A 57,671-nucleotide genomic window follows, 5' to 3' on the forward strand; every position below is an offset into this window, starting at 1 on the left:
GTGCCCCGCGAGACCTTCGCCATGCGCGCCACGTCCTGCACACTGGTGCGCTGGATGCCCAGCTGGGCGAAGCATTCGTTTGCCGCGTCGAGAATCTGGTCACGGCGGTCGACGTCGGCGCGGGCCGCCGATTCGCTGGTGACCGGATCAGTCAACATCTCACTCCTACGAGGCCAAGGGCGGTGATCTCAGCTCTTCATGCTACGCGACGTGCGGCTTTGCGCCCGGGAGCCGCACCGGCCCTGCGAAGACGGCCGCACCCCCGGATCGTTCGCACGCGGGGGTCGAGGCGGGTGTACTAGGCACCGCCGCGGCGATCTGCAATCATTGGATAATTGAACGCTTAATGTTCCATTGTTACATCGCAGCAAGGAGTGGTCTTGTCTCGTCTCGAGGACAGATACGCGCTGGTTACCGGCGGGGCTCAGGGGTTGGGCGGGGCCATCGCCGAGGAGTTGGCCAGCCTGGGCGCTCACGTTTCGATCGTCGATCTCAACGGGGAGAAGGGCCTTGAGCGCGTCGAGCGAATTCGGGGCAATTCCGGGCGGGCCTCCTTCATCAGGGCCAACGTCGCCCACCGCGATGCGATTGAAGCCGCCGTTCAGGAGGCGGCGGAAACCGGGGGCGGCCGCATCGACGTCTTGGTCAACGCGGCGCAGTTCTTCGCGATGCCGAAGGCGCTGGAATTGGTCACCGATAAGGATTGGGAGCTTTCCGAGGCCACGGGGCCCAAGGCTACGTTCCGGTTCATGCAGCTCTGCTTTCCGTTCCTGCGCGAGTCGGGGCGGGCGTCGGTGATCAACTTCGTGTCGGGCTCCGCCCTCGCCGGCATCGCCTACACCGCTCCGTACTCGGCGGCCAAGGGCGCGGTGGCGGCGCTGACCAAAGTGGCCGCCAACGAGTGGGCTCGCCACCGCATCCGCGTCAACGCGGTGTGCCCGTTCGCCCTTACGGAGGCCCAGGAGAAACTGATCGGCACCGAATGGGACAACTACACGCGGACGGCCGCGGCTTCGCCGATGAAGCGCGGCGCCAGCCCCGTGGAGATCGCGCCCGCCGTGGCCTTCCTCGCCGGGGACGACGCGGCGTTCGTGACCGGCACGGTGCTCCACGTCGATGGGGGCATGACCGAACTGTCGACGGTGGACTACTCGCAATCGCCGGGAGTGTTTGGCTAGCAGTCGAATCGCCTATATACCCCATGACTCACCTACCAGACACTTCCCGGCCGGTTCCGGCGCTGACGGCTCTAAGTCGGCCCTTCTGGACCGCCGGCGCCGACGGAGTGCTGCGCATGCAACGCTGCACCGACTGCGGGCGGCTGTGTCACCCGCCCGCGCTGCTGTGCCCTGTCGACCACGCGGCGACCGAGTATGTCGACCTCAGCGGCCGCGGGTTCGTCGAGTCCTGGACGGTGAATCGCCATCAGTGGTTCCCGGGGTTCGCGCCGCCCTATCTGATCGCATTCGTCACTCCGGTCGAGGACAGGAGGGCACGCCTGCTGACCAACCTGGTGAACGTTCATCCCGCCGAGGTCACCGCGAACATGCCCGTTCGCGTCACGTTCGATCGATGCCTAGACGGTGAAGACGAGGTGTTCATTCCATTGTTCGAGCCGGAGCGCTGGTGAATAACGGGGTGACCGATCGGGCGGTCATCAGCGGTATCGGTCAGTCGGCAATCGGCCGCCGGCTGGGGCGGGATCCGCTGGAGCTGACCGCCGAAGCGTGTCTGGCCGCGGTTGCCGACGCGGGTCTGTCGTTGGCCGACATCGACGGGCTCACAACATATCCCGGGTCGTCGCAACCGGGCGTCGGGTTCTCGGGGGCGTCGTTGCGGGACATCCACGACGCGCTGGGAATCCAGCCGAACTGGGTCGCCGGGGGAGTGGAATCCCCCGGGCAGCTGGGCGCCGTGGTGGACGCAATGCTCGCTGTCGCGGGCGGGCTTGCCGACCACGTCCTGTGTTGGCGCAGCATCTGGGAGGGCACGGCTCAGGGCGCCGGCCGGCGCAAGGGGTACGGGTCTGGCGGCGGCCGCCCCGCCGGGATGCTGGGCTGGCAGATGCCATTTGGTGCGACGGCGGCCAACCTGGCGGCGCTGCAGGTTCGCGCGCGAATGCTGCGGTACGGCCTGACTCGGGAGCAACTCGCGTCGATAGCCATCGCGCAACGGGCCCACGCCGCCCGCAACCCCACGGCGATCTATCGCGACCCACTCGACCTGGACGCCTATCTGGGCGCGCGCATGGTTTCCGACCCGTTGTGCATGTTCGACTGTGACATCGCCTGCGACGGGGCGACCGCTTTCGTCGTTTCGCGTGCCGAGCACGTCGCGGGGCTGGACCACCCGGGGGTGGCGGTCGAGGCCCTCGACTGCGCCCACCACGACCGGTTCACCTGGGAGGGAGGTGAAGACATCACCCGCATCAGTTCGCGCTGGTCCACGATCTGGGATCGCACCGACTTCACCATCGCCGACGTCGACGTGGCCTCGTTGTATGACGGGTTCAGTGTCTTCGTGCTCTGCTGGCTGGAGGACTTCGGTTTCTGCCCGGTCGGCGAATCCGGCGCGTGGGTCGCCGATCCGGGGCGCATCTCGCTGGGCGGACAATTACCCATCAACACTGCCGGAGGGCAGCTATCCGGAGGACGTCTGCACGGCTTCGGGCATCTGCATGAAGCGTGCCTGCAGATCCGTGGCGAGGCGGCCGCGCGACAGGTCGACGGCGCGAAGCTGGCCGCGGTCGGTGTCGGGGCGGCCAACAGCGGCACCACCGCGATGCTGCTGCGGCGGGCCTGAGCATGCCGTCGTGCACAATGATCATGCGACTCCGAGGAGGCAGTTGATGGCCGAAGATCAGGCGCCGAAGTTGGGCTTCATCGGGCTGGGCAATCTTGGTGCGCCCATGGCCAAGCGGCTGGTCGGCTGGCCGGGCGGGTTGATCGTTTTCGACGTAAGGCCGGATGCGACAACGTCATTCGCCGACGCGGGAGTGCAGGTCGCCGGCACCGTGGATGATGTGGCGGCCGCAGACATCATCAGTGTCATGGTGCTGAACGACGAGCAAGTGCGCGACGTGGTGGCACGGCTCGCCCCGCGAGCCAAGCGCGGCACCGTCATCGCGATCCACTCGACGATAGACCACAGAACCGCAGTCGAACTCGCGGCCGAACTGGAGCCGACCGGCATTCACGTCATCGATGCACCGGTCAGCGGCGGCGTGGAAGCGGTGAAGACGGGTGACCTGGCTGTCATGGTGGGTGCCGAACGGGACGTCTACGAGCGCGTCAAGCCGGCCTTCAAGCAGTGGGCGTCGATGGTGGTTCACGCGGGGGCACCCGGCTCGGGGACCCGGATGAAGCTGGCGCGCAACATGCTGACTTTCACCTCTTTTGCGGCCGCCTGCGAAGCGATGAAGCTCGCTGAGTTGGCGGGTCTTGATGTGCAAGCGTTCAGCCGGGTCGTGCGCCACACTGACGCACACAGCGGCGGCACCGGAGCGATGATGTTCCGCGACGACATGAGCAGGCCGCTGGCCCCGGATCACTTCCTCTACCAGCCCTTCCTGCACACCCGGGAATTGGGAGAAAAGGATCTCAGCCTGGCGCTCGGCCTCGGCGGCGAGGTGGGCGTCGACCTGCCGCTGGCGCAGATCGCTCTGCGGGATCTCGCCGAAGGGCTCGGCGTGCCCCACGCCGCTGCGACCGAGTCTCAGTGATCAAGACTTGGCGAGGCTGGTCGACGCGACCTATCCACCGATCCATCACGGCCTGATACCTCTGCTCGGCCACGCTCAACTCCCTCATCCAGGGAGTGTCACGGATCAACCGAAGTAGGTGTCACGCATCAACCGAAACACTGTCACCCATCAGCCGAAGACGAAATGTCACACATCAGCCGAGGTCATAGCAGGCCTTGAGTGCCCCCGGCAGGATTCGAACCTGCGACACCGGCTTTAGGAGAGCCGTGCTCTATCCCCTGAGCTACGAGGGCGGACCGCCTGAGCTTACCGGCCGCTTGCGCACCGACGGGCTCAGCGCAGCTCCGCGATGACGTTCGCGAAGTTCTTGATGTGGTTGTCCTGCACTGTGACGGACGTGACCCCGTACTTCTCGCGGTAGAAGTTCAGCCGGTCGGCCATCTCGCGCGGCGTCCCACTCAGCACCGAGGTCTGCTCGAGCAGCTCCTCGTCGGACAGCTCCGGGGCATATTGCCGGGTCATCCTCAGGTCAGGCATGGTCTCACCTTCGGCCGGCAGAGCGGTGATCGCCAGGTTCAACTCCAGCGAGTCGAATCGGTCGCCGGCGGCGCTGCGGACGAACTCGATACGTTCGGTCAGCGGATCGTCGGCCTCCTTCACCCGCGAACCGGTCAGCCCGATGATGTGGGCGTGCTGGGCGGCGATGGTCAACACCCGGTCGCCATTGCCGGCGATGAGGATCGGCGTCTTCGGGTGATGCTCTTCGAGATAGTTCGTCATGTGTTTCAGGTAGTCGACCCGCGCGCCTGCGCTGGGATACGGCAGCTCGGCCGCCTCGAATTCCTCTCGCACGTAACCGGTTCCAAGCCCGATCTCGAGACGGCCGTCGCTCAGCTTGTCCACGTCGCCGAGGTCCCGGCTGAGCAGGGCCGGCTTGTAGAAGGCGGCGTTGAGCACATACATGCTGAGCTTGAGTCGCGTGGTGACCATGGCGGCCGCGGTAAGCGCGGCGATCGGGGAGGCCGCCCCCAAATGGTCCGGCACACAGAGAATGTCGAATCCGACGTCTTCGGCACGCTTCACCTTCTCGACGAATGCCTCGCGCGATTTGATGAAGCGCATGCTCATTCCGAAACGAAAATCCTTGGCCACCAACAACTCCATTCAACAGACGAGGACAATTACCAGCTACGAGCCGCTTCCGCCAGGCCGTGCACCAGGGCGCTGGTCACCGGTGACAGCCCGTCACCGCCGGGCAACGGGCTGCGCGGGCTGATGCCGCGCACGCGCGGGGACAGCTCCAGCTGGGTACCGCCGTCGCGCACCCGGTTCACCGGGTTGCCCGGATGCAGCCCGCGCAACTCCGGCGGGATGTCCTCGAGGTCGGTGATCACCTGATAGCCGGTCAACTGGATGTGCCGGGCCAGGTGGGCGGCCAACGCACGGTTGCGCCCGCCGGCCAGCAGCTGGGTGCTGCGCCCGATGCGGCCGTAGCCGTGCAGCGACACCGCAACGTCGACGTGGTCGAGGAATTCGGCGAGCCGTGGTGACTCGGCCGGGTCGAATCGCGCCGACGGCAGGTGGTGCGGGTAGCGGTCGGGGTGACGCAGCACGTACACCGACGCGTCGGCGGCGGCGGCCGCGCGTTCGGCGATCACGTCGGTCATCTCCTCCAGCCCGCCGCCGTGGATGGCGAGGAAGCCGAAGCGCGAACGCAATTGGCTGGCCTCGCTCACCCCGGGTTCACTCAGCAACGCTGAAAGGGATTGCGGCGCAGGCCCGGACGCCAACGCACGCCGCGGCCAGCGTGCGGGATCCCAGCGGCGCAAGAAGTCGATCCAGCGTGGCGGCAAACCGTGCTCGACGGCACCGTCGATGATCTTGGGCAGGTAGCCAGGCCGGGGCGGACCCGGTGTCACGCGATGGTCGATGTAGACCCACGCCGGCGACGGCCCGACGTCGCTGTGCACGGTCAGCCGGTCCCGCCGGTAGCGCACCGGCACGCCTTCGGCGCTGTCGAGGGTCGCCAGGTCACCGTCGGAGATCTGCCAGATCACGCCATGCACCTGATTGCCGGCGCACGGTTCGACCGTGGCCACACCGCGCTGGTTGATCAACCAGTCGTGATCGGACAGGACGGCCGGCCGCGGATCGGCGGCGTCGGGACACCGCAGCGCCATCTGCCTGACGCACAGGTTCGAGCCATATGCGAAGTAGGCATGCCGGCGGGCCGGCATTTAGCCGGTCACCGTCAGCCAGATGAGCACCACGTTAAGCAGACTAATCATTACGCCGACGGCCCAACCAATAATCGTCGTGACGCGATGATTGGTGTCGTCACCCATAAGCTCGCGGTCACTGGTCAGCTTCACCAGGGGAAGGACCGCGAACGGTATGCCGAACGACAGCACGACCTGAGAGAGCACCAGGGCGCGCGTGGGGTCGAAGCCGAACGCGAGGATCGCCAGGGCGGGGCACACGGTGATCAAGCGGCGCAGCAGCATCGGGATCCGGCGGTGCAGCAGGCCTTGCATGATCATGGCGCCGGCGTAGGCGCCCACCGACGACGAGGCCAGCCCGGACGCCAGCAACCCCACGGCGAACAGCACCGCGATGGTCGGGCCCAGCGTGTGGTGGATCGCGGAGTAGGCGCCCTCGATGGACGCGCTGATGTCGCGGTGCTGCAGGTTGATCGCGGCGACCAGCAGCATCGCGGCGTTCACGGTTCCCGCGACGGCCATCGCCAGCACGACGTCCAACCGGGTCACCCGCAGCAGCAGGCGTCGATGCGCGCCCTCGGCGGGATGCCCGTGCCGGTCAAGCACCAGGCCCGAATGCATGTACACCGCGTGCGGCATCACGGTGGCGCCCAGGATGGCGGCGGCAAGCAGGACGCTCTCGGTGCCCCGGAATCGCGGCACCAGCCCGCCGAGCACGGCGTCGGGCGGCGGGGTCTTCACGAAGAAGCTGGCCGCGAACCCGATGGCGATGACCAGCAGCAGTCCGGTGATGACACGCTCGAAGATGATCTGCCCGCGCCGGTCCTGGATGGCCAGCAGCAGCAGGGACACCACCCCGGTGATGACCCCGCCGAGCAGCAGCGGCAAGTCGAACAGGATCCGCAATGCTATTGCGCCGCCGACGATTTCGGCCATATCCGTCGCGATCGCCACCAGTTCGGCCTGAGCCCAGTAGACCAGCCGGACCGGGCGGCTCATCCGCTTGCCGATGGCCGCGGGCAGCGAGCGTCCGGTCACCAGGCCGAGCTTGGCCGACAGGTACTGCACCAGGCCGGCCAGCGCGTTGGCCACCACGATGACCCACAGCAGCAGGTACCCGAACTGGGCGCCGGAGCTGACGTTGGCGGCGACGTTGCCCGGATCGACGTAGGCGATCGCGGCGACGAAGGCAGGCCCGAGCAGATACCAGCTGCTCTTGAGCGTGGCCTGGCTGCTCTGCGTCAACGTGCACCCTCGATTCATACGGCCGAATAAGAAAGTGAGGTTAGCCGAACACTGTGGGCACGCCGAAGGACACCCACTGGTGGTCCACGTCTCGCCGGGCGCCGGTGACGCCCTCGTCCCACGTGCACCCTGCTATACCCGCGGGTGCGGCCGCCTACTCGGGCAGGTAGAGCCCCTTGCCGGTGATCAGCGGCAGGTCGAGCGTCGTCACGATTCCCGGCTCGGCGGCCACCACGGCCGGAATCGCGTTGACCACCCGCATCGCGGTGGCGACCAGCCCGGCGTGGTTGTGGTCGCCCTTGCGGCTGCTCAGGCAGATGTCCATGGCGTAGGACGGTTCGCCGGTGATCTCGATGCGGTAGGACCCGCCGTGCTGGGCGGGCTGTGGCCACTCGGGGCACAGGTCCTCGCGCAGCCGGGTGACGTGTTCCAGGACGACGACGGGGTCGCCGTTGACCATGCCGAACACCTCGAAGCGCAGCGCGGCGGCGCTGCCCTTCGGGATATGCCCCGACGCGATGTCGAAGTCCTCGGGCGCCGGCACTCGCACGTACTCCTGCGCGACCGAGTCGAGCGAGATGCCCAGGCCCGCCGCCAGCTGGCGCACCACCGAGCCCCACGCCAGGCTCAGCACGCCGGGCTGCAGCAGCATGGGGATCTCGTCGAGCGGCTTGCCGAAACCCATCACGTCGAACATGACGGCGGCGCTGTCATAGGTGGCGTAGTCGACGATCTCCATGCAGCGAATCTGCTGGATGTTCTGACAGGTGCCGGCCAGCGCCATCGGCAGCAGGTCGTTGGCGAAGCCGGGATCGATCCCGTTGACATAGACGCTCGAATTGCCTTCGCGCGCAGCGTCTTCGATGGGCTTGATGAGCTCCTCGGGGATGACCTCCCAGGGGTATTGCAAGAAGACCGGGCCGCTTCCGACGATGTTGATGCCGGCCGCCAGGACCCGCCGGTAGTCCTCCAGCGCCTCGGGCAACCGGTTGTCGGCGAGCGCGTTGTAGACGGCGCATTGCGGTCCGGTGGCAAGCACGGCGTCGAGGTCGGCGCTGGCCAGCACGCCGGTCGAATCGGAAAGTCCGGCAAGCTCCGCCGCGTCCTTTCCGGCCTTGGCGTCCGATGACACCCAGACGCCCTTGAGGTCGAACGCCGGGTTGGTGATGAGCGCTCGCAGCGCGTGGACGCCGACGTTGCCGGTGCCCAATTGGACGACGGGGATTCCCATGACGGGCTCCTTAGTGGGTGGTTGGTTCATGACCGCGAGCAGACGCAAAGTCGCATGAACTGCGGGGCGCGCATGCGACTTTGCGTCTGCTCGCGCGTCAAGCGGTCACAGATCCGGGACGGGGATGTCGAGGTTGGGATAGGTGAGGCCGCCGTCGACCTCCAGCGTCTTACCGGTCAGGAAGCTGCCGGCCGGGGACGCCAAATACACTGCGGCCGCCGCGATGTCGACGGGATCGCCGAGCCGGCGCATGGGGGTGGCCTTCTCCATCGGCGCGCGCAGCTCGTCGTTGGATGCGACCACGTCCAGCGCGGAGGTGAGGATCGATCCCGGCGCGATCGCGTTCACCCGGATGCGCGGGCACAGGTCCAGGGCGGTCAGCCGGGTGTAGTGGGACAGCGCGGCCTTGGCGGTGCCGTAGGCGGCGAAGCCGCGGCCGGCCAGCCGGCCCATGGTGGAGGTGATGTTGATGATGCTGCCCTCACCGGAGTGCTCGAGCATGAGGGGCACCGACGCGACGGTCAACGCGTGGGCGGTGGCGACGTTGAAGGTGAACGCGTCCTTGAGGTCCTTGGTCGAGGTGGTCAGCAGCGTGTTCGGCATGGTTCCGCCGACGTTGTTGACGACGATGTCTAGTCTCCCGAAGGCCTCCACCGCCTGGCCGGCCAGTTCCGCGGTGGCCTCCGGGTGGGCGAGATCGGCGGCGACGATGTGCGCCCGCCGGCCCGCGGCGCGAACCTGTTCGGCGACGCCTTCTAGTTGCGATTCCGTGCGCGAGGCGATGAGGACGTCGGCGCCCGCCTCGGCGAAAGCCAGCGCGATGGCCGCCCCGAGGCCGCGGCCGGCACCGGTGATGACGGCGACTTTGTCGTCGAGACGAAATCTGTCCAGGATCATTGCGGCCTCTCTTCGCCCAAGTTGTCAGCCGACACGGTAGCAAGCCGCGCCGTGTCGGATGCGGCATTTCTGGAACAGGTTCTACTTTTGCATATGGGCGAGGAGGCGCAATGCCCCACGCCCATTCCCGGCGGCCGGAACCGGCCGGTCGAAATTGTGTGTGAACACCGTGCCGGGACGGGCTCGGCGCATCTCGCGTCCACTGCGAGAACATTCACCCGGCGTTAGCCTCTTAGTGCCGACCGTTTGGCCGGCGCGCACGGCTATCGAATGGTGGCGATCATGTCCGAGTTTTTCCGTCGGGGAACATATTGGGGCTGAATCGATTTGGCGCCGCGCTGAGCGCCGCGACCGTCCTGGTGCTGTCCGGCTGTGGGAGTAACGACAACGCGGCGGGCGAACGTCCCGCGCCGGGCACGTCGGCCGCCAAGGTGACCTGTGGCGGGGCCAAGTCGCTGAAGGCGAGCGGGTCGACCGCCCAGGCCAACGCGATGACCCGCTTCGTCAAGGCGTTCGAGCAGGCCTGCCCGGGCCAGACGCTGAACTACACGCCCAACGGCTCGGGCGCGGGAATCGGTGAATTCACCGGTAACCAAACCGATTTCGCGGGGTCCGACTCGCCGCTGGCCCCCATCGAATACTTCGCGGCGCGCCAGCGCTGCGGTTCGCCGGCGTGGAATTTGCCGGTGGTGTTCGGTCCGATCGCGATCAGCTACCACGTCAACGGAGTGACGTCGCTGAATCTGGACGGTCCGACGGCCGCCAGGATATTCAAGGGGGACGTCACCGCCTGGAACGATCCGGCCATTGCGGCGCTGAACCCGGGCGTCGCTTTTCCCGCCGAGCCAATCCGGGTGATCTTCCGCAACGACCAGTCGGGCACCACGGACAATTTCCAGAAATACCTGGATTCCGCGGCCAACGGCGTCTGGGACAAGGGCGTCGGCAAGACGTTCAACGGCGGTGTCGGTGAGGGGGCCAAGGGCAACGACGGCACGTCGGCGGCGGTCAAGGCCACCGAGGGGTCGATCACCTACAACGAGTGGTCGTTCGCCCTGGCGCAAAAGCTCAACATGGCCAGGATCGTCACCTCGGCGGGCCCGGACGCGGTGGCGATCAGCGCCGATTCGGTGGGCAAGACGATCGCAGGCGCGGACTTCACCGAGGAGGGCAACGACCTGGTCGTCGACACCTTCTCCTTTTACCGGCCGACCCAGCCCGGTTCCTACCCGATCGTGCTCGCGACGTACGAGATCGTCTGTTCGAAGTACCCGGATCCCCAGGTCGCAGCGGCCGTGAAGGCGTTCCTGCAAAGCACCGTCGGCGCGGGGCAGAACGGCCTGGCGGACAACGGCTACATTCCCGTTCCCGAGTCGTTCAAGTCCAGGTTGTCGGCGGCAATCGACGCAATTTCGTGACCCCTCCCGCCCCGGCGTGCGGCTCGCCCGCAAGCCGCCTTGGCCAGCGACAATCGGCCGACGGCAATTTGCCCAACGTTAACCTTCTTGCTGTTAGCTTCCTTGCTGCGAGAGACGGCTCCTCGCCGGACAGCGGCTAAGAGAACGTCGCCAATCACGTTTCATCCCTACCGTTAGGAAGTGACTTGAAACTCAACCGATTCGGTGCCGGGCTGAGCGTCCTGACCGCTGCTGCGCTGGCGTTGTCGGGGTGCGGAAGCGACAACAATGCCAACGGCGGGAGCGGCGGGACGAGCGGCTCGCCGTCGGGCAAGGTCAGCTGCGGCGGAAAGAAGACCCTGAAGGCGAGCGGGTCGACCGCCCAGGCCAACGCGATGACCCGCTTCGTCAACGCCTTCGAACAGGCCTGCCCAGGCCAGACGCTGAACTACACCGCCAATGGGTCGGGTGCCGGAATCAGTGAATTCAACGGCAACCAAACGGATTTCGGTGGCTCGGACTCGCCGCTCGCGGCCAAGGAATACGCCGCGGCGCAGCAGCGGTGCGGCTCCCCGGCGTGGAACCTGCCGGTGGTGTTCGGCCCGATCGCCATCACCTACAACGTCAAGGGCCTGAGTTCGCTGAGCCTGGACGGTCCCACCGCGGCGAAGATCTTCAACGGCGCCATCACGACGTGGAACGACCCGGCGATCGCGGCGCTGAACTCCGGTGTCACGTTGCCCGCCGAGCCGATCCATGTGGTGTTCCGCAACGACGAATCCGGGACCACGGACAACTTCCAGAAGTACCTTGACGCCGCCTCGAACGGCGCGTGGGGCAAGGGCGCCGGCAAGACGTTCAAGGGCGGTGTCGGCGAGGGCGCCAAGGGCAACGACGGCACGTCGGCGGCCATCAAGGCCACCGAAGGGTCGATCACCTACAACGAGTGGTCGTTCGCCGAGGCGCAGAAACTGGACATGGCCAAGGTCGTCACGTCCGCCGGCCCGGACGCCGTGGCGATCAGCGCCGACTCGGTCGGCAAGACCATCTCCGGCGCCAAGATCAGCGGGCAGGGCAACGACCTGGTGCTGGACACGCTCTCCTTCTACAAGCCGACGCAGCCCGGGTCCTACCCGATCGTGCTGGCGACGTACGAGATCGTGTGCTCGAAGTATCCCGACTCCCAGGTCGGCACGGCGGTGAAGGCGTTCCTGCAAAGTACGATCGGTGCGGGGCAGAGTGGCCTGGCCGACAATGGGTACATTCCCATCCCGGATTCGTTCAAGTCGAGACTGTCGGCTTCGATCAACGCCATCACGTGATTTGAGGTGGTCGTGACCCGAGGAGCGGTAGCCAGCCCGTCGACCACGGAAAAGCCCGCGCTCAAGGCGCTGGGGACACCGTCAGGTCGGCGGGGTGACCGGCTGTTCAAGTCAGCGGCCGCCGCTGCCGGTTCGACGATCGTGGCCGCGATCGTGCTGATCGCGGTGTTCCTGCTGATTCGAGCCGTTCCGTCGTTGCGGGCCAACCACGCGAACTTCTTCACCAGTGCCCAATTCAGCACCACCGAGCCGGGCAAGCTCGCGTTCGGCATCCGCGACCTGTTGATGGTCACGGTGCTCAGCTCGCTCACCGCGCTGGTGCTGGCGGTGCCGATCGCGGTGGGAATCGCGGTGTTTCTCACCCAATACGCACCGAAGCGGCTGGCTCGCCCGTTCGGGGCGATCGTCGACCTGCTGGCCGCGGTGCCCTCGATCATCTTCGGGTTGTGGGGCATCTTCGTGCTGGCGCCCAAGATCGAGCCCGTCGCGGCGTTCCTCAATCGCCACCTGGGCTGGTTCTTCCTGTTCAAGCAGGGCAACGTGTCGCTGGCCGGTGGCGGCACCATCTTCACCGCGGGCATCGTGCTTTCGGCGATGATCCTGCCGATCATCACGTCGGTATCGCGTGAGGTGTTCCGGCAGACCCCGCCCATACAGATGGAAGCGGCGCAGGCGCTGGGGGCCACCAAGTGGGAGGTGGTGCGGATGACCGTGCTGCCGTTCGGCCGCAGCGGCGTGATCGCGGCGTCCATGTTGGGATTGGGCCGCGCGCTCGGCGAAACCGTGGCGGTGCTGATCATCTTGCGTTCCGCCGCCCGCCCCGGAAACTGGTCGCTGTTCGACGGCGGCTACACGTTCGCCTCGAAAATCGCCTCGGCGGCAGCCGAATTCAGCGAACCGCTGCCCACCGGCGCCTACATCGCCGCGGGATTCGCGCTGTTCGTCTTGACGTTCGTCGTCAACGCGCTGGCCCGCGCCGTCGCCGGCGGGAAGGTCAACGGATGACGGTCAACGTGTTCGACCGGCCGGTCAAAGCACAGGCGTTCCGGCCCGTCAGCGTCCGGCGGCGGCTCACGAATGACGCGGCGACGGTCTTCTTCGTCGCCTCCTTCCTCATCGCCCTGGTGCCGCTGGTCTGGGTGCTGTCGGTCGTGATAGCCCGGGGCTGGTACGCGGTCACCCGGACGGGTTGGTGGACTCACTCGCTGCACGGCATCCTGCCGGAGCAGTTCGCCGGCGGGATCTACCACGCGCTGTACGGGACCGTGGTGCAGGCCGGGGTGGCCGCGCTGCTGTCCGTGCCGCTGGGGCTGATGACCGCGGTCTTCCTGGTGGAATACGGGTCGGGCCGGCTGGTACGGCTGACGACGTTCATGGTCGACGTGCTCGCCGGGGTGCCCTCGATCGTCGCCGCGCTGTTCATCTTCAGCCTCTGGATCGCCACGCTGGGATTCCAGCAGAGCTCGTTCGCCGTCTCGCTGGCGCTGGTCTTGCTGATGCTGCCGGTGGTGGTGCGGTCCGCCGAGGAGATGCTCAGGTTGGTGCCCGACGACCTGCGGGAGGCCAGCTACGCGCTCGGCGTACCCAAGTGGAAGACCATCTTGCGGATCGTGTTCCCGATCGCCATGCCCGGCATCGTCTCCGGCGTCTTGTTGTCCGTCGCGCGGGTCATCGGCGAAACCGCTCCCGTGCTGGTGCTGGTGGGCTACAGCCGCTCGATCAACGTCGACATCTTCCACGGGAACATGGCCTCGCTGCCGCTGCTGATCTACACCGAACTCACCAATCCCGAGCACGCCGGCTTCCTGCGCATCTGGGGTGCGGCGCTGAGCCTGATCATCATGGTCGCCGTGATCAACCTGATCGCGGCGGCGACCCGGTTCCTGGCGGCCCGCAGGCGCTGAGCACGCGCCCGGTCGGGTTCAGGACTTCGCCGCGGCCTTCTTGGCGGTTGTCTTCTTCGCCGCCGTCTTCTTCGCGGTGGTCTTCTTGGCGGCCGTTTTCTTGGCCGGTGCCTTCTTGGCGGGAGCCTTGCCGTCACCCGAACGCGCCTTCACGCTGGCCTCCAGCTTGGCCAGTAGGTCGGACACGTCCTCGGTCTCGTCGAGTTCCTTCGGCTGTTCCTCGGTGGTAAAGGCCTCGCCGCCTTCGAGTTTCGCGTCGATCAGCTCCTGGAGCTGCTCCTGGTAGGTGTCGTGATAGCGGTCCGGGTTGAACTCTTCGGCCATCGACTCCACAACCTGACCGGCCATTTTCAGTTCCGCCGGCTTGATCTCGACCTCCTTGTCTAGCACCGGGAAGTCGGGGTCACGGATCTCGTCGGGCCACAGCAGGGTGTGCACCATCATCACGTCGCGTTTGCCGAAGTCCTTGACGCGCAACGCCGCCAGCCGCGTCTTGTTGCGCAGGGTGAAGTGGACGATCGCCATCCGATCGGTCTCGGCGAGCGTCTTCGCCAGCAGCACATACGATTTCGACGATTTTGAATCCGGCTCCAGGAAGTAGCTGCGGTCGAACAGCATCGGGTCGACCTCTTCGGCCGGAACGAATTCCAGCACCTCGATCTCCCGGCTGCGTTCTTCGGGCAAGGTGGCGATGTCGTCGTCGGTGATGATGACCATCTGGCCGTCGTCGGATTCGAAGGCCCGGGCGATGTCTCGGTATTCGACGACCTCCCCGTCCACCTCGCACACGCGTTGGTATCGGATGCGGCCGTTGTCCTTGGCGTGCACCTGATGGAACTTGATGTCGTGGTCCTGGGTGGCGCTGTATACCTTGACCGGGACGTTGACCAGCCCGAACGCGATCGAGCCCTTCCAGATGGAGCGCATGTAAGTCAGTATGCCCATACTGTTCGCCGGCTAACAGGACGCGGGGCCGTTGCGCCCAGCTCGTGACCGCATCGAAGCCGGCCGGGAAGCTAGCGCCGGTTTGCCTGCGCCCGCAGCTCGGCGCGGTCGGGCAGCTGCGCCCCGGCGCGGCCCACGGTCGCCGCAGACGACAGCGTGGCCGCCTCGAGCGCTCCGGTCAGGGCGTCGATCGAGATGCGGCGCAGGGCGGCGCGCCGGTCGGCGCCCAACAAGTCCATCCCCCAGAGCGCGTCCAGCAGGCCGACCGTGAAGGCGTCGCCGGCGCCCACGGTGTCCACCACCTGGACCGGCCTGGCGGCCACGCGCGCCTCGCCGGCCGAACACAGCGCAACCGCGCCGCGGGCCCCCATCGTCACCACGACGATCGCCGGCCCCGACGCCAGCCACGCCCGGGCCGTCTGCTCGGGCTCGTGCTGGGGATCGATCCAGCGCAGGTCCTCGTCGCTGACCTTCACGACGTCGCTGCGCTCGGCCAGGTGCTCGATGCGCGCGCGGGCCGAATCGCGGTCGGTGATCAGCGACGGACGCACGTTGGGATCGAAGGTGATCGTGGCCGACAGGCGGTAGGCGTCGACCAACGCCGCGACCGCCAGGCAGCCCGGCTCGCGTACGGCGGCGATGGACCCGGTGTGCACCAACACCGGCGGGGGGACCTCGGGCGTGCCGGAAAGTCGCCACTGTAGGTCAAACGTGTAGGTGGCCGAGCCATCAGCGGACAGAGTCGCTACCGCGGTCGGCGTCCGGGTGGCCGAAACGCTGCCCGGGACAAGCTGTGCGCCAGCAGTTTTCACGTAGTCGGCGATGCGCCGCCCCTGTCGGTCGTCGGCGATGTGGGTCAGGAAATCGATATCGCGGCCCAGCAGGCCGAGCCCGACGGCGACGTTGAGCGGACTGCCGCCGACATGCTCGTCGCCGTTGACGATGTCGATCAGCGATTCGCCGATCACCAGGCCGCGGGTCATCGCACCAGAGCCTCCAGCGTCGCCCGAGCTCCCTTGTGGTGCAACGAATCCAGGGCCCAGCAATACGCCTCGACAAAGCGTGGTTGGTGGGCCAGATCGCAGAACACGGCGGTCACTTCGATGAACGCGGTGGGGTTCCGGTTCTGCGATCGGGCGATCGGGATGAGCGAATCCGCGAGCTGGTCCACCACCTCATACGGCTTTCCCCATTCGTCGGTGCCCTCCGCGTAGCGCGCCCAACTCGCCACCGCCGCGGCCGCCAGTTGAACCGGACCGCCGTTGGCCAGGTTGTCGCAGATGACGGGGAACAGCCATTTCGGGATGCGGTCCGACGAGTAGGCGCAGATGCGCGCGACGGTGTCGCGCACGGCCGGGTTGGCGAACCGCTCGACCAGCGTGCGGCCGAATTCGTGCAGGTCGATTCCGGGCACCGGCGGCAGGGTGGGGATGGCCTCGGCGTCGAAGTAAGAGAGCAAGAATGTGGCGAAGAGTGGATCGCGCGCCGCCTCGTGGACGAACTGGAAGCCGCACAGATGGGCGAAGTAGGCCAGGCACTGATGCCCCGCGTTGAGTAGCCGCAGCTTCATCAGCTCGTATGGGCGCACGTCGTCGACCATCAGCACCCCGGCCCGCTCCAGTGGAGGCCTGCCGTCGGCGAAGTCGTCTTCGATCACCCACGCGGTGAACGGTTCGGCCACCACCGGCCACCGGTCGTCGACGCCGAAGTCGCGCCGCACCTCCGCGGCCATCTCCAAAGTCGTTGCCGGGGTTATGCGATCGACCATCGAACTGGGGAAGCGGGCGTTCTCCGCCACCCACTCGGCCAACGCGGGATCCCTGCGTTCGGCGCTGGCGAGCACGGTGCGCTTGGCGACCTCGCCGTTGTTCTCGATGTTGTCGCAGGAAACGACCGTCGGTGCGGGGACTCCGCGATCGCGCCGCCTGGCGAGCGCCTCGGTGATCAACGCGAACGCCGGCCCGTCGGGATCGCGGTACCCACCTTCGGTGATGGTCAGCGAAATGATCCGGGTGGAGGCCGCGGCGAGCACCTCCAACGCTGATTCGGGATCGTCCGGGGCGTAGCGGTAGTCGACGATCGACCCGATCACTTGCGCGTCCCGGCTGCCGTCGGGGTTCTCCAAAATCAGCGTGTACAGCCCGTCCTGACCGTTGAGGACGTCGCGCATCGTCCAGTCGGCGGGCATCACGCCCACGCCGCAGATACCCCATTCGCGTGCCAGCCCCTGCTGCAGCAGCAGGTTGATGTACGCAGCCTGATGCGCGCGGTGGAAATGACCGGCGCCGATATGCGCGATGCCGACGGTCACGTCCCCGCGGTCATAGTTCGGCGCCTCGATCGGCAGTTCGGACAGCGACGCATTGTTCAGGTTGATCGCGCCAGCCACCATTGGCCAACTCCTCACCGGGCCACGGCCCCGATCGTTACCGGGCTCGCGGCACCTCTCGACGGTATGACGGCCCCGGGCCGAAGCCCAGCGGCTTGGACCATCCGATGCCCCTAGGTGAGCGGGGGACCCCCCGCCGGCACGGCCGACGACAGCAGGACATCGGCGAGCGCACGCCACGAATCGGTTATCGCGACTGCCCCGGCATCGATCAAATCCTCTCGGCGGCAATCCCGTTCGTCAGGTGGCACAAACATCAGGTTGCCCACCGTGGCGTAGCCGGCCGCGACCGCGGAGCTCACGCCGGCGACGGAGTCTTCGATGGCGAGGCCTTGTTCTGCCGCGACGCCCATCACCTGACCGGAATGCAGATAGACCGCCGGGTCGGGTTTGCTTGTCGGTACCGGAAGCGAATCCTCCGCGCTGAAGGTCAGCGCCTCGGGTATCAGCGAGTCGATGCCGGTGGCGGCGAAGCAGGCGCGCAGGCGCTTGGTGGCGCTGGAGCTCACGGCCGCGAGCGCGTAGCGCGGCTCGAGGTCGCGCAGCGGTTCGAGCACCCGCGGGTCGGGGGTCAGCGTGACGGCGAGATGCGCGGTGACCCGTTCGCGCTCTTCGCGCACCCACTGCTCGAGTTCGTCGGCGGACAACGCGTTGCCCTTCGCCGCGTCCTGGGCTGAGGCAACCACCGCCGCGGGAAGGCCGTGCGCCAACGTCTGATCGAGCGGCAGCCGGCACTGGGTCGCCAGGTCGAGGGCCATCGCGCGGAAGTTCTTCCCAACGGCCCGCTTACGCAACTCCTCCGAGTCGAGCGGGGCGGTCACGCCGAACCTGGCCAGGAAACGATTCATCACATCGGTCGACGCTTCGAACGCCGGCCTTTCCGAAGCGAACAGGTTGTCGTCGGCGTCACACAGCAAGGTGGTGATCGGCGCCGGGTCGAACGCGCGCACAAAGGTCAGGTGAGCGTTCATCGTGACACCAACTCTCGCTCGTCGTTGCGCATCGCGTCACGCAACGTGGGCACCACGCCGCGCGTGTCGATATCGGCGATCATGTCGCCCAGGCGCCGCGCGAAACCGGGAACGGCGCGTAGCTCAGCGAACATCGCATGCCGCAGCAGGGGGTCAGGGTTGTTGCCGGCCATGTTCGCCAATTTAGCCACCGGTATCGCCTGCGAGTCCTCGAGGCGGAGCCGGCGGCCCTGCAGGTCGTGGCCCCGCATGTACCGGGCCCACCCGGCAACAGCCAACGTCAGCAGCGTGTGCGGTCTGCCCTGCGCGATCGCCTCCTGCAGGGACGGCAGCACGAAGGAAGTGATTTTGGTCGTCCCCCGCCGGGCCAGCCGCGACAATTGGTCGCTCATGCTGGGATTGCTGAGCCGATCGAGCAGGGTGGCGCGGTACTGCGGGGTGTTCATCCCCGGCACGGCCGGCAGCAACGGCTGAATCTCCTCGCGCAGCAGTGTCTCGACGTAGTCGCTTATGACACGGTTCCGCATCGCTTCGTCGGTGCGCTGGTAACCGGCCAGCGTCGCCAAACACGCTAGCGCGATATGGGTTCCGTTGAGCAGGCGCGTCTTGATCAGCTTGTGGTCGCTGACGTCGGCAACGAATTCGGCCCCGACCTCCTCGAGCGGCGGCCGACCGTTGCTGAACGAATCCTCGATCACCCATTGGCGATACGGTTCGGTCACGACCGGACACTTGTCGGCCACGCCGAACGTCTGCTCGACGAACTCGCGCTCCGAAGTCGACGTTTGCGGGGTGATGCGATCGACCATCGTCGACGGGAACGCGACGTGCCTTTCGATCCAGCGGGCAAGCCCCGGGTCCTTGCACGCCGCGAACGAGATCAACGCGGTTCTCGCCGGCCGGGTGTCGCCGGGAATGTTGTCGCAGCAGAGCACGGTGAACGGTGCGAACCCTGCGCGGCGGCGCCGGTCGAGAGCCTCGGCCAGGTACCCCCACGCGGTGGCGTAGCCACCGGACGCGACCAGGTCGGCGCGCACGTCGGGATGATCGGCGTCGAATTGGTCGGTGACCGGATCCAGGAAGTATCCGTTGTCGGTGATCGTCAGGCTGACTATTCGGGTTTGCGGATCTGCCAGCGCCGCGCGCACGGCCGCGCCGTCGTGCGGCGCGAAATGAACCGACCCGATCGAACCCACCACGCGGGCGGTCTGGCCGTCGTGGCCGCGCTGAACCACTGTGTAAAGCCCGTCCTGTGCCGACAGCAGGTCTTTGGCCCCCGGCGAGTGGAGGCTCACACCGGTAACGCCCCAACGGTGCGAAATCCCCGAGCGGGCAAGGTCGTCGAAGTACACGGCTTGATGGGCGCGATGAAAGTTGCCCGCGCCGATGTGAACGACACCGCGCTGCAGGGCCGACCTCTCGTATGTGGGTACCGCGATTCGCTGGGAGTGCAGTCGCAGGGTGGCATTGCTGAGGGGGACGCCGCTTGCTGGACGTCTGGACGTTGTGCGCATCGCTATCCCGTGCCCGTGGTGCCCGCGGGTCTAACGTCTTCGTAACCGATGTCACAGAAATTTACGTTTGAGACATAATCCGTGGTGGGTAACGATGATCACTGGTCAGACGCGTAAGTTGACAACATGGCACCGCGGGTGAAACTCACCAACGCCGACAAGGTGCTCTACCCCGCCACCGGGACGACCAAGCGGGACGTCTTCGACTATTACACCCGGATCGCCGAGGTGATGATCCCGCATATCGCGGGGCGCCCGGCCACCCGCAAGCGCTGGCCGAATGGCGTTGAGGAGTCATCGTTTTTCGAAAAGCAGCTGGCTTCCTCTGCGCCGGAATGGTTGCCCCGCGCCAGCGTCAAGCACCGTTCGGGAACTACGACGTACCCGATCATCGACAGCCCCGACGGGCTGGCCTGGATCGCGCAACAGGCCGCGCTGGAAGTGCACGTGCCGCAATGGCGGTTCGTCGCCGAGTGGACGCGAAGCAAGGCCGAAGAGCTCAAGCCCGGCCCGGCGACCCGACTGGTGTTCGATCTCGATCCCGGTGAAGGCGTGACCATGGCCCAGCTGGCCGACGTGGCCCACGCCGTTCGCGACCTCATCGACGGCATCGGGCTGACCCTGTTCCCGCTCACCAGCGGCAGCAAGGGCCTGCACCTCTACGCCCCGCTGGCGGAACCGGTGAGCAGCAAGGGCGCGACCGTGTTGGCGAAACGTGTTGCCCAGCAGTTGGAAAAGTCGATGCCCAAGCTGGTCACCTCGACCATGACGCGAAGCCTGCGCGCGGGCAAGGTGTTCCTCGACTGGAGCCAGAACAACGGCGCCAAAACCACGATCGCGCCGTATTCGCTGCGCGGCCGCGAACACCCGACGGTCGCGGCCCCGCGCACGTGGGAGGAGATCGACGACCCTGCGACGCTGCGGCAGTTGCGCTACGACGAGGTGCTGGACCGCGTCGCCCGCGAGGGCGATCTGCTGGCGGCGCTGGACAACGACGTCGCCGTCGCGGACCGGTTGACCAAGTACCGCAGCATGCGGGACGCGTCGAAGACCCCGGAGCCGGTTCCGCGGACGAAACCTCGTACCGGCCAAGGCAATTCATTCGTCATCCAGGAGCACCACGCCCGCCGGCTGCATTACGACTTCCGGCTGGAGAAAGACGGCGTGCTGGTGTCGTGGGCGGTGCCGAAGAACCTCCCCGAAACCACATCGGTGAACCATCTGGCGGTACACACCGAGGACCATCCGCTGGAATACGCCACGTTCGAGGGCAACATCCCCAGGGGGGAGTACGGCGCCGGGAAGGTGCTCATCTGGGACGCCGGAACGTATGAGGCGGAGAAATTTCACGACGACGAGGTGATCGTGAATCTGCACGGCAACAAGGTCACCGGGCGCTACGCGCTGATCCAAACCAACGGCGACCAGTGGCTGGCGCACCGCATGAAGGACCAGAAGACCTTCGACTTCGACGGGATCGCGCCGATGCTCGCCACCCACGGTTCGATCGCGGCGTGCAAGGCGAGCCAGTGGGCGTTCGAAGGCAAATGGGACGGCTACCGACTGCTCGTCGAAATCGACCACGGCGGCCTGCGGGTGCGGTCCCGCCGCGGTCGCGAGGTCACCAACGAATACCCCCAATTGCGTTCGTTGGCAACCGATCTGGCCGAGCATCACGTGGTGCTCGACGGGGAGGCCGTCGTCCTGGACGCCGCCGGAGTGCCCAGCTTCCACGCGATGCAGAACCGGGGGCGCGGCAGCCGCGTGCAATTCTGGGCGTTCGACCTGCTCTACCTCGACGGTCGCTCGCTGCTGCGGGCGCGCTACCAAGATCGTCGAAAGCTGTTGGAAACGCTCGCCGGCGGCAGCGAGCTCATCGTGCCCGAGTTGCTGCCCGGCGACGGGAAACAGGCGCTGGAGCACTCCGGCAAGCATGGTTGGGAGGGCGTGGTCGCCAAGAGGCGGGACTCCACCTACCAACCGGGCCGACGCTCGGCGTCCTGGATCAAGGACAAACATTGGAACACCCAGGAAGTGGTCATCGGCGGCTGGAAGGCCGGCGAGGGCGGCCGCAGCAGCGGCATCGGCTCCCTGTTGATGGGCATCCCCACCGACGGCGGCATGCACTTCGCCGGGCGGGTCGGTACCGGGTTCACCGAACGTGACCTGGCGAGCCTGAAGAAGACGCTGGCTCCCCTGCACACCGAGCAATCCCCGTTCAACCCACCGCTTCCCCGCAGCGAGTCCAGGGGTGTGACGTTCGTCGAGCCGGTGCTGGTGGGAGAAGTGCGCTACAGCGAGTGGACGCCGGATGACCGCCTACGCCAATCGAGTTGGCGAGGCCTACGGCCGGACAAGGAACCGAGTGAGGTGGTGCGGGAATGAAATGGGTGACCTACCTCGACGCCGGTGGCGAACGCACCGGGGTGCTCGCCGACGAAGATATCTACGCGATGCCCGCCGGCGTGACCCTTCTCGACCTGATCGGCGATGGCGCGGAAGGCTTGCGCGCCGCCGGCGAAGAGGCCTTGCGTGCCCCCGCGGCGACCGTGCGGCTGGACGCGGTGCGGCTCTTGGCGCCGATCCCGCGCCCGCCGTCCATCCGCGACTCGCTGTGCTTTCTGGATCACATGCGCAACTGCCAGGCCGCGCTCGGTGCCGGGCGCACCCTCGCCGACACCTGGTATCGCATACCCGCGTTCTACTTCGCCTGTCCGGCAACGGTCTTGGGTCCATACGACGACGCTTCCGCCGCCCCCGGAAGCGCTTGGCAGGACTTCGAATTGGAGATCGCCGCGATCATCGGAACCGGTGGACGCGACCTGACCGTCGACCAAGCCGAGCGGGCCATCATCGGCTACACCATCTTCAACGACTGGTCGGCACGCGACCTGCAACAGCTGGAAAGCCAACTCGGGATCGGGCAGGGCAAGGGCAAGGACAGCGGCGTCACGCTGGGCCCCTACCTGGTGACACCCGACGAGCTCGCGCCGTACCGTCGCGCCGGCCGACTGGACCTGCGGGTGACCGCCCTGGTCAACGACGCTGTGATCGGTTCGGGGTCGACCGCTCAAATGGATTGGAGCTTCGGCGAAGTCATCTCCTACGCCTCGCGCGGCGTGACCCTCGCCCCCGGCGATGTCATCGGCTCAGGCACGGTCCCGACGTGCACGCTCGTCGAGCACCTGAACCCGTCGGCGCCGGGCTCATTCCCCGGCTGGCTGCACGACGGCGACGTGGTCACGCTCCGGGTGCAGGGACTCGGGGAGACCCGGCAGACGGTGCGCGCCAGCGCCGCGCCCCACCCGTTGGCGGCCCGACCCAATCCGGACGCCGCGCCCGCGGCGCCGCGGGTGAACCGGGCACCCGCGAAGGTGCCCTATACCCGCGGCCTGCACCAGGTCGCCGATCGGGTATGGGCGTGGACGCTGCCCGACGGAGGCTACGGGTGGAGCAACGCCGGACTGGTCGCCGGCGACGGCGCGTCGCTGCTCGTGGACACGCTCTTCGATCTGGCGCTGACCCGGGAAATGCTTGCGGCGATGCGGGATATCACCTCGTCGGCGCCCATCACCGACGCGCTGATCACCCACTCCAACGGGGACCACACCCACGGCAACCAGCTGCTCGGCGCCTCGGTGCGGATCATCGCCGCGCGGGGGACCGCCGAGGAGATCGCGCACGGCATGGCGCCCGAGATGCTGGCGATGGCGCAGACCGCGAACCTCGGTCCCGTCGCGACCCCCTACACGCGAGACCGCTTCGGACACTTCGACTTCAGCGGCATCACTGTGCGCAACGCCGACCAGACGTTCGACCGCGAAATGACGATCGAGGTCGGTGGGCGGCGCATCGACCTGTTGAACCTCGGCCCCGCGCACACCGCCGCCGATTCGGTGGTGCACGTGCCCGACGCGGGCGTGCTCTTCGGCGGCGATCTGCTGTTCATCGGCTGCACCCCGATCGTGTGGGCCGGCCCGATCTCGAACTGGATCGCCGCGTGCGACACGATGATCGCGCTCGACGCGGCGACGGTCGTGCCCGGACACGGCCCCGTCAGCGATCCCGACGGAATCCGTGCGGTGCGTGGGTATCTCGCCCATGTCTCCGAACAAGCTGAGGCCGCATACCGCCGCGGGCAGTCGTGGTCCGAGGCCGCCGATACCATCGATCTCGGTGAGTACGCCTCCTGGCTGGATGCCGAGCGCGTCGTCGTCAACGTCTATCAGCGGTACCGCGAACTCGACCCGCAGACCCCGCAGCTGGAGATCATGGCCCTGCTGGTGATGCAGGCCGAATGGCTGGCCAAGCGGGGCTAAAGCCGCACGGCCCGCACGAATTTGATCGTGGTCGCCGGCACCTGGTCTGCGGCCTGCCCCAGGTCCGGCAGCCCGGCCGCGGAGAACAGATCGGTGAGCCGCGATTCGGTGGTCTCCCAACCGTTCTCATGCAGATGCGCGGCGACATCGGTGTGCTCGCCCGGATACGTCAAGGTGCTCAGGTCCATTTCGAGTCCGTGCCGTCGCCAGCCCTCGGTCATCCGCCGCGCTTGTTCCTCGGCCGCCGGGGACGTGCCGGTCACGGTGCCGTAATCCGCGGCGAACCGGCTGCCCTCGGCGGACAGCGGGATGATGGAGTCCAGCAGCCGGATCTCGGCGTCCGGCGGGAGCCATCCGATCAGCACGCCCTCGGCGAGCCATGCCGTGGGATGGGCCGGATCGAAGCCCTGCTCCTGCAGCGCGGCCGGCCAATCGTCGCGCAGGTCGATCCCGACGTCGCGAAGCTTGGCGGTCGGCGCCGCCCCGATCTCCGACATCGTCGCCGCCTTGAACGCGATCACCTCGGGCTGATCGATTTCGTACACGGTCGTCCCGATCGGCCAGCGCAGCCGGTAGGCGCGCGCGTCAAGCCCTGACGCCAGGATCACCACCTGGAGCAGCCCGGCCTGCCCCGCCGCGGCGAAATAGTCGTCGAAATACCGGGCGCGGGCGGCGAACGTGTCGACCATCCGGTGAAAGCCGACGCTCTGCTCGAGCTCATCGGGATCGAGCTCGCCGCTGGCGAGCCGGGTGAACACCTCCAATCCCACGGCACGCACCAGCGGCTCGGCGAAGTCGTCCGTGATGACCGGCTGCGGACGCTTGCTTGCGGCGGCCCGGGCGGCGGCGACCATGGTGGCCGTCGCTCCCACGCTGTTGGCCAGGTCCCAGCTGTCACCCTCGGTTCGTGCCATGGCTTCTCCTTCAGTTGTGGCGGCCAAACCACGGTATGCCCCGCCGGTGAACACTGGCGTCGCCTACGGTTCCCCCTATGCCCGCAGTGGAATTCGAAACCCTCGAAGACGACATCGCCCGTATCACGCTGAACCGCCCCGAGCGCCTCAACGCCATCGACGGATCGCTGATCGACGGCGTGCACCACGCCCTTGACCAACTCGGTGGCGGCGAGTTCAGGGCCGCGATCCTGACCGGCGCCGGACGCGGATTCTGCGCCGGGGCGGATCTGAGCGGCACCGGTGAACCGTGGACCAAGCCCAAACCGACGACCCCGCCCTTCAAGGTCAACTACGACTCCCAGGTTCGCCTGGCCGACCTGTTCACCCGGATCTACGAGCTGCCCATCCCGGTGATCGCCGCCGTCAACGGCGTGGCGGTCGGGGGAGGGTTGGCGTTCACGCTGGTGTCCGACGTCCGGGTCGCGTCCGAGCACGCCCGGTTCGGGTCCGCGTTCATCAAGGCGGGCTTCTCGTCGATGGACATGGGCACCAGTTACCTGCTGCCGAAAATCGTCGGCGCAGGCGTGGCGCGCGAACTGATGCTCTCCGGCCGCATCATCGACGCGGCCGAGGCCTACCGCATCCATCTGGTGCACGAGGTGGTGGCCCCCGACGACCTGATGCCGGCCGCGCTGCGGGTGGCCCGCTCGATCACCGAGAACAACGCCTACGGCGTGTGGCAAACCAAGATCGGCCTCAACGCGGCGCTGGACGCGCCCAGCCTGCGGCACGCCATCGAGATCGAGAACCGCACCCAGATCCTCAGCGGCTTCACCAACAACCCCGTCGAGGCGGCCACCGCCCACATGGAGAAGCGGGCGCCGAAGTGGGATCCGCTGTGAGGGCTAGACCTTCGCGATGACGTTTTCGGCGAACATCTCGAGGTTGCGGATCTTGTTCTCCAGCGGCTCGGTGTCCTTGCCCTTGATGTAGGGGATGCGAAAGCCGACGATGGCGTCGGTGACGCCTTTGTCCTCGAGGCGTTTGATCCCGTCGACGGTGTAGGCGTCGGCCGAGATGACGTGAATCTGGAACGGTCCCGTCTTACCCGCCTCTTCGCGATACTGCTTGAGCTTGGCGATGAGCCCGTCGAGTTCCTCCGGGTCACCGCCCCCGTGCATCCAGCCGTCCAGGCGGGCCGCGCGGCGCAGGGCCGCGTCGGCGTGCCCGCCGATCAGGATCGGAATCGGCTGGGTGGGAGCCGGCGTCATCTTCGTCTTCGGGATGTCATAGAACTCGCCGTGGAACTCGAAGTAGTCGCCGGTGGTCAGGCCCTGGATGATCTCGATGCATTCGTCCATGCGCTTGCCGCGTTTGGCGAATGGGACGCCCAGCAGTTCGTAGTCCTCCGGCCACGGGCTGGTGCCGACACCGAAGCCCACCCGGTTGTTGGTCAGCGCGGCCAGCGAACCGATCTGCTTGGCCACCAGCGCAGGCGGCCGGATGGGCAGCTTGAGCACGAAGAAGTTGAAGTGCAGCTTCGTCGTCACCGCACCCAACGCCGCTGTCAGCACGAAGGTTTCGATGAACTCCTTGCCGTCCAGGAACTCGCGATCGCCGTCGGGGGTGTACGGGTACTTCGAATCCGACTCGAAGGGGTAGGCAATGCTGTCAGCGATCGTCATCGCGTGGTACCCGGCCGCCTCGGCCGCCTGGGCCAGCGGGATGTAGTACCTGTGGTCGGTCATCGCCTCCGCGTAGGTGAACCGCACGTCATCTGCCTTCCTGGAAACCGGTCGTCACACGAGATTAGAACGTGTTCTAGTTCTACCCGCGGCCGGGTTCCCAGCACAATAAGGCGTCAGAGCTGGTTTTCGGGGCCGATGACCGCCCAGACCGTCTTGCCGCTTGCGGTGGGCGTGCTGCCCCACGCGCGTGACAGCGCTTCGACGATCGCCAGGCCGGAGACGTCGATCCCGGTCGTCGGCGACGGCAGCCGAACGGCCGGGGCATGGCTGCTGTCGGACACTGCGATGGTCGCCGTCGGCCCGTGGCTCTCGAGCCGCATCACGGGAACGCTAGGGGTGTGTTCGAGGACGTTCTCGACGAACACGTTGACCACCACCAGGGCGACCGGGATGAGCGTGGATTGGGACCAGGTGGTGAGCCATTCGCGGACCAGGCGGCGCGACTCGCGCAGGCTGGTCAGGTCGGCGGGCAGCTGAGCGTCGGCGCGACGCACGGCGCGCCGGCTCTGCTGGCCGAGCGCCTTCAGCGCCGCCTTTTCGGTCGAGTACACCGGCATGAAGTAGGCGACGCCGCTGCGGGAGATGGCCTCGCGCGTTCCGCGGTGCGCGCAGACCAACACGATCGGAACATCCGGATTGCTGCGGACCTGCCAGTGCGCGCCGATGAAGGTGGACCACGCCAATTCGGCGAGCACCTTGAGCGCGGAGATGTTGACGATGACGGCAGCCGGCTCATCCAGCGTGGCCTGCAGGATGTGTTCGCGGAGCGTCGCGGAGTTGGTGGCGTCGAGGACACCGTCCACGGTCAGGACGGTCGCCGACTGATCGGTCCGCGTCGCGACGGCCAGCGAGCTGGGGGACTCAGCTACCGAGCTCACCACAGCAACCCCTTTCCCTGCGGGGGCCTCTGGTGTCGAGGCGCCCGGACGCCCGGCTGCGTCGCGTCGTCCGGTTCCATCCCTGCTCCTCGAATCACACCCGGGCCAACTGCTTGAGTATCCGCCCTCAGCGGCAAAAGTCTAATTGGGGGCAAGCGCCCCGGACGCCACCGGAAAGCGCAGCCCACGGGCGTGACATTGAAAACGCGCGCGGCGGGGAGCGCGGTGTGAGTGAGGCGCGTGCCCGTCCCCACCCGTGCGAGGCCCCCGCCTCTACCGCGCCGAACACATTGTTCGTTTTCGCTGCGCAGCACGCGCATCCCCCGGGACTACCACCTTCTGCGTTCCGCCAAACGCAATGACGAGGCCGGAGAAACCGTGGGTCGGGCGGGAAAGGTGGGTGGGTCAGCGCGACGCGTACGGCGGGGCGCCAACCCCGGCGACCGAGTGCGTGCCCCACGGCGTCCGTTCCACGATGCGGGCGGCGGCGCTGCGCCGGCCCACGGTCAACGTCGCGGTCCGTGCTTGCCCGAGCGCCTCGTCGGGCAGCGGCTGCGACGGCGATGCGGACACCGTCCCCTGCCAGTGGTAGCGGCCGTCGATCGGGTCGAGGTGTCCGGTGAGCCGGACCCGGACCGGATGGCGGACGCCGGCGATCTCCAGCGTCGCGGCGCCGTCATAGGTGTCGTCGCGCTCCGGTGCGCCGGCCGACAGGTCGAAGGCGGAGGCGACCGGCGGGGCCTGGTCGGGCGACAGCTGTGCGCGCTCGTTGAACACCCGCAGGCTGCTGGCGCGCACTTCTATGCGGCTGCTGGACGTGCGCTCCATCAGGCGCAGGCACTCGGCGATGTAGCGCGCCTGCGCGCCGGTGTCGGGCCCGGTGATGAAGAAGTAGTTGGGAAAGCCGCGAACCGCCACACCGTAGAACGGCTCCATCCCGTCGTGCCAGGCCTGCCGGATGGTCAGACCGCCGGCGCCGACGAACGCTTGATCGGCCGACTCCTCGGGAATGGAGAATCCGGTGCCGTAGATGATGGCGTCGACGTGATGGTCGGCGCCGTCGCGGGTGCGGATGCCCGACTCGGTGACCGCCGCTATCGGCGACCTTGCGACCGAAGGGCGATGGGCGTCGGCCGGCCGGAGTGGGTGCCGCAGCCGGCGTTTGGCGCGGGTGGACCACAGCGGTACCTCGGTGACGACCCTGCGCGGCGAGTGGGCGAACACGGTGACCGACGCGGCCGCCCGGGTCAGCCGGCCGATTTGGTGGCCGGCGCTCGCGTCCGTGCCGACGATGGCGATGCGCTTGCCGTACGGATCGAACTCGGGTGCCCACGTCGCCGCGTGAAATGACTGTCCCGGGAAGGCGTCGCGGCCCGCGATGTCCGGCAGCCAGGGGACGAACGGCGGCTCGGCGGTGATGACGGCCCGCGCCCGCACGGCCTCGCCGTCGGCCGTCGTCAACAGCCAGGTGTCTGTCGCGTCGTCGAACACCGACTGGACCCGCGCGACGTGCTCGTCGAGGACGACGAAGTCTGTGACGCCCGCGGCCGCCAACGCAGTGGGAGCGTCGGCGCGCGGGCCGAGGACGGCTACGGGGTGGCGGGAGTCAGCGAGGCCGCCCGGCCGCGTCACAGAAACCTGCTGCGCTTCCAGCCGCGGCGCGCGATCGGGCCGAGCAGGCCCACCTCGCTCAGGAACCCCGCCAGCGGGGCGAATCCGGCCACCTGCATCTCGCGGCGGTGCGGGCTGGTGCGCGCGATGTGTCGCGCCCGCCTCGGGTCCAGACCCGTGCGCGCGTACGGGATCGGATTGCTGAACAGGTAGTTGAAGAAATAGCCGCCCAGCCCGTTGATGTTGGCCATGAACCAGCGGTTGATCCGGGGCATTTCGGCCACGCGTTTACGGGCGCCGTCGCGGGCGAACTGGATGTGGCGCGCCTCCTCGGTGACGTGAATCCGCATGAGGCGCTGGATGATTGGCTGCAGCTCCGGGTCGTCCATCATCTGCCGCTGCAGCGAATCGAAGATCTCTTCACCGATCAGCGCGGCCACCCACAGCATCGAGCCGCGCTGAAACGCCAGCGGAAGCGCGTTGATGATCATCCGGTGAAACAGCCGCGGCCGCACCGGCTTTGCGCCGATGCGCTCGATGGCCTTGCCGAACATGACCATGTGGCGGGTCTCGTCGCCCAACTCGGTCAGCTTGTAGTGGGTCGACTTGCTGGTGGGGTCCTCGTGCAGGATCGTTCGCAGCAACGATTGATTGAGCATGTTCTCGAACCAGATCCCGGCCGACAGCGTGTTGACCAGCTCCTGGCGCGAGAGCTCGATTTGTTGCTCGCGGGTCATCTCGTCCCACATCGGCGTGCCGTACAGCGACACCAGGCGCGGCGGCAGGTAGAACTTGTCCGGATCCAGCGGGGCGTCCCAGTCGATGTCAACGACCGGCTCGTAGGACTTTTTGACCGAGCCCCTCAGCAGGCGCTCCGAAAACTCTTCACGACTCGGCCCGCCTGGCTTCACCGCAGTTGTCATGCGCTGGCGTCCCTTCATTGGGTGCTTCAGACGGTACCCATGGTACTGGGTACTTTTGGCCCCGACTAGGCCCTTCAGGTTTCGATTCGGCAGTCTGATGCAAGAGACGAGGAGGGTTTCTTGGGCCGGCATATCCACGTCATCGGCATCGGCGCCGGCGACCCTGACTACGTGACCGTCCAGGCGATCGAGGCGCTCAACGACACCCAGGTGTTCTTCGCGATGGACAAGGGCGAGGCGAAAAGCGACCTGGTGGCGCTGCGACGGGAGATCTGCTCCCGGTTCATCCGCGGGCCCGGCTACCGCTTCGTCGAGCTGCCCGACCCCAAACGCGCGGCCGGCTCCGACTATCGCGAGGCCGTCTCGGACTGGCACGCCGCGCGGGCGCGGGTCTGGGCCGACGCGATCGCCGCCGAGCTGGGACCCGACGGTGTCGGCGCCTTCCTGGCCTGGGGGGACCCGTCGCTCTACGACAGCACCCTGCGCATCCTGGAGGGGGTGGCCACCGAGCTCGAGTTCACCTTCGATGTGATTCCGGGCATCACCGCGGTGCAGGCGCTGACCGCCCGGCACCGCATCCCGCTCAACGAGGTCGGGGAACCGGTGCTCATCACCACCGGTCGGCAGCTGCGCGCGCACGGGTTGACCGGATCGGCGGTCGTCATGCTCGACGCCGAATGCTCCTTCCAGGCGTGCCCGCCCGACACCCGCATCTGGTGGGGCGCCTATCTGGGCACCGCCGACGAGCTGCTGGAGGCCGGCACCGTCGGCGAGGTCGCGGCGCGGATCGTGTCGCTGCGCGCCGACGCCCGCGCGCGGCACGGCTGGATCATGGACACCTATTTACTCAGACCGGCAGACTGAAGGGCGTGCCGGAACTGCCCGAGGTCGAAGCCCTGGCCGACCATCTGCGCCGCCATGCCGTCGGCCTGACGATCGGCCGCGTCGATGTCGGCGCGCTCTCCGTGCTGAAAACGTTCGATCCGCCGCTGGGCGCGCTGCACGGCCAGGCCGTGACCGGGGCCCACCGCTGGGGCAAGTACCTGGGGCTGCAGGCGGGAGAGCTGTCCTTGATCACCCACCTGTCGCGGGCGGGGTGGTTGCGGTGGTCGGACAAGCTGGCCGCGGCGCCGCTGCGGCCGGGCAAGGGCCCGATCGCCTTGCGCGTGCACCTCGGCACGCCCGGCGATGCGCCCGGCTTCGACCTCACCGAGGCCGGCACCCAGAAGCGTCTGGCCGTGTGGCTCGTCGGTGATCCGCAGTCCGTCCCCGGCATCGCCGCCCTCGGACCCGACGCGCTGGAGCTGACCGTCGACGATCTCGCCGGCCTGTTGGCCGGCAACACCGGCCGGATCAAGACGGTCATCACCGACCAGAAGGTGATCGCCGGCATCGGCAACGCCTACAGCGACGAAATCCTGCACGTTGCCAAGATTTCCCCGTTCGCCACCGCCGGCAAGCTGACCGATGAGCAGCTCACCGCCCTGCACGACGCGATGGTGTCGGTCCTGCGCGATGCGGTGAGCCGCTCCGTAGGCCAGGGCGCGGCCACGCTCAAGGGGGAGAAGCGCTCCGGACTGCGGGTGCACGCCCGCACCGGCCTGCCCTGCCCGGTGTGCGGGGACACCGTGCGCGAAGTCTCCTTCGCGGACAAGTCTTTTCAATACTGTCCGACGTGCCAGACCGGCGGCAAGGTGCTGGCCGACCGGCGGATGTCGCGGCTGCTCAAGTAGGCGGCGACCCGCGACTTGACACCTGTCGATATGCTGCCCGGATGACTCGTCAGAAGATCCTCATCACGGGTGCCAGCTCCGGCCTGGGCGCCGGCATGGCGCGGGCGTTCGCCGCGAAGGGCCGCGACCTGGCGCTGTGCGCCCGGCGCACCGACCGGCTCGACGAGCTGAAAGCCGAACTTTCCCAACAGTATCCGGGCATCAAGATCGCCGTGGCGGCGCTGGACGTCAATGACCACGAGCAGGTGCCGAAGGTCTTCGGTGAACTCAGCGACGAGCTCGGCGGCGTCGATCGTGTCATCGTCAACGCGGGCATCGGCAAGGGCGCGAAACTCGGCTCGGGCAAGCTGTGGGCCAACAAGGCGACCCTCGAGACCAACCTGGTTGCCGCGCTGGTGCAGATCGAGACCGCGCTGGAGATGTTCAACAAGGCCGGTTCGGGACATCTGGTTCTCATCTCGTCGGTGCTCGGCAACAAGGGCGTGCCGGGCGTCAAGGCCGCCTACGCGGCGAGCAAGGCCGGCTTGAGCTCGCTGGGGGAATCCCTGCGCGCCGAATACGCCAAGGGCCCCATCAAGGTTTCGGTCATCGAGCCCGGCTACATCGAGTCGGAGATGACGGCCAAGTCGAACAGCACGATGTTGATGGTGGACAACGAGACTGGCGTGAACGCTCTCGTCACCGCCATGGAGCGCGAGCCCGGCCGGGCGGCGGTGCCGTGGTGGCCGTGGGCGCCGCTGGTGCAGGTGATGCGGGTGCTGCCGCCCCCGCTCACCAAGTGGTTCGCCTGAATCAGTGCGGCACCGGCGTGTAATGCTCTGCGTCGCTCGTGAATTCGGGCTTGCCGTAGGTTGCCAGCCGTAGCTTGAGGAGCCCGATCACGTACGCGTCGGTGATGTCCCTGAGCACGGGGACGCGGCTGGCGTGGCTCACTGCGGTAAAACGTCCGATGATGAAGGGCGCGGTGAGGGCGACGCGCACGAGGTCCGTCGGCCCCATCGAGACACCCATCGCCTCGGCGACCTCACGATTCCCGTTGCAGAAGGTGCGAACGAAAGTGAGCTTGCTGAAACTCTTTTCGACCGCCTCCGCGCAACGGTCGAACAGCGTGGTGTCGGGGCGCAAGTAGGCCGCCATCGTGCCGCGGACGAGTTCTTGGCAGATGCTGTCGAACCCGTCGCGCAGCAGTGCCGAGCGCGCGTGCATCACGTGGACGATGTCGGCCGGTTCAGAGGGCAGCAGTTCTTCCGGTAGGCCGAGCAAAAAGCAGCGGTACCTGGCGAATTCGACGACCGCGCGCTCCTCGGGGGTGAACTCCGTCCGGCCCTGTTGGCGCGCCTTACGGGCCAGCAGGTACTGGCCGATCATGCCGGCCGGCATCTGGTCGACCTGCGGCACGGGCATGCCGTATACGGCGGCATCCCACTTGTCGGATTTCTTCAGGGCGTTGTAGCGGACCATGGAGTGCATCAGCCGGACCATGGCGGCCGCCTCGAAACCGGGGCCGAATCGATCCAGCGCACCGGGGAGGGTGGTGACGGCGAAGAAACTGGCGGTCTCGTTCACCCGGCGCGCGGCCCGCTTACCCGAGAGTGCGCCGGTGAGGGCCATCGGCAGCGCGGCATAGGTGTTGGTGAAGGTCGCGATGAAGGCCCCGCGCGTGATGAAGGGTGCCAGCAGCGCTGCGGGAATCCGCTCTTGGCGGGCGCCCTCCCGGACCAGATCGAAGTCGATCCACTCCGGGGTCGCCTCCATGGCGGCGATGAACGAAACCAGTTCGGGGGGCGCGTCGGGCACCGACTCGATTCCCTCTCGGCAGGCCTTCTTGAGCATGTCGATCAGCTGGGCGACGCTGCGCGAAGTCATCAGTGCCGCATAGGGATCGGCGACGACGTCGCCGAGCAGGGTCGCCGTGCTCATCAACTCGACCACGCGGTCGTCTTGCAGAATCGGTGCGCGGTCGGCGATCCAGGCGGGCAGGGCCGAGTCGACGTTCGGTTCCGTGGCCAGACGGTCCGGCCGCCGGTCGAAGTCGAAGTCTCCATACAGGTCGGGCTGCAAATCGCGCTGGCTGCGCACTCGCGCGGCGAGCTCGGGGTAGTACGTGACCATCGCTGCCTCCGATTAACTAACAGTTCGTGAGCAATACTCACAAGTTGTTAGTTATGCTGTCAAGCATGAGTGCGGGCAGCCCGAAGCGGCGCATGACCGGCGAGGGCCGGCGCGAGCAGATCCTCGACGTCACTCACGCGATCGTCGACGCCGAGGGTTTCCACGCGGCCACGCCCAACCGCATCGCCGGGGCCGCCGGCATCAATCGGTCGTTGATCTATCAGCTGTTCGGCGACCCGGCGGGACTCTTCGTCGCACTGATCGACCGTGAGGCGGCGCGGGCCGGCGCCCAATTCGCCGAGGCGGTCTCGGGGTTGGATGCCGTCGCCGGGGACCAGTCGCTGGTCGTCGCGTTCGACGGGGTGCTGGCCGCGGTCGACGCCCATCCGGCGACGTGGCGGCTGTTCCTGTTTCCGCCGCAGGGCGCTCCGCCGGAGTTGTATACGCGGCTGGCGCAATCGCAGGCCGTCGTGCTGGAGTTCTTCGTCACCGAATTGCTGCGCATCAATCCTCACGTGCACGACCCGGAGTACACCGCGCGGATCCTGCACGCGGCCGGACGCGAACTGCTGCAGTTGCACCTGAGCGAGCCGCAGACCGCGACGGTGGAACGTTTGCGTACCTTTGTACGGCGATTGGGCTCCGACGTCATGAGCCGCACGGGCTGACTAGCTGGTGCGCCCGCGTTCGGTCCGGTAGCGGCGCACCAGCGCGTCGGTCGAGCTGTCGGACTGGGGCTCCGGCGAGCCGTCCGACGTGATCACCGGCAGCAGCGCCTTGGCCTGGGTCTTGCCCAGCTCCACCCCCCACTGGTCGAACGAGTCGATGCCCCAGACGACGCCCTCGGTGAAGACCTGATGCTCGTAGAGGGCGATCAGCTGGCCCAGCACCGACGGCGTGAGCCGGTCGGCCAGGATCGAGGTCGACGGCCGGTTGCCGGGCATCACCTTGTGCGGCACGATGTCGGCCGGCGTGCCTTCGGCGGCGATCTCCTCGGCCGTCTTTCCGAACGCGAGCACCTGGGTCTGGGCGAAGAAGTTGCTCATCAACAGGTCGTGCATGCTTCCGGTGCCCTCGACCGTGGGCAGGTCGTCGAGGGGCTGGCTGAAGCCGATGAAGTCGGCCGGCACCAGCCGGGTGCCCTGGTGCAGCAACTGGTAGAAGGCGTGCTGGCCGTTGGTTCCCGGTTCGCCCCAGAAGATTTCGCCGGTATCGGTGGTGACCGGGGTGCCGTCCGCGCGCGTCGACTTGCCGTTGGATTCCATGGTCAGCTGTTGCAGATAGGCGGCGAAGCGGGACAGATCGTTGGAATACGGCAGCACCGCGCGCGACTGAGCTCCCATGAAGTTGGAGTACCACAGCCCGATCAGTCCCAGCAGCGCCGGCGCGTTGGACTCCAGCGGGGCGGTCTTGAAATGCCGGTCCACGATGTGGAATCCGGACAGGAAATCGGCGAACGCCTCCTTGCCGATCGCCGCCATCACCGACAGGCCGATCGCCGAGTCGACCGAGTACCGTCCGCCGACCCAATCCCAGAAGCCGAACATGTTGTCGGTGTTGATGCCGAAGTCGTCGACCAGGCGTTTGTTGGTGGAGACCGCCACGAAATGCTTGGACACCGCGGCGTCGCCGAGCGCGTCGGTCAGCCAGCGGCGCGCGGCGGTCGCGTTGGTGAGGGTCTCCAGCGTCGAGAACGTTTTCGATGCGACGATGAAAAGCGTTGTGGCAGCGTCTAAGTCGGCCAGGGTAGCGATGAGGTCGGCGGGGTCGACGTTGGAGACGAAGCGGGCCGAAATCCCTGCGTCGGCGTAATGACGCAGCGCCTGATACACCATCACCGGGCCCAGGTCCGACCCACCGATGCCGATGTTGACCACGGTGCTGATTCTTTGTCCGGTGGCCCCGGTCCATTCACCGCTGCGTAACCGGTCGGTGAAGTCACCCATCCGGTCCAGCACGGCGTGCACGTCCTCGACGACGTTGTGGCCGTCGACGATCAGCTCGGCGTCGCGGGGCAGCCGCAGCGCGGTGTGCAAGACCGCTCGGTCCTCCGAGACGTTGATGTGCACGCCCGCGAACATCTGGTCACGACGCTCCTCGAGGTTAGCGGCGCGCGCCAAATCGATGAGCAGCCGCAGCGTTTCTCGGGTGATGCGGTGTTTGCTGTAGTCGATGTAGAGGTCACCGACCGAGACGGTGAGTTCGCGGCCTCGGTCGGGATCATCGTCGAAGAACTGGCGCAGATGCGTCGCGCCGATCTGTTCGTGATGCCTGCGCAGGGCGTCCCACGCTGGGGTGGCGGTGATGTCGGGGAGGCTTTGCGCGGAGGTCATACTCCGACCCTAGTGACGGTCGCAAGCGCGGTGTAGCCGGGCGCGGCGGGCCGTCACCGTGGGTTTGGTGACGGTCGCAAGCGCGGTGTAGCCGGGCGCGGCGGGCCGTCACCGTGGCGCAACGCGGATGCGCAGCGACTCAGCCAGGCGTGACTGGTGACCTCAGTGACCCAGCCGGCCCCTGCCCAACCGCAGCAGCAGGATCGCGAGGTCCTTGCCGTCGGGACCGAGCTCGCTGTAGCGCTCGATGACCTTCATCTCGCGGCTGTGCACCAGCCGCGTGCCGCCGGATGCCATCCGGACCTTGCCGATCGCCTGGGACACCTCGGTGCGCCGCTTCACCGCGGCCAGGATCTCGGCGTCCAACCGGTCGATCTCGTGGCGCAAGTCGTCGATGCTCAACTCTTCGGCGTCGGTCGTCTGTGGGGGTTCCACCGTCTCAACCTTCATCTCTGCTAACTCCGCGTTCTCGGGATGTGGGGGTTGTGGTCTCATCCTGTTTCGGGCCTCACAAAAGAGAAGAGCCCCGGTCTTGAGGAAGCGGACCACGGGGCTCTGACGAAAGCAGCTAGACCACGGGGACCGCGAACCGGTACCCGTAGAAAAATCGGCGGCAGTTCGGGGTGAAGGACTGCCGACGGCACTGCGCGTTGAGCACCAAACGAGTGTGCCACTAAAATCGGCTCCCGCGCAAAAACGTCGGCGTGAACTGGCCATTACGCGCCGGGTGGCCGAGCCGAACTCGGTCGAGCCCGCGCACCGGGACATGGTTGCTTACCGGTGTGGATTGCATTAACGCCGGGGGAAATTGAGCGCCGACGGCGTATTTGGCGGCATTGGCCCGGCGCAAATCCCGGTCCGATTATCGGCCACTTTTAGACGTGGGTGCAATTATTTTCCATCGCAAATGCGGTCGCTTATCGGATTGCGAAACTCCCATTGTGTCGGCGTGGATTTGGCCGGTGCGGGGCGTCGGAGGGACTAGCCTGATCTGACGCCTGGACGTGTTGCGTCGGTGGGCGGCGGTAAGTTTGGACCAACATGAGTGTGTATGTAACCGATGCCAATCTGGCCTCCGAGGCAGATCAGCTACTCGAAGGCCTCAACCCGCAACAGCGCCAGGCGGTGGTGCACGAGGGCTCGCCGCTGCTGATCGTCGCGGGGGCCGGTTCGGGCAAGACTGCGGTGTTGACGCGCCGCATCGCCTACCTGATCGCGGCGCGCGGTGTCGGGGTGGGCCAGATCCTGGCCATCACGTTCACCAACAAGGCGGCGGCCGAGATGCGCGAACGCGTGGTGCGGCTGGTGGGCAACCGGGCCCGCGCCATGTGGGTGTCCACCTTCCACTCGACGTGCGTGCGCATCCTGCGCAACCAGGCGTCCCTGATCGACGGCCTCAATTCCAACTTCTCGATCTACGACGCCGACGACTCCCGCCGCCTGCTGCAGATGATCGGGCGCGACATGGGGCTCGACATCAAGCGCTACTCGCCGCGGCTGTTGGCCAACGCCATCTCCAATCTGAAGAACGAGCTGATCGACCCCGCCGAGGCGGTGGCCAAGCTGACGGACGATTCCGATGACCTCGTTCGCACCGTGGCCTCCGTATACGGCGAATACCAGCGGCGGCTGCGCGCGGCCAACGCCCTGGACTTCGACGACCTGATCGGCGAGACCGTCGCGGTGCTGCGGGCCTTCCCGCAGATCGCCCAGCATTACCGGCGGCGGTTCCGTCATGTCCTGGTCGACGAGTACCAGGACACCAATCACGCCCAGTACGTGCTGGTTCGGGAACTGGTCGGCCACGACGCCACAGAAGAATCGCCCGACGACGTTCCGCCTGCGGAATTGTGCGTGGTGGGTGACGCCGACCAGTCGATCTACGCGTTCCGCGGCGCCACAATTCGCAACATCGAGGACTTCGAGCGCGACTACCCGGACGCGACAACCATTCTGCTGGAACAGAATTACCGCTCGACGCAGAACATCCTGTCGGCGGCGAACTCGGTGATCGCCCGCAACTCCGGCCGCCGCGAGAAACGGCTCTGGACCGACGCCGGTGCCGGCGAGCTGATCGTCGGCTACGTCGCGGACAACGAGCACGACGAGGCGAGGTTCGTCGCCGAGGAAATCGATGCGCTCGCCGACCGCGGCGAAATCACCTACAACGACGTGGCCGTGTTCTATCGCACCAACAACTCCTCGCGGTCGTTCGAAGAGGTGTTCATTCGCGCTGGGATTCCCTACAAAGTCGTTGGGGGAGTGCGCTTTTACGAGCGCAAGGAAATCCGTGACATCGTCGCCTATCTGCGGGTGCTGGACAACCCGGGTGATGCGGTCAGCATGCGGCGGATCCTCAACACCCCGCGTCGGGGCATCGGTGATCGCGCCGAGGCCTGCGTGGCCGTCTACGCCGAGAACACCGGCGCGAGTTTCAACGACGCGTTGGTGGCGGCCGCCGAAGGCAGAGTGCCGATGCTCAATTCGCGTGCGGAGAAGGCAATCGCGGGCTTCGTCGAGCTGCTCGACGAGCTCAGGGGCCGACTGGACGAGGATCTCGGTGATCTGGTCGAGTCGGTCCTCGAACGTACCGGCTACCGCCGCGAGCTGGAGTCCTCCACCGATCCGCAGGACCTGGCCAGGTTGGACAACCTCAACGAACTCGTCAGCGTGGCACACGAATTCAGCACCGACCGGGCCAACGCCGCCGCGCTGGACGAGTCGTTGGAGGCCCCGGACGACGAGGACGTGCCGGACACCGGTGTGCTCGCGGAGTTCCTGGAACGGGTCTCCCTGGTTTCCGACAGCGACGAGATTCCCGACGACGGCGCCGGCATGGTCACCCTGATGACTCTGCACACCGCCAAGGGGCTGGAATTCCCCGTGGTGTTCGTCACCGGCTGGGAGGACGGCATGTTCCCGCACATGCGGGCGCTGGACGACCCGACCGAGCTGTCCGAGGAGCGGCGGCTGGCCTATGTCGGCATCACCCGCGCCCGTCAGCGGCTGTACCTGAGCAGGGCCATCGTCCGATCCTCCTGGGGGCAGCCGATGCTGAACCCGGAATCGCGCTTCCTGCGCGAGGTTCCGCAGGAACTCATCGAGTGGCGGCGCACCGCGCCGGCGTCGTCGTTCAGCGCGCCGGTGAGCGGTGCCGGCCGGTTCGGCACCCCGCGCGCGGCGCCGACCCGCTCGGGTGCGGGCAAGCGGCCGTTGCTGGTGCTCGAGCCCGGTGACCGGGTGACCCACGACAAGTACGGGCTCGGGCGCGTCGAGGAGGTGTCCGGCGTCGGCGAATCGGCCATGTCGCTCATCGACTTCGGCAGCGCGGGCCGGGTCAAGCTCATGCACAACCACGCGCCGATCAGCAAGCTCTAGTCGCAACCTCCCGGCCGTCGGAAGGCCTGCCGACCGTGAGGTGATCCGGGAATTTGATATCGCGGGTGATATCGGATTCCGAAGTCGCTTATTGGTCGGGCCGCGGTGAACCGGGTGATCACCCTGCGGTCGCGACGACCCGGCCATCAGGCCGGCGGGTCAGGCCTCCAACCAGCGTTTGGTGCGCGGGTGCATCGCCAGCACCACGCTGGCGATCGGTAGCAACGGCAGCAGGTGCACGATCCACGCCACGCGGGCACCGGCGATGAACACGCCCAGGTACGTCAGCACGGCGACCACGGCGCCGACCACGATGAGGAAGCGCCCAAACGGCCGGTGCTGCAGCAGCATGATGACGCCCGAGACCGTGGTCACGGCGAACACCAGGGCCAGGAACGCGACCGCGACGCAGAAAAGCCGGTCGGACCGCCACCAGCCGGCGACCAGGTCGGTCGCCACCACCGACGTGGCCCACCCGCTGACGATGCTGACGGCGCAGGCGGCGACGGCCGTTCGGTCGCTCGGCCCATCGGCCGGCGCACCCGGCGTGCCTGGCAGCCCCGCGCGAGACGGGCCCTGGTAGGGCGGTGGTTGTGCGGCGATGTGCGTGGTCGGGGTTTCCGGCGCTATGGGGACGGGTCCGGTGGGTGCCCGGCGGATGATGCGGGTTTTCGGGTCCGACGGCGACGCGGATTCGGGCGATGGCGGACCGGGAGGTGGCTGATCGGGCGCGGTCACCTCAACCAGCGTAGTTACCGACCATAAGACCCCGCTTAGCCAGCCATGGGACGGGATCGATTCGTTCGGTGCCCCCCTGGAGCACCTCGAAATGCAGGTGAGGGCCGGTGGAGTTACCCCGGTTGCCCATGGTGGCGATCTGGTCGCCGGCCATTACGCGCTGGCCGACGCTGACCAGCGTGGTGTTGACGTGGCCGTAGAGCGTGACCGTGCCGTCGGCGTGGCGCAGTTTGACCAGCATGCCGTAGCCGGCGGCGGGACCCGAGTCGATGACCACGCCGTCGGACACCGCGTAGATCGGCGTCCCGATCGAGTTGGCCAGGTCGATGCCGGCGTGCAGCACTCCCCAGCGGTAACCGAAGTTGGAGGTGAAGATGCCCTTCGTCGGCATCACGTAGAGCGGCTGCTGCAGCCGTGCCTCACGCTGAGCGCGGTCGTTGGCGAACGCGACGCCCTTGGCGAGCTCCTGGTTGTGCACCGCGGCGGTCGCCGCCGGCTGCAGCGCGACGACCTGGGCACCGCGGATGGTGTTGTTGGCCGAACCGCCGGTGAGCGCCGACGCGTTCGCGGTCAGCACGGCCTCGGTCTTCGGCGTGTCGGCATGGCTGGTGGCGGTGTGCGCAGCCGCGGCGGCCGCGCCCGCGGCCATCGCCGAGATCAGCAGGCGGCCCCGGGCCGCGCTGGTCGGCTCCTTGCGGTGCGCTCCGCCGTGCCGGGCGACGGCGACGACGTCGGTGGTGTGCACGCGACGAGGACGGGGCTCGGCGGCGGGCGCGATGACCACCCGCGGCAGCACCTCGGTGACGGGCGCGGCCAGCCACAGCGGGGTCGGGTCGTCGGCCTCGTTCAGGTCGTCGAGCTCGGGGGCCAGCAACACCTGCGCCTCGTTGTCGAAGGTGGAGTCGTTGCTGTAGTCGAGGTCGCCAAGATCGCAGACCTCGTCGCGCCAATCCAGGTCATCGAAATCGAACCCGTCGAGCGGGAGGATTTCGGTGACTTCGTTGCGATGGGGCTCGGTACCCCGGCCGCCTGCCGCGCGACCAACCCTCACCACACCTGCTGTTTCAGCAGTAGAAGGAGCAAAACGGTGCTGGGACAAGCTGAAATGTCCTCGTATCGTGACCATAACGTTATCTGGACCCTGAGACGGTATCCGCTAACTCGCGGAACTGGCAACCTCGTCGAGCAATCCCGCCGAAATTGTGATTTGGGTCACGAACGGGGTACGCCGCTGAGCCGTGAGCTGTGCCACATCGCCGGACGCGCCGGAAAGGGGCGGTTGGCCAGTGGATACAGTTCGTCCGTGCGAGTTGCCGATCGCGGCACCGCCCATCAAGAGGCCTAGCAGTTGAGTCGAGCGAAGACAGAGAGTCCATGGACCTTTTCGAGTATCAAGCCAAAGAATTGTTCGTCAAGCACAACGTACCGACCACGCCGGGGCGGGTGACCGACACCGCTGAGGGCGCAAGGGAAATCGCGACCGAGGTTGGCGCTCCGGTGATGGTCAAGGCGCAGGTGAAGGTCGGCGGGCGCGGCAAGGCGGGCGGCGTCAAGTACGCGGCCACCCCCGACGACGCCTACGAACACGCGAAGAACATCCTCGGCCTCGACATCAAGGGCCATGTCGTGAAGAAGCTGCTGGTCGCCGAGGCCAGCGACATCGCCGAGGAGTACTACATCTCCTTCCTGCTCGACCGGGCCAACCGCACCTACCTCGCCATGTGCTCGGTCGAGGGCGGCATGGAAATCGAAGAGGTCGCCGCCACCAAGCCCGAGCGGCTCGCCAAGGTGCCGGTGGACGCGGTCAAGGGCGTCGACCTGGCGACCGCGCGTTCCATCGCCGAGAAGGGCCACCTGCCCGCCGAGGTGCTCGACGCCGCCGCGGTGACCATCAACAGGCTGTGGGAGCTCTTCGTCGCCGAGGACGCCACCCTGGTCGAGGTCAACCCGCTGGTGCGCACCCCCGACGACCAGATCCTGGCGCTGGACGGCAAGGTCACCCTGGACGCCAACGCCGACTTCCGTCAGCCCGGCCACGCCGAGTTCGAGGACCGCGACGCCACCGACCCGCTAGAGCTCAAGGCCAAGGAGCACGACCTCAACTACGTCAAGCTGGACGGCGCAGTCGGCATCATCGGCAACGGCGCGGGCCTGGTCATGTCCACCCTCGACGTCGTCGCCTACGCCGGCGAGAAGCACGGCGGGGTCAAACCGGCCAACTTCCTCGACATCGGGGGTGGCGCCTCGGCCGAGGTGATGGCCGCGGGCCTCGACGTCATCCTGAACGACAAGCAGGTCAAGAGCGTGTTCGTGAACGTGTTCGGCGGCATCACCTCGTGTGACGCCGTCGCCAACGGCATCGTGACCGCACTCAACATGCTCGGCGACGAGGCCAACAAGCCGCTCGTGGTGCGCCTGGACGGCAACAACGTCGACGAAGGCCGGCGCATCCTGGCCCAGGCCAACCACCCGCTGGTGATCCAGGCCGACACGATGGACGCCGGAGCCGACAAAGCCGCCGAGCTGGCGAACAAGTAAGGGAGCCAACACATGTCGATCTTCCTGAATAAGGATTCCAAGGTCATCGTCCAGGGCATCACCGGCGGCGAGGGTACCAAGCACACCGCGCTGATGCTGAAGGCCGGCACCCAGGTGGTGGGCGGGGTGAACGCCCGCAAGGCGGGCACCACCGTCTCGCACGTCGACCCGGTCGGCAAGGACGTCGAGCTGCCGGTGTTCGCCACCGTCGCGGAAGCGATGAAGGAGACCGGCGCCGACGTGTCCGTCGTCTTCGTGCCGCCGAAGTTCGCCAAGGACGCGATCATCGAGGCGATCGACGCCGAGATCCCGCTGCTGGTCGTCATCACCGAGGGAATTCCGGTGCAGGACACCGCTTATGCGTGGGCCTACAACGTCGACAAAGGGCAGAAGACCCGCATCATCGGGCCGAACTGTCCCGGGATCATCACGCCGGGCGAGGCGCTGGCCGGTATCACGCCGGCCAACATCACCGGCCCGGGCCCGGTCGGCCTGGTGTCCAAGTCGGGCACGCTGACCTACCAAATGATGTACGAGCTGCGCGATTTCGGGTTCACCACCTCGATCGGCATCGGCGGCGACCCGGTGATCGGGACGACGCACATCGACGCCATCGAGGCGTTCGAGAAGGACCCCGACACCAAGGTCATCGTGATGATCGGTGAGATCGGCGGCGACGCCGAGGAGCGCGCGGCCGACTACATCAAGGCCAACGTCTCCAAACCGGTCGTCGGCTACGTCGCGGGATTCACCGCCCCGGAAGGCAAGACGATGGGCCACGCCGGTGCCATCGTGTCCGGCTCGTCGGGCACCGCGGCCGCCAAGAAGGAAGCCCTGGAGGCCGCCGGCGTCAAGGTGGGCAAGACCCCGTCGGAGACGGCGGCCCTGGCGCGGGAGATCCTGCAGAGCCTGTAGTTCCAATCGAGACCGCGGTTTCGTTCCGTCCCCGTCCATCGGTTAGCCTGTCGAACTAACAGTTGCCAGGAGGTTCGTCATGCCGGTGGATCCGCGTACTCCGGTGCTCGTTGGGGTCGGACAGTTCACCGAGCGCATCGACGACCCCGACTATCGGGGCATGTCGGCGGTCGACCTCGCGACCGCGGCCACGCAGGCGGCTCTCGCGGACGTCGGCGCCAGAGGCGTTGCCAAGGCCGTCGACACGGTCTTCGGGCTACGGCAGTTCGAGATCTCCGGACCTATGCCGGCGACCCTGGGTAAGTCCAACAACTACCCGCGTTCGGTGATGAAGCGGCTGGGCGGCGACCCGGCCCGCGTGGTACTCGAACCGGTCGGGGGGCAGGGCCCGCAGAAGCTGGTCACCGAGGCGGGCAACACGATCGCGGCCGGCGCAGCTGATGTCGTGCTGATCATGGGCTCCGAGCCGGGGTCGACGGCTCGTTACTTCGCGAACCGTGATGACAAGCCGGACTTCACCGAACACGTCGAGGGTCGGCTGGAGGATCGCGGCCACCAGATTTCCAGCTATATCGACGAATACACGATCCAGCACGGCTTGACCGGCGCACCCGTGCAGTACGGGCTGCTGGAGAACGCCCGGCGCGCACGCCTTAGGCGGGGGGTGGCCGACTATCGGCGCGAAATGGCCGAACTGTTCGCCCCGATGTCGAAAGTGGCTGCCAAGAACCCGTTTTCGTCATCGCCGGTCGAACGGTCGATCGACGAGATCATCACTATCACCGACGACAACCGGATGATCAGTGACCCGTATCCGCGTCTGCTCGTCGCCCGTGACCAGGTCAACCAGGGCGCCGCGGCGGTGCTGATGTCGGTGGAGGCGGCGAGGAGCCTCGGGGTGGCCGAGGACAACTGGGTTTATCTGCACGGCCATTCGGACATGGTCGAGCAGGCGATGCTCGACCGCGCCGACCTGGGCGCCAGCCCGGCCGCCGTCCATGCGGCGCACGAAGCGTTGCGGGTGGCCGGAATCGGTGTCGACGACATCGCCACCTTCGATCTGTACAGCTGCTTTCCGTTTCCGGTGTTCGTCATCTGCGAAGCCCTGGGCATCGACGGCGACGACCCGCGCGGCCTGACCCTCACCGGAGGGTTGCCGTATTTCGGCGGCCCCGGCAACAGCTATTCGCTGCACGGCATCGCCGAGACGGTCGCCCAGATGCGGGACAGGCCAGGGGAATTCGGGTTCGTCGGTGCCAACGGCGGCATCATGAGCAAGTACTCGGTCGGTATCTACTCGACCACGCCGGTGGAGTGGCGCGCCGACAACTGTGCGGAGCTGAACAAGGAGGTCGCCGCGCTGCCCAAGGTCGACGTCACGAAAAAGCCGGACGGTGCGGCAACCATCGAGACGTACTCCGTGCGCTACGACTGGCCGGTCCGCACCGGCATCATCGTCGGCAGGCTCGCCGCGGACCACACGCGATTCATGGCCACCACCGACGACGACGATCTCGTGGCTTTGATGTGCGACGGCGACCCACTCGGTGCGGAGATCTTCGTGTGGTCAACCGACAACGGCAATCGGGCTTCGCTGGGGTAGACCCGGTCGGACTCCCGCCGCCGGCCGCGCGACACATAAACCACGGAGGCGACACGCCGTGGACGGTCGCCGTGGTTTATGTCTCGCGGGGGTGAATGACGTCGGGGGTGGACCCGGGCGTTAAACCAGGGCGGCCAGCTTGCCCGCCAGCCGCTCGACGTAGGCGGCGACCTCGTCCTCGGACTTGTCCGGCAGGCCGAACAGCACCTCGGTCACCCCCAGCTCGGCCCACTTGGCCAGCTTCTCGGGGATCGGCTTGAAGTCCAGCGCCACGATCTGCGGGGCGCCGTCGCGGCCGGCGGCCGCCCAGATGTCCTGCAACAACTTCACCGGCTCGTCGATGTCGAAGTCGCGCGGCGTGGTGATCCAGCCGTCGGCACTGCGGGCGATCCACTTGAAGTTCTTCTCGTTGCCCGCGGCACCCACCAGCACCGGAATGTGCGGCTGCACGGGCTTGGGCCAGGCCCAGCTCGGGCCGAACTTGACGAACTCGCCGTTGTAGGAGGCTTCCTCTTGGGTCCACAGCGCGCGCATCGCTTCGAGGTACTCGCGCAGGCAGGTGCGGCGGCGTCCGGCCGGCACGCCGTGGTCGGCGAGCTCGTCGGTGTTCCAGCCGAACCCGACGCCCAGGCTCACCCGTCCGCCGGACAGGTGGTCGAGGGTGGCAATGCTTTTCGCCAACGTGATCGGGTCGTGTTCGACGGGCAGCGCGACCGCCGTGGACAGCCGCACCCGCGAGGTGACGGCAGACGCCGCGCCCAGACTTACCCATGGGTCTAGCGTCCGCATGTAGCGGTCGTCGGGCAGCGACGCGTCGCCCGTCGTCGGGTGCGCCGCCTCCCGCTTGATCGGGATGTGCGTGTGTTCTGGCACGTAAAAGGTCGTGAAGCCGTGTTCGTCGGCAAGCTTCGCCGCCGACGCCGGAGAGATGCCGCGGTCGCTGGTAAAGAGCACAAGCCCGTAATCCATGGGGAGAATTAGAACGTGTTCTACCTCCGCTGAGCAAGCGGCCGCCGCGCCTGCCGTCCCGGGCGAGGCCCGCGGCACGGATCGCGGTCCAAGCCGGTGGCCACGGCACGGGCGTTCCGAAGTGCGCTAGCGTGGTTGATCGATCGCGTCGCAACGCAACCGCCGGGCACGGCGTTTATGGAACGGCGCGCCCGCAAGCACAGCGTCGCGACCCGACCGTCGCGCCCGGCAAGGCACTTCACAGGCAAAGCAACAGGAGGAGCCAATGACCTACTCGCCCGGTAGCCCCGGATACCAACCCTCGCCGCAGGGCGGCTCCTACGCAGGCGGCACTCCGTCGTTCACCAAGGACGACGACGGCGCCACCAAGCTCCCGCTCTACCTGAACATCGCGGTGGTCGTGCTCGGCCTGGCGGTGTATCTGCTGAACTTCGGGCCGACGTTCACCATCGGCGCCGACCTGGGCCCGGGCGTCGGCGGACGCGCCGGGGACGCCGGCACCGCGGTCATCGTGGCGGTCCTGGCCGCACTGCTGGCCGGCCTGAGCCTGGTGCCCAAGGCCAAGAACTACGCCGGCATCGTCGCGGTCATCGCGGTCCTCGGGGCGTTGCTGGCCATCACCGAGACCATCAACCTGCCCACCGGCGTCTCGATCGGCTGGGCGATGTGGCCCCTGGTGGCGTGCGCCGTGCTGCAGGCGATCGCCGCCGTCGTCGCCGTGTTGTTGGAGGCGGGCGTGATCACGGCGCCGGCGCCGCGGCCCAAGTACGACCCCTACGCCCAGTACGGCCAGTACGGGCAGTACGGGCAATACGGCCAGCAGCCCTATTACGGTCAGCCCGGCCAGCAGCAGTCCCCGCAGCATCCGGGATACGGCTCGCAGTACGGGGGTTATCCCAGCCAGGCCCCGACCCAAACCGCCGTCCAGACGGGCGGTTTCGGCGCCCAGCCCGCGCCGCAGTCCGGCCCCCAGCAGGCCGCGCAGCAAGGGCCGTCCACGCCGCCGACGGGGTTCCCCAGCTTCAGCCCGCCGCCCGCGGCCGGTGCGGGCTCCGAGGGTTCGGCGCCCAATTACTCCGGCCAGCCCGGCCAGCAGCCCTACGGCCAGGAGCAGCAGCCGCCTTCGTCGCCGTCTGGTCCAGCGCCGTCCTAACCGTGCGGTTCCGCGCCTAGTCGGGACGTGCGCCGAGAGTGACACGGGTGGAAAACAACCGGCCGGCGGGCGCTCGCCAGGCTCGTGACCTTGTCCGGGTCGCATTCGGCCCTGCGGTGGTGGCCCTGGTCGTCATCGCCGCGGTCACGCTGTTGCAGTTGTTGATCGCCAACAGCGACATGACCGGCGCGTTGGGCGCGATCGCGAGCATGTGGCTCGGCGTCCACCAGGTGCCGATTTCGATCGGCGGCCGCGAACTGGGCGTGATGCCGCTGCTGCCGGTGCTGTTGATGATCTGGGCCACCGCGCGCAGCACGGCCCGCGCCACGTCGCCGTATTCCTCGTGGCTGGTGATCCGCTGGGTCGTCGCGTCGGCCCTCGGGGGTCCCCTGCTGATCGCCGCGATCGCCTTGGCGGTCATCCACGACGCGTCGTCGGTGATCACCGAGCTGCAAACGCCCAGCGCCCTGCGCGCGTTCGCCAGCGTTCTGGTGGTGCACGCCATCGGTGCCGCGTTCGGCGTGTGGTCGCGGGTGGGACGACGGGCCTTGGCGGCGTCGCCGCTGCCGCTGTGGCTGGGCGACGCCCTGCGCGCCGCGTCCGCCGGCGTGCTGGCGTTATTCGGGCTCTCCGGCTTGGTCACCGCCGCCTCGCTGGTGGTGCATTGGGCGACGATGCAGGACCTCTACGGGATCACCGAATCGATATTCGGCCAGTTCAGCCTCACCGTGCTGTCGATGTTGTACGCGCCGAACGTCATCGTCGGCACGTCAGCAATGGCGGTCGGGTCCAGCGCTCACCTCGGCTTCGCGACGTTCAGTTCGTTCACCGTCTTCGGGGGCGACATCCCGGCGCTGCCGATCCTGGCCGCGGCCCCCAGGCCGCCGCTCGGGCCGGTGTGGGTCGCCCTGCTCATCATCGGCGCCTCGTCCGGGGTGGTGGTCGGGCAGCAATGCGCCCGTCGCGCGCTGCCGCTGATCCCGGCGATGGGCAAGCTCCTGGTCGCGTCGGCCGTCGGCGCGTTGGCGATGTGCCTGCTCGCATACGGCGGCAGCGGGCGGCTGGGCAACTTCGGCGATGTCGGCGTCGACCAGGGCGCCTTGTTGATCGGGGTGTTCTTCTGGTTCTCGGTCGTCGGCGGCATCACGCTGGTGATGAGCGGCGGCGTCAGGGCCCGGCCCCGCCGGCCCAGGCCCGCGCCGGCCGCCGCGGAAGAACCGGCGGACTTTGCCGAGGTCTTCGAAGAGCCGGACGCCGACGCCGACGACGAGCCGCCGGTCGGACCTCCCGACCACGACGACGTCGACGGGCCTGGCGCACCGGTCAGCGACGACGACGCATCGCTGGGCGACGACGTCGGCGCCCCGCCGCCCGACGACGCGGAGCCGAGCGCGACCGACCGCGAGTCCGGCGAGTAGCTGCCACTAGGCTCTGTGCTTGTGGCCGAACCGCTCCATGTGCCCCCGAGTGCGCCGGCACGGGTGGTGGTGCTGGCATCGGGCACCGGATCACTGCTGAGCTCGCTGCTCGATGCCGCCGTCGGCGAGTACCCGGCCCGCGTGGTCGCCGTCGGCGCCGATCGCGACTGCCTGGCCACCGAGATCGCCGCGCGGGCGGCGCTGCCGACCTTCACCGCCCGGCTCGGCGACCATCCCGGCCGCGCCGCCTGGGACGCGGCCATCACCGAAGCCACCGCCGCGCACTCACCCGACTTGGTCGTGTCGGCGGGCTTCATGAAAATACTTGGACCACAGTTCCTTTCGCGCTTCTATGGACGGATCATCAACACCCATCCGGCGTTGTTGCCGGCGTTCCCGGGTGCGCACGGAGTGGCCGACGCGTTGGCCTACGGCGTCAAGGTCACGGGTTGTACGGTGCATCTGGTGGACGCCGGGACGGACACCGGGCCGATCTTGGCCCAGCAATCCGTGCCGGTGCTCGACGGCGACAGCGAAGAGACCCTGCATGAACGCATCAAGGTCACCGAACGGAAGCTCCTGGTGGACGTGGTGGCCGAGATCGCGACCGGAGGCCTGACCCTGGTCGGAAGAACAGCGTCGATCGGACGAAAGGCGACCACACGATGAGCACCGACGACTGGCCGGAGACGGCGAAAAGGCCGATCCGCCGCGCGTTGATCAGCGTCTACGACAAGACCGGCCTGGTCGACCTCGCCCGGGGCCTGACGGACGCGGGCGTCGAGATCGTCTCGACCGGATCGACGGCGAAGACCATTGCCGACAAAGGCATTCCGGTCACCCGGGTGGAGGAGCTGACCGGCTTTCCCGAGGTGCTCGACGGCCGGGTCAAGACGCTGCACCCCCGGGTGCACGCCGGCCTGCTCGCCGACCTCCGCAAACCCGAGCACGCCGCGGCGCTCGAGGAACTCGGTGTCGCCGCCTTCGAACTCGTCGTCGTCAACCTGTATCCGTTCAGCGAGACGGTCGATTCCGGCGCCAGCATCGACGAGTGCGTCGAGCAGATCGACATCGGCGGGCCGTCGATGGTCCGCGCGGCCGCGAAAAACCATCCCAGCGTGGCGGTGGTCGTCGACCCGCGCGGTTACGACGGCGTGCTCGCCGCGGTGCGGCACGGCGGCTTCACCCTTGCGGAGCGGAAAAAGCTGGCGGCGCTCGCTTTTCAGCACACCGCGGAGTATGACATCGCCGTCGCGGGCTGGATGGAGTCGACGCTGGCGCCCGAACACCCGCCGACCGCGTTCCCCAAGTGGTTGGGGCGCAGCTGGACCCGATCGACGATGCTGCGCTACGGCGAGAACCCGCATCAGCAGGCGGCGCTCTACGCCGACCCCGGCGCCTGGCCGGGGCTGGCGCAGGCCGAGCAGCTGCACGGAAAAGAGATGTCGTACAACAACTTCACCGACGCGGACACGGCCTGGCGGGCCGCCTTCGACCACGAACAGACCTGTGTCGCGATCATCAAGCACGCCAACCCCTGTGGGATCGCGATCTCGGCGGAATCGGTGGCCGACGCGCATCGCAAGGCCCACGAATGCGATCCGCTGAGCGCCTTCGGCGGGGTCATCGCGGCCAACACCGAGGTCAGCCTCGAGATGGCCGAGTACGTGAGCACCATCTTCACCGAGGTGATCGTCGCCCCGGCCTACGCGCCGGAGGCGCTGGAAGCCCTGACGCGGAAGAAGAACATCCGGGTGCTCGTGGCCTCCGAGCCGCTGACCGGCGGCACGGAGCTGCGGCCGATCAGCGGTGGGCTGCTGGTCCAGCAACGTGACGAGCTCGACGCGCACGGCGACAATCCCGCGAACTGGACGCTGGCGACGGGATCGCCCGCCGACCCGGCCACGCTGACCGACCTGGTCTTCGCCTGGCGGGCGTGCCGCGCGGTCAAGTCCAACGCCATCGTGATCGCCGGCGGCGGCGCGACCATCGGTGTCGGCATGGGACAGGTGAACCGGGTGGACGCCGCCCGGCTCGCCGTCGAGCGGGGCGGCGACCGCGTCCGCGGCGCGGTGGCCGCGTCGGACGCGTTCTTCCCCTTCCCCGACGGACTCGAGACGCTGACCGCCGCCGGGGTCAGGGCGATCGTGCACCCCGGCGGCTCGGTCCGCGACGACGAGGTGACCGCCGCGGCAGCCAACGCCGGCGTCACGCTGTACCTCACCGGCGCCCGCCACTTCGCCCACTGAACGCTCGGCGCGTGGGGCATTCACGCAACGCGTAGCGTGGAGAGGTGCCATCACCCAGCAATCTGCCCCGCACCGTCGGTGAGCTGCGCGCCGCCGGCCATCGCGAACGGGGAGTCAAACAGGAAATTCGGGAAAACCTGCTGACCGCGTTGGCCGAGGGTGACGAGGTCTGGCCGGGCATCCTGGGTTTCGACGACACCGTCCTGCCGCAGCTGGAGCGGGCGCTCATCGCCGGGCACGACTTCGTCCTGCTCGGCGAACGCGGTCAGGGCAAGACGCGGCTCCTGCGCGCCCTGGTCGGCCTGCTCGACGAGTGGACGCCGGTGATCGCCGGGGCCGAATTGGGCGAGCATCCCTATTCGCCGATCACGCCGGAGTCCATCCGCAAGGCCGCGACCCTGGGCGACGACCTGCCGATCGAGTGGCGGCACCGCAGCGAGCGCTACACCGAGAAGCTGGCCACCCCCGACACCAGCGTCGCCGACCTGGTCGGTGACATCGACCCGATCAAGGTCGCCGAGGGCCGCAGCCTGGGAGACCCCGAGACCATCGCCTACGGCCTGATCCCGCGTGCACACCGCGGCATCGTCGCGGTCAACGAGCTGCCCGACCTCGCCGAGCGCATCCAGGTGTCGATGCTCAACGTCATGGAGGAGCGCGACATTCAGGTGCGCGGGTACACCCTGCGCCTGCCGCTGGACGTGTTGGTGGTCGCCAGCGCCAACCCCGAGGACTACACCAACCGCGGCCGCATCATCACCCCGCTTAAGGACCGGTTCGGCGCGGAGATCCGCACGCACTACCCGCTGGAGCTCGACGCCGAGGTCGGCGTCATCGTCCAGGAGGCGCATCTGTCCGCGCAGGTCCCCGACTACCTGATGCAGGTGATCGCCCGGTTCGCCCGGTATCTGCGGGAATCCAACTCGGTCGACCAACGCTCCGGGGTGTCGGCGCGGTTCGCGATCGCCGCGGCCGAGACCGTGGCCGCCGCCGCCCGGCACCGCGGCGCGGTGCTGGGGGAGACGGATCCGGTGGCCCGCGTGGTCGACCTCGGCACGGTGATCGACGTGCTGCGCGGCAAGCTGGAATTCGAGTCCGGTGAGGAGGGCCGCGAGCAGGCGGTGCTCGAGCACCTGCTGCGCCGGGCGACGGCCGACACCGCGTCGCGGGTGCTCGGCGGCATCGACGTCGGGTCCTTGGTTTCCGCGGTCGAGGGCGGTTCGGCGGTCACGACCGGCGAGCGAGTGTCGGCCAAGGACGTGCTGGCCGCGGTTCCCACGTTGCCGGTGGTGGACAAGATCGCCGCCAAGGTCAACGCCCAGTCCGAGGGTGAGCGCGCCGCGGCACTGGAGCTCGCCCTGGAAGCGTTGTATTTGGCCAAGAGGATCGACAAGGTGTCCGGGGAGGGCCAAACCGTCTATGGCTAAACCCGTCTCGAGGGGGCATTCGTCGCGCTATTCGGCGTACACCGGCGGGCCGGACCCGCTGGCCCCGCCGGTGGATCTGCGCGAGGCCCTCGAGCAGATCGGGCAGGACGTGATGGCGGGCACGTCGCCGCGCCGCGCGCTGTCCGAGCTGCTGCGCCGCGGCACCAAGAACACACCCGGCGCCGACCGGCTGGCGGCCGAGGCGAACCGGCGCCGGCGGGAGTTGTTGCGCCGCAACAACTTGGACGGCACGCTGCAGGAGATCAAGAAGCTGCTCGATGAGGCGGTGCTGGCCGAGCGCAAGGAGCTGGCGCGCGCGCTCGACGACGACGCCCGGTTCGGTGAACTGCAGCTCGACGCCCTGCCGTCGTCGCCGGCCAAGGCCGTTCAAGAGCTCTCCGACTACAACTGGCGCAGCAACGAGGCGCGCGAAAAGTACGACCAGATCAAGGATTTGCTCGGCCGCGAAATGCTGGATCAGCGTTTCGCAGGCATGAAGGAGGCGCTCGAGGGCGCCACCGACGAGGACCGTCAGCGGGTCAACGACATGCTGAACGATCTCAACGACCTGCTGGACAAGCATGCCCGCGGCGAGGACACTCAGCAGGATTTCCAGGACTTCATGGACAAACACGGCGAGTTCTTCCCGGAGAACCCCCGCAATGTCGACGAGCTGCTGGACTCGCTGGCCAAGCGCGCCGCGGCCGCGCAGCGCTTCCGCAACAGCCTGAGCCCGGACCAGCGTGCCGAACTGGATGCGTTGGCGCAGCAGGCATTCGGCTCCCCGTCGCTGATGCAGGCTCTGAACCGGCTGGACGCGCATCTGCAGGCTGCCCGGCCGGGGGAGGACTGGACGGGATCCGAACAGTTCTCCGGCGACAACCCGTTCGGGATGGGGGAAGGCACCCAGGCGATTTCGGACATCGCCGAGCTCGAGCAGCTGGCCGAGCAGCTCTCGCAGAGTTATCCCGGTGCCACCATGGACGACGTCGATCTCGATGCGCTGGCACGCCAACTCGGCGACCAGGCCGCCGTGGACGCGCGCACGCTGGCCGAATTGGAACGCGCACTTGTCAATCAGGGCTTTCTGGACCGGGGTTCCGACGGCCAGTGGCGGCTCTCGCCGAAGGCCATGCGCAGGCTCGGTGAGACCGCGCTACGCGATGTGGCGCAACAGCTTTCCGGGCGACGCGGCGAGCGGGACCACCGGCGCGCGGGCGCGGCAGGTGAGCTCACCGGCGCCACCCGGCCGTGGCAGTTCGGCGACACCGAGCCGTGGAACATCTCGCGCACGCTCACCAACGCGGTGCTGCGGCAGGCGGGAACGGCCAGCCTGGACACCACCGGGTCGCTGAACATCACCGTCGACGACGTCGAGGTCTCCGAGACCGAGACGCGCACCCAGGCCGCGGTGGCGCTGCTGGTGGACACCTCGTTCTCGATGGTGATGGAGAATCGCTGGCTGCCGATGAAGCAGACGGCGCTGGCGCTGAATCACCTGGTGTGCACCCGATTTCGCTCGGACGCCTTACAGATCATCGCATTCGGCCGATACGCCCGGACGGTGACGGCCGCCGAGCTCACCGGCCTCGAGGGCGTCTACGAGCAGGGCACCAACCTGCATCACGCTCTGGCGCTGGCCGGTCGGCACCTGCGGCGGCATCCCAACGCGCAGCCCGTCGTGCTGGTGGTGACCGACGGTGAGCCCACCGCCCACCTGGAGGACTTCGACGGCGACGGCACGACCGTGTTCTTCGATTACCCGCCGCACCCGCGGACCATCGCGCACACGGTGCGCGGGTTCGACGACATGGCCCGCCTCGGCGCGCAGATCACCATCTTCCGGTTGGGCAGCGACCCCGGCCTGGCCCGCTTCATCGACCAGGTCGCCCGGCGCGTCGAGGGACGCGTCGTGGTCCCCGATCTCGACGGCCTGGGCGCGGCCGTGGTGGGCGACTACCTCCGGTCTCGCCGCCGCTAGCCCCTCGCGGGGATAGGTGCGCGCCCGACCGGGTACATGGACCGGAGAAGGAGGAGATGCATGAGCAAGGTTCCCACGATCGAACTCAACGACGGTGTGCGCATTCCGCAGCTCGGCTTCGGCGTTTTTCAGATCAAGCCCGACGAGACGGCGGCGGCGGTCAAGACCGCGTTGGAGATCGGCTACCGGCACATCGACACCGCCGAGATGTACGGCAATGAAAAGCAAGTGGCGCAAGGCATCCGCGACGCCGGTCTCGACCGCGCCGACGTGTTCGTCACCAGCAAGCTCAACAACGGCTTTCACAAACCCGACGACGCGCGCCGCGCCTTCGACCGGACACTGCAGGCTCTGGATTCCGACTACGTCGACCTGTTTCTCATTCACTGGCCGCTGCCCACTCTTTACGACGGTGACTTCGTCTCGACCTGGAAGGTTCTCGAAGAGTTCGCGCGCGACGGGCGCGCCCGCAGCATCGGCGTGTCGAATTTTCAAGTCGCACACCTTCAGCGGCTCGCCGAAGAAACCGACACCGTCCCGTCGGTCAACCAGATCGAGCTTCATCCGTACTTCGGTAACACGGAGGTTCGGTCGTACGGGCGCGAGCACGGCATCGCCACCGAGGCGTGGGCGCCGATCGCTCAGGGCAAGGTGCTCGACGACGCGGTGATCAACCGCATCGCCGCGGCGCGCGGCAAATCAGCGGCGCAGGTGGTGTTGCGCTGGCACATTCAGCGCGGCGACATCGTGTTCCCCAAGTCGGTGACGCCGGAGCGGGTCCAGGAGAACTTCGAGCTTTTCGACTTCGAGCTGGACGACTCCGACATGGACGCGATCTCGGCCCTGGACAAGGGTGAAGCCGGCAGGAACGGGCCCAACCCCGACAAGTTCGACTACGTGCCCGGCTGACGCTAATCGCGCGGCCGGCGGGCCTTGCGAATGATGCCGACAGCGCCCCACAGCGAGAAGCCGCGGATGTTCACCTTGGGTGCGCCCGGGGTGCCCTGGCCGAGGACGCTGCGGTCGAAGTTGCCCATGACGCCGCGGCCGTGGATCTCGACGTTCACTTCGGGCGGCAGCAAAATCTTCGTCGCCCCCATGATCGACATCGCGTGGATGTCGACCTCTGTCGACGTGAAGTCGGCGTAACGCAGATCCACCACGCCGTTGCCCCAGAAGGCGAAGGTGGTGAGCTTCTTGGGCACGTTCCACCGGCCGCGCCGTTCGAAGCCGCTCAACAGGGCCAGCAGCAGCGTGGACGGCGCCGGGTTCGGCTTGGCACCGCGGCGCAGGTTGATCTGTGAGCCCGGCAGATCCGCCCGCAGCTGGTCCAGCTCCTCGTACGTGGTCGCCGCGTACGCCCTGGTCAGGCGGTCTTCGTAGTCCTTCATCTGCAGCCGGCCCTGCTCGGCCGCATACGCCAGCAACTGTGCGAGCTGGATGCGATCAGTGTCGGCCGCGCGCGACGATTCGTCGCGCGTGTCCTTCGCGTCGCGTTGCGCAGAGTTGCTCATTACCCACGAGCCTACGACGTCCGGGTCTTGGTGCAAGACGATTGGTCAAACTGCAACCTTGCGCCGCGCCGGCAGGCTTGCCCGGCCGCCTTTGTTTGACACCTGGCTAACTTGCCCAGCTCGGGGGGCGCTTTTGCAGGAACGCCAGCATGCCCTCGCGCGCTTCGTCGGACACGAAGAGCCGGGCCGATTCTTCGGCGAGGCGCTCGGCGTCGCGGTCGAACCCTTCCAGCACCGCAGCCGTGGTCAACGCCTTGGAGGCGGCCAGCCCCTGGGGCGAACCGCGGCCCACGTCGGCGAGCAGCGCAGCCACCGCCGCGTCGACGTCGTCGGCGGCCATCGTGATCAGCCCGATCGCCGCCGCTTCGTCGGCCCCGAAAGTCTCGCCGGTCAGGTAGTAGCGCGCCGCCGCGCGCGGCGCCAGCTTCGGCAGCAGCGTGAGCGAGATGACCGCGGGGGCGACGCCGATCCGGGCCTCGGTCAGGGCGAAGGTGCTGCGCGGTCCGGCGACGGCGATATCGCACGCGCCGACGAGTCCGAACCCGCCCGCGCGGACGTGCCCGTTGATCGCGGCGATCACCGGCAGGGCCGAGGAGACGATGGCCCGCATCACCGCGGTCATCTCGCGGGCCCGGGCGACGGCCATCTCGAAGGGGTCGTCCCCCGAGCCGGCCGCACTGAGGTCCGCGCCCGCGCAGAACGTGTTGCCGGTATGCCCCAGCACCACCGCGCGCACGGCGGGGTCCGTCGCGGCGTCACGCAAGCCCTGATGCAGCTGCTCGACGAGCGTGGTCGACAGCGCGTTGCGGTTGTGGGGCGAGTCCAGCGTCAGCCGCGCGAACGGTCCGCCGGTATCGGCCGGACCGGCGTAGTCGACCAGCGTTTCCATCAGTACGACCGGGGCAGGCCCAGCGACGTCTGCGCCACGAAATTGAGCACCATCTCGCGGCTGACGGGGGCGATCCGCCCGAGCCTGGCCGAGGCGAGCATGGCGGCCACGCCGTACTCCTTGGTCAGCCCGTTGCCGCCCATCGATTGCACGGCCTGGTCGACCGAGCGCGTAGCCGCCTCGGCGGCAGCGTATTTGGCCATGTTGGCCGCCTCCGCCGCACCCGCGTCGTCGCCGCTGTCGTACAGCGCGGCGGCCTTCTGCATCATCAGCTTGGCCAGTTGCACCTCGATGTGGCACTGCGCCAACGGGTGCGACAGTCCTTGGTGTGCGCCGATCGGCGTGCCCCACACCTGCCGGGTCTTGACGTAGTCGGCGGCCTTCTCCAGAGCGAACCGTCCCATCCCGACCGAGCTGGCGGCGCCCATGATCCGCTCGGGGTTCAGGCCCGCGAACAGCTGCGCGATCGCGGCGTCCTCGGAACCGACCAGCGCGTCCGCCGGCAGCCGGACATCGTCGAGGAAGACCTGGAACTGCCGTTCGGGGCTGATCAGCTCCATTTCGATTGGCGTATAGGTGAATCCGGGGGCATCGGTGGGCACCACGAAC

50 protein-coding genes, 1 tRNA gene and 3 pseudogenes (1 of these 54 running past the window's edge) are annotated in these 57,671 nt (G+C 67.7%); 28 read left to right on the plus strand and 26 right to left on the minus strand.

Annotated features, from left to right (window positions below; all coding sequences use genetic code 11):
* The coding region (locus tag A5704_RS29540; protein WP_156675642.1) for a TetR/AcrR family transcriptional regulator at nt 1–158 on the minus strand (158 nt) is incomplete at its 3' end.
* A gap of 222 nt (nt 159–380) precedes the next feature.
* Between A5704_RS29540 and A5704_RS07595 the strand changes: the two genes are divergently transcribed.
* From A5704_RS07595 to A5704_RS07610, 4 genes are read left to right on the plus strand one after another with little or no spacing between them, the layout of a single operon-like run.
* Nucleotides 381–1,178: an SDR family NAD(P)-dependent oxidoreductase gene (locus tag A5704_RS07595; protein ID WP_067277377.1), complete on the plus strand. Its 798-nt coding sequence runs from the start codon at nt 381–383 to the stop codon at nt 1,176–1,178.
* A 23-nt stretch (nt 1,179–1,201) separates the two neighbouring features.
* Nucleotides 1,202–1,630 carry a Zn-ribbon domain-containing OB-fold protein gene (locus A5704_RS07600; protein WP_067888255.1) on the plus strand — a complete coding sequence of 143 codons (429 nt, stop codon included), beginning with the start codon at nt 1,202–1,204 and terminating at the stop codon, nt 1,628–1,630.
* Between the two features lie 8 nt (nt 1,631–1,638).
* Complete coding sequence (locus tag A5704_RS07605) at nt 1,639–2,802, plus strand: thiolase family protein (RefSeq protein WP_231968911.1); 1,164 nt, start codon at nt 1,639–1,641, stop codon at nt 2,800–2,802.
* Nucleotides 2,803–2,848: 46 nt separating this feature from the next.
* Entirely contained in the window at nt 2,849–3,721 is an 873-nt protein-coding gene (locus A5704_RS07610; RefSeq protein WP_067760400.1) for an NAD(P)-dependent oxidoreductase, read from the plus strand.
* A gap of 202 nt (nt 3,722–3,923) precedes the next feature.
* Here the strand turns inward: A5704_RS07610 and A5704_RS07615 are convergent.
* From A5704_RS07615 to A5704_RS07640, 6 genes are all read right to left on the minus strand, one after another.
* Nucleotides 3,924–3,996 (minus strand) — tRNA-Arg (locus A5704_RS07615).
* A gap of 40 nt (nt 3,997–4,036) precedes the next feature.
* Nucleotides 4,037–4,861: an LLM class F420-dependent oxidoreductase gene (locus A5704_RS07620; RefSeq protein WP_082954798.1), complete on the minus strand. Its 825-nt coding sequence runs from the start codon at nt 4,859–4,861 to the stop codon at nt 4,037–4,039.
* Nucleotides 4,862–4,884: 23 nt separating this feature from the next.
* Nucleotides 4,885–5,940, minus strand: coding sequence for a poly-gamma-glutamate hydrolase family protein (locus tag A5704_RS07625; RefSeq protein WP_067888260.1), 1,056 nt, complete (start codon nt 5,938–5,940; stop codon nt 4,885–4,887).
* The gene (locus tag A5704_RS07630) at nt 5,941–7,167 is read right to left on the minus strand and encodes an Nramp family divalent metal transporter (protein WP_067753709.1); all 1,227 of its coding nucleotides are present in this window, start codon (nt 7,165–7,167) and stop codon (nt 5,941–5,943) included.
* Between the two features lie 154 nt (nt 7,168–7,321).
* Nucleotides 7,322–8,398 (minus strand): diacylglycerol kinase, encoded by a 1,077-nt coding sequence (locus tag A5704_RS07635; RefSeq protein ID WP_067888263.1) that lies wholly within the window; start codon nt 8,396–8,398, stop codon nt 7,322–7,324.
* Between the two features lie 105 nt (nt 8,399–8,503).
* Complete coding sequence (locus tag A5704_RS07640) at nt 8,504–9,295, minus strand: SDR family oxidoreductase (RefSeq protein ID WP_067753703.1); 792 nt, start codon at nt 9,293–9,295, stop codon at nt 8,504–8,506.
* 311 nt (nt 9,296–9,606) lie between these two features.
* Between A5704_RS07640 and pstS (A5704_RS07645) the strand changes: the two genes are divergently transcribed.
* The 4 genes from pstS (A5704_RS07645) to pstA all read left to right on the plus strand — a co-directional run bounded on the left by pstS (A5704_RS07645) (nt 9,607) and on the right by pstA (nt 13,918).
* A complete protein-coding gene (gene pstS, locus A5704_RS07645; RefSeq protein WP_067888267.1) occupies nt 9,607–10,713 on the plus strand; it encodes a phosphate ABC transporter substrate-binding protein PstS in 1,107 nt (368 codons plus the stop codon).
* A gap of 185 nt (nt 10,714–10,898) precedes the next feature.
* Nucleotides 10,899–12,014, plus strand: coding sequence for a phosphate ABC transporter substrate-binding protein PstS (pstS, locus tag A5704_RS07650; RefSeq protein WP_067888270.1), 1,116 nt, complete (start codon nt 10,899–10,901; stop codon nt 12,012–12,014).
* A gap of 6 nt (nt 12,015–12,020) precedes the next feature.
* Entirely contained in the window at nt 12,021–13,019 is a 999-nt protein-coding gene (pstC, locus tag A5704_RS07655; RefSeq protein ID WP_067888273.1) for a phosphate ABC transporter permease subunit PstC, read from the plus strand.
* The gene (gene pstA, locus A5704_RS07660; protein WP_067753691.1) at nt 13,016–13,918 is read left to right on the plus strand and encodes a phosphate ABC transporter permease PstA; all 903 of its coding nucleotides are present in this window, start codon (nt 13,016–13,018) and stop codon (nt 13,916–13,918) included. Before pstC ends, pstA begins: the two co-directional genes overlap by 4 nt.
* A gap of 18 nt (nt 13,919–13,936) precedes the next feature.
* On the opposite strand, the gene A5704_RS07665 is transcribed toward pstA, so the two are convergent.
* The 5 genes from A5704_RS07665 to A5704_RS07685 form a co-directional block, all read right to left on the minus strand.
* Nucleotides 13,937–14,845 (minus strand): Ku protein, encoded by a 909-nt coding sequence (locus tag A5704_RS07665; protein ID WP_067753687.1) that lies wholly within the window; start codon nt 14,843–14,845, stop codon nt 13,937–13,939.
* An 89-nt stretch (nt 14,846–14,934) separates the two neighbouring features.
* Nucleotides 14,935–15,846 carry a carbohydrate kinase gene (locus tag A5704_RS07670; RefSeq protein WP_067888277.1) on the minus strand — a complete coding sequence of 304 codons (912 nt, stop codon included), beginning with the start codon at nt 15,844–15,846 and terminating at the stop codon, nt 14,935–14,937.
* Entirely contained in the window at nt 15,843–17,255 is a 1,413-nt protein-coding gene (locus tag A5704_RS07675; protein WP_067888280.1) for a mannitol dehydrogenase family protein, read from the minus strand. Before A5704_RS07675 ends, A5704_RS07670 begins: the two co-directional genes overlap by 4 nt.
* Before the next feature lie 110 nt (nt 17,256–17,365).
* Nucleotides 17,366–18,223, minus strand: coding sequence for an HAD family phosphatase (locus tag A5704_RS07680; protein ID WP_067888284.1), 858 nt, complete (start codon nt 18,221–18,223; stop codon nt 17,366–17,368).
* Entirely contained in the window at nt 18,220–19,737 is a 1,518-nt protein-coding gene (locus A5704_RS07685; RefSeq protein ID WP_067888287.1) for a mannitol dehydrogenase family protein, read from the minus strand. Before A5704_RS07685 ends, A5704_RS07680 begins: the two co-directional genes overlap by 4 nt.
* 126 nt (nt 19,738–19,863) lie before the next feature.
* Here A5704_RS07685 and A5704_RS07690 point away from each other — a divergent pair, with 126 nt between their 5' ends.
* Entirely contained in the window at nt 19,864–22,122 is a 2,259-nt protein-coding gene (locus tag A5704_RS07690; protein WP_067888290.1) for an ATP-dependent DNA ligase, read from the plus strand.
* A complete protein-coding gene (locus A5704_RS07695) occupies nt 22,119–24,056 on the plus strand; it encodes a fumarylacetoacetate hydrolase family protein (protein WP_067888293.1) in 1,938 nt (645 codons plus the stop codon). Before A5704_RS07690 ends, A5704_RS07695 begins: the two co-directional genes overlap by 4 nt.
* On the opposite strand, the gene A5704_RS07700 is transcribed toward A5704_RS07695, so the two are convergent.
* Nucleotides 24,053–24,970 carry an SAM-dependent methyltransferase gene (locus A5704_RS07700; RefSeq protein WP_067753665.1) on the minus strand — a complete coding sequence of 306 codons (918 nt, stop codon included), beginning with the start codon at nt 24,968–24,970 and terminating at the stop codon, nt 24,053–24,055. The two genes, A5704_RS07695 and A5704_RS07700, sit on opposite strands and share 4 nt — an antisense overlap.
* Before the next feature lie 86 nt (nt 24,971–25,056).
* Here A5704_RS07700 and A5704_RS07705 point away from each other — a divergent pair, with 86 nt between their 5' ends.
* Nucleotides 25,057–25,854 (plus strand): enoyl-CoA hydratase/isomerase family protein, encoded by a 798-nt coding sequence (locus A5704_RS07705; RefSeq protein ID WP_197498969.1) that lies wholly within the window; start codon nt 25,057–25,059, stop codon nt 25,852–25,854.
* A 3-nt stretch (nt 25,855–25,857) separates the two neighbouring features.
* On the opposite strand, the gene A5704_RS07710 is transcribed toward A5704_RS07705, so the two are convergent.
* The 3 genes from A5704_RS07710 to A5704_RS07720 form a co-directional block, all read right to left on the minus strand.
* A complete protein-coding gene (locus A5704_RS07710; protein ID WP_067888296.1) occupies nt 25,858–26,724 on the minus strand; it encodes an LLM class flavin-dependent oxidoreductase in 867 nt (288 codons plus the stop codon).
* 89 nt (nt 26,725–26,813) lie between these two features.
* Entirely contained in the window at nt 26,814–27,578 is a 765-nt protein-coding gene (locus tag A5704_RS07715; protein ID WP_067753730.1) for an STAS domain-containing protein, read from the minus strand.
* A 405-nt stretch (nt 27,579–27,983) separates the two neighbouring features.
* Nucleotides 27,984–28,967 carry a DUF4873 domain-containing protein gene (locus A5704_RS07720; protein WP_231968920.1) on the minus strand — a complete coding sequence of 328 codons (984 nt, stop codon included), beginning with the start codon at nt 28,965–28,967 and terminating at the stop codon, nt 27,984–27,986.
* A gap of 207 nt (nt 28,968–29,174) precedes the next feature.
* Between A5704_RS07720 and A5704_RS29095 the strand changes: the two are divergent.
* A pseudogene (locus A5704_RS29095) lies at nt 29,175–29,267 on the plus strand (hypothetical protein); the annotation flags it as partial.
* A 50-nt stretch (nt 29,268–29,317) separates the two neighbouring features.
* On the opposite strand, the pseudogene A5704_RS07725 reads toward A5704_RS29095, so the two are convergent.
* Nucleotides 29,318–30,244, minus strand: a pseudogene (locus tag A5704_RS07725) (diiron oxygenase); the annotation flags it as partial.
* On the opposite strand from A5704_RS07725, the gene cobF reads away from it, so the two are divergent.
* The 4 genes and pseudogenes from cobF (at nt 30,233) to A5704_RS07740 (ending at nt 32,636) form a co-directional block, all read left to right on the plus strand.
* The gene (cobF, locus tag A5704_RS07730) at nt 30,233–30,976 is read left to right on the plus strand and encodes a precorrin-6A synthase (deacetylating) (RefSeq protein WP_067888304.1); all 744 of its coding nucleotides are present in this window, start codon (nt 30,233–30,235) and stop codon (nt 30,974–30,976) included. The pseudogene A5704_RS07725 and the gene cobF overlap by 12 nt on opposite strands.
* Nucleotides 30,977–30,981: 5 nt before the next feature.
* A pseudogene (locus A5704_RS29100) lies at nt 30,982–31,224 on the plus strand (DNA-formamidopyrimidine glycosylase family protein); the annotation flags it as partial.
* Between the two features lie 126 nt (nt 31,225–31,350).
* Nucleotides 31,351–31,845: a zinc finger domain-containing protein gene (locus A5704_RS29105; protein WP_369807418.1), complete on the plus strand. Its 495-nt coding sequence runs from the start codon at nt 31,351–31,353 to the stop codon at nt 31,843–31,845.
* 41 nt (nt 31,846–31,886) lie between these two features.
* Nucleotides 31,887–32,636, plus strand: a complete 750-nt coding sequence (locus A5704_RS07740; protein ID WP_067753641.1) for an SDR family oxidoreductase — start codon at nt 31,887–31,889, stop codon at nt 32,634–32,636.
* Nucleotide 32,637: 1 nt separating this feature from the next.
* Here A5704_RS07740 and A5704_RS07745 read toward each other — a convergent pair whose 3' ends face one another.
* On the minus strand, nt 32,638–33,957 hold the full coding sequence (locus A5704_RS07745) for an oxygenase MpaB family protein (protein WP_067888307.1): 1,320 nt from the start codon (nt 33,955–33,957) through the stop codon (nt 32,638–32,640).
* A gap of 92 nt (nt 33,958–34,049) precedes the next feature.
* On the opposite strand from A5704_RS07745, the gene A5704_RS07750 reads away from it, so the two are divergent.
* Complete coding sequence (locus A5704_RS07750; RefSeq protein ID WP_067753727.1) at nt 34,050–34,625, plus strand: TetR/AcrR family transcriptional regulator; 576 nt, start codon at nt 34,050–34,052, stop codon at nt 34,623–34,625.
* On the opposite strand, the gene pgi is transcribed toward A5704_RS07750, so the two are convergent.
* Both pgi and A5704_RS07760 read right to left on the minus strand, forming a co-directional pair.
* Complete coding sequence (gene pgi / locus A5704_RS07755) at nt 34,626–36,290, minus strand: glucose-6-phosphate isomerase (RefSeq protein WP_067888310.1); 1,665 nt, start codon at nt 36,288–36,290, stop codon at nt 34,626–34,628. It abuts the gene before it with no gap.
* Nucleotides 36,291–36,452: 162 nt separating this feature from the next.
* A complete protein-coding gene (locus A5704_RS07760) occupies nt 36,453–36,785 on the minus strand; it encodes a chorismate mutase (protein WP_082950482.1) in 333 nt (110 codons plus the stop codon).
* A 546-nt stretch (nt 36,786–37,331) separates the two neighbouring features.
* Between A5704_RS07760 and pcrA the strand changes: the two genes are divergently transcribed.
* Nucleotides 37,332–39,668, plus strand: coding sequence for a DNA helicase PcrA (gene pcrA / locus A5704_RS07765; protein WP_067758166.1), 2,337 nt, complete (start codon nt 37,332–37,334; stop codon nt 39,666–39,668).
* Nucleotides 39,669–39,827: 159 nt separating this feature from the next.
* Here the strand turns inward: pcrA and A5704_RS07770 are convergent, their stop codons facing one another.
* A complete protein-coding gene (locus A5704_RS07770) occupies nt 39,828–40,406 on the minus strand; it encodes a hypothetical protein (protein WP_067758163.1) in 579 nt (192 codons plus the stop codon).
* A gap of 1 nt (nt 40,407) precedes the next feature.
* Nucleotides 40,408–41,457, minus strand: a complete 1,050-nt coding sequence (locus tag A5704_RS07775; RefSeq protein WP_156670187.1) for a M23 family metallopeptidase — start codon at nt 41,455–41,457, stop codon at nt 40,408–40,410.
* Between the two features lie 323 nt (nt 41,458–41,780).
* Between A5704_RS07775 and sucC the strand changes: the two genes are divergently transcribed.
* From sucC to A5704_RS07790, 3 genes are all read left to right on the plus strand, one after another.
* The gene (sucC, locus tag A5704_RS07780) at nt 41,781–42,944 is read left to right on the plus strand and encodes an ADP-forming succinate--CoA ligase subunit beta (protein ID WP_067888313.1); all 1,164 of its coding nucleotides are present in this window, start codon (nt 41,781–41,783) and stop codon (nt 42,942–42,944) included.
* A gap of 12 nt (nt 42,945–42,956) precedes the next feature.
* Complete coding sequence (gene sucD / locus A5704_RS07785; RefSeq protein ID WP_067758157.1) at nt 42,957–43,859, plus strand: succinate--CoA ligase subunit alpha; 903 nt, start codon at nt 42,957–42,959, stop codon at nt 43,857–43,859.
* A gap of 79 nt (nt 43,860–43,938) precedes the next feature.
* Nucleotides 43,939–45,462, plus strand: coding sequence for an acetyl-CoA acetyltransferase (locus tag A5704_RS07790; protein WP_067888316.1), 1,524 nt, complete (start codon nt 43,939–43,941; stop codon nt 45,460–45,462).
* Between the two features lie 120 nt (nt 45,463–45,582).
* Here A5704_RS07790 and A5704_RS07795 read toward each other — a convergent pair whose 3' ends face one another.
* A complete protein-coding gene (locus A5704_RS07795) occupies nt 45,583–46,431 on the minus strand; it encodes an LLM class F420-dependent oxidoreductase (RefSeq protein ID WP_067888319.1) in 849 nt (282 codons plus the stop codon).
* Between the two features lie 265 nt (nt 46,432–46,696).
* Between A5704_RS07795 and A5704_RS07800 the strand changes: the two genes are divergently transcribed.
* Genes A5704_RS07800 through A5704_RS07830 form a run of 7 tightly spaced genes read left to right on the plus strand, consistent with a single transcriptional unit; the run spans nt 46,697 to nt 55,568 of the window.
* Nucleotides 46,697–47,584, plus strand: a complete 888-nt coding sequence (locus A5704_RS07800; RefSeq protein ID WP_067758149.1) for a DUF5336 domain-containing protein — start codon at nt 46,697–46,699, stop codon at nt 47,582–47,584.
* Between the two features lie 47 nt (nt 47,585–47,631).
* On the plus strand, nt 47,632–49,002 hold the full coding sequence (locus A5704_RS07805; RefSeq protein ID WP_067758146.1) for a DUF6350 family protein: 1,371 nt from the start codon (nt 47,632–47,634) through the stop codon (nt 49,000–49,002).
* Nucleotides 49,003–49,023: 21 nt separating this feature from the next.
* Entirely contained in the window at nt 49,024–49,671 is a 648-nt protein-coding gene (gene purN / locus A5704_RS07810) for a phosphoribosylglycinamide formyltransferase (RefSeq protein WP_067758200.1), read from the plus strand.
* Nucleotides 49,668–51,251 carry a bifunctional phosphoribosylaminoimidazolecarboxamide formyltransferase/IMP cyclohydrolase gene (purH, locus tag A5704_RS07815; protein WP_067758143.1) on the plus strand — a complete coding sequence of 528 codons (1,584 nt, stop codon included), beginning with the start codon at nt 49,668–49,670 and terminating at the stop codon, nt 51,249–51,251. The genes purN and purH overlap by 4 nt, the downstream gene beginning before the upstream one ends.
* Nucleotides 51,252–51,295: 44 nt before the next feature.
* Complete coding sequence (locus A5704_RS07820) at nt 51,296–52,678, plus strand: ATP-binding protein (RefSeq protein ID WP_067758140.1); 1,383 nt, start codon at nt 51,296–51,298, stop codon at nt 52,676–52,678.
* Nucleotides 52,671–54,659 carry a VWA domain-containing protein gene (locus tag A5704_RS07825; protein ID WP_067758138.1) on the plus strand — a complete coding sequence of 663 codons (1,989 nt, stop codon included), beginning with the start codon at nt 52,671–52,673 and terminating at the stop codon, nt 54,657–54,659. The genes A5704_RS07820 and A5704_RS07825 overlap by 8 nt, the downstream gene beginning before the upstream one ends.
* Nucleotides 54,660–54,719: 60 nt before the next feature.
* Complete coding sequence (locus tag A5704_RS07830) at nt 54,720–55,568, plus strand: aldo/keto reductase (protein WP_067888322.1); 849 nt, start codon at nt 54,720–54,722, stop codon at nt 55,566–55,568.
* A gap of 2 nt (nt 55,569–55,570) precedes the next feature.
* On the opposite strand, the gene A5704_RS07835 is transcribed toward A5704_RS07830, so the two are convergent.
* The 3 genes from A5704_RS07835 to A5704_RS07845 form a co-directional block, all read right to left on the minus strand.
* Nucleotides 55,571–56,173, minus strand: coding sequence for a DUF1707 domain-containing protein (locus tag A5704_RS07835; protein WP_067758132.1), 603 nt, complete (start codon nt 56,171–56,173; stop codon nt 55,571–55,573).
* A 106-nt stretch (nt 56,174–56,279) separates the two neighbouring features.
* On the minus strand, nt 56,280–57,062 hold the full coding sequence (locus tag A5704_RS07840) for an enoyl-CoA hydratase family protein (RefSeq protein WP_067888324.1): 783 nt from the start codon (nt 57,060–57,062) through the stop codon (nt 56,280–56,282).
* Nucleotides 57,062–57,671: the 3' portion of an acyl-CoA dehydrogenase family protein gene (locus A5704_RS07845; RefSeq protein WP_067758127.1), read on the minus strand. It continues 557 nt past the right edge of the window; the window shows 610 of its 1,167 coding nt (coding positions 558–1,167); its start codon lies beyond the right edge, outside the window; it ends in the stop codon at nt 57,062–57,064. Before A5704_RS07845 ends, A5704_RS07840 begins: the two co-directional genes overlap by 1 nt.

Source organism: Mycobacterium sp. E735, from assembly GCF_001666955.1.
GTDB lineage: Bacteria > Actinomycetota > Actinomycetes > Mycobacteriales > Mycobacteriaceae > Mycobacterium.

Coding starts and splice junctions, on each gene's coding strand:
- A5704_RS07600 (WP_067888255.1), top strand. CDS start 1,202: ATGACTCACCTACCAGACACTTCCCGGCCGGTTCCGGCGCTGACGGCT.
- A5704_RS07610 (WP_067760400.1), top strand. CDS start 2,849: ATGGCCGAAGATCAGGCGCCGAAGTTGGGCTTCATCGGGCTGGGCAAT.
- A5704_RS07625 (WP_067888260.1), bottom strand. CDS start 5,940: ATGCCGGCCCGCCGGCATGCCTACTTCGCATATGGCTCGAACCTGTGC.
- A5704_RS07635 (WP_067888263.1), bottom strand. CDS start 8,398: ATGGGAATCCCCGTCGTCCAATTGGGCACCGGCAACGTCGGCGTCCAC.
- A5704_RS07640 (WP_067753703.1), bottom strand. CDS start 9,295: ATGATCCTGGACAGATTTCGTCTCGACGACAAAGTCGCCGTCATCACC.
- pstA (WP_067753691.1), top strand. CDS start 13,016: ATGACGGTCAACGTGTTCGACCGGCCGGTCAAAGCACAGGCGTTCCGG.
- A5704_RS07665 (WP_067753687.1), bottom strand. CDS start 14,845: ATGCGCTCCATCTGGAAGGGCTCGATCGCGTTCGGGCTGGTCAACGTC.
- A5704_RS07670 (WP_067888277.1), bottom strand. CDS start 15,846: ATGACCCGCGGCCTGGTGATCGGCGAATCGCTGATCGACATCGTCAAC.
- A5704_RS07675 (WP_067888280.1), bottom strand. CDS start 17,255: ATGGTGGCTGGCGCGATCAACCTGAACAATGCGTCGCTGTCCGAACTG.
- A5704_RS07680 (WP_067888284.1), bottom strand. CDS start 18,223: ATGAACGCTCACCTGACCTTTGTGCGCGCGTTCGACCCGGCGCCGATC.
- A5704_RS07685 (WP_067888287.1), bottom strand. CDS start 19,737: ATGCGCACAACGTCCAGACGTCCAGCAAGCGGCGTCCCCCTCAGCAAT.
- A5704_RS07690 (WP_067888290.1), top strand. CDS start 19,864: ATGGCACCGCGGGTGAAACTCACCAACGCCGACAAGGTGCTCTACCCC.
- A5704_RS07695 (WP_067888293.1), top strand. CDS start 22,119: ATGAAATGGGTGACCTACCTCGACGCCGGTGGCGAACGCACCGGGGTG.
- A5704_RS07700 (WP_067753665.1), bottom strand. CDS start 24,970: ATGGCACGAACCGAGGGTGACAGCTGGGACCTGGCCAACAGCGTGGGA.
- A5704_RS07740 (WP_067753641.1), top strand. CDS start 31,887: ATGACTCGTCAGAAGATCCTCATCACGGGTGCCAGCTCCGGCCTGGGC.
- A5704_RS07745 (WP_067888307.1), bottom strand. CDS start 33,957: ATGGTCACGTACTACCCCGAGCTCGCCGCGCGAGTGCGCAGCCAGCGC.
- A5704_RS07750 (WP_067753727.1), top strand. CDS start 34,050: ATGACCGGCGAGGGCCGGCGCGAGCAGATCCTCGACGTCACTCACGCG.
- pgi (WP_067888310.1), bottom strand. CDS start 36,290: ATGACCTCCGCGCAAAGCCTCCCCGACATCACCGCCACCCCAGCGTGG.
- A5704_RS07760 (WP_082950482.1), bottom strand. CDS start 36,785: ATGAGACCACAACCCCCACATCCCGAGAACGCGGAGTTAGCAGAGATG.
- pcrA (WP_067758166.1), top strand. CDS start 37,332: ATGAGTGTGTATGTAACCGATGCCAATCTGGCCTCCGAGGCAGATCAG.
- sucC (WP_067888313.1), top strand. CDS start 41,781: ATGGACCTTTTCGAGTATCAAGCCAAAGAATTGTTCGTCAAGCACAAC.
- sucD (WP_067758157.1), top strand. CDS start 42,957: ATGTCGATCTTCCTGAATAAGGATTCCAAGGTCATCGTCCAGGGCATC.
- A5704_RS07790 (WP_067888316.1), top strand. CDS start 43,939: ATGCCGGTGGATCCGCGTACTCCGGTGCTCGTTGGGGTCGGACAGTTC.
- A5704_RS07795 (WP_067888319.1), bottom strand. CDS start 46,431: ATGGATTACGGGCTTGTGCTCTTTACCAGCGACCGCGGCATCTCTCCG.
- A5704_RS07800 (WP_067758149.1), top strand. CDS start 46,697: ATGACCTACTCGCCCGGTAGCCCCGGATACCAACCCTCGCCGCAGGGC.
- purH (WP_067758143.1), top strand. CDS start 49,668: ATGAGCACCGACGACTGGCCGGAGACGGCGAAAAGGCCGATCCGCCGC.
- A5704_RS07825 (WP_067758138.1), top strand. CDS start 52,671: ATGGCTAAACCCGTCTCGAGGGGGCATTCGTCGCGCTATTCGGCGTAC.
- A5704_RS07830 (WP_067888322.1), top strand. CDS start 54,720: ATGAGCAAGGTTCCCACGATCGAACTCAACGACGGTGTGCGCATTCCG.
- A5704_RS07835 (WP_067758132.1), bottom strand. CDS start 56,173: ATGAGCAACTCTGCGCAACGCGACGCGAAGGACACGCGCGACGAATCG.
- A5704_RS07840 (WP_067888324.1), bottom strand. CDS start 57,062: ATGGAAACGCTGGTCGACTACGCCGGTCCGGCCGATACCGGCGGACCG.